At 56.6% G+C, this 57,671-nt stretch carries 47 protein-coding genes (2 of these 47 running past the window's edge); 16 read left to right on the forward strand and 31 right to left on the reverse strand.

The features are described 5' to 3' along the window. Together envZ and ompR are read right to left on the reverse strand one after the other, a co-directional pair. Window positions 1–842, reverse strand: partial view of a two-component system sensor histidine kinase EnvZ gene (envZ, locus tag BM373_RS17115; RefSeq protein WP_090464050.1) — the 5' portion only. Its footprint begins 511 nt before the window's first position; 842 of the gene's 1,353 nt are visible here — the first part of the coding sequence; its start codon is at window positions 840–842; its stop codon lies off the left edge, out of view. Beyond that, window positions 839–1,558 (reverse strand): osmolarity response regulator transcription factor OmpR, encoded by a 720-nt coding sequence (gene ompR, locus BM373_RS17120; protein WP_001157751.1) that lies wholly within the window; start codon window positions 1,556–1,558, stop codon window positions 839–841. The genes envZ and ompR overlap by 4 nt, the downstream gene beginning before the upstream one ends. Before the next feature lie 158 nt (window positions 1,559–1,716). Here ompR and greB point away from each other — a divergent pair, with 158 nt between their 5' ends. From greB to feoC, 5 genes are all read left to right on the forward strand, one after another. Beyond that, a complete protein-coding gene (gene greB, locus BM373_RS17125; protein ID WP_090464054.1) occupies window positions 1,717–2,190 on the forward strand; it encodes a transcription elongation factor GreB in 474 nt (157 codons plus the stop codon). Window positions 2,191–2,290: 100 nt separating this feature from the next. Then, window positions 2,291–4,621 carry a Tex family protein gene (locus tag BM373_RS17130; protein ID WP_090464057.1) on the forward strand — a complete coding sequence of 777 codons (2,331 nt, stop codon included), beginning with the start codon at window positions 2,291–2,293 and terminating at the stop codon, window positions 4,619–4,621. Between the two features lie 454 nt (window positions 4,622–5,075). Further along, the gene (feoA, locus tag BM373_RS17135) at window positions 5,076–5,303 is read left to right on the forward strand and encodes a ferrous iron transporter A (RefSeq protein ID WP_090464060.1); all 228 of its coding nucleotides are present in this window, start codon (window positions 5,076–5,078) and stop codon (window positions 5,301–5,303) included. Between the two features lie 30 nt (window positions 5,304–5,333). Then, window positions 5,334–7,655 (forward strand): Fe(2+) transporter permease subunit FeoB, encoded by a 2,322-nt coding sequence (gene feoB, locus BM373_RS17140; RefSeq protein WP_090464063.1) that lies wholly within the window; start codon window positions 5,334–5,336, stop codon window positions 7,653–7,655. Between the two features lie 10 nt (window positions 7,656–7,665). Then, window positions 7,666–7,902 carry a [Fe-S]-dependent transcriptional repressor FeoC gene (gene feoC / locus BM373_RS17145; protein ID WP_090464066.1) on the forward strand — a complete coding sequence of 79 codons (237 nt, stop codon included), beginning with the start codon at window positions 7,666–7,668 and terminating at the stop codon, window positions 7,900–7,902. On the opposite strand, the gene bioH is transcribed toward feoC, so the two are convergent. Further along, window positions 7,899–8,672, reverse strand: a complete 774-nt coding sequence (gene bioH, locus BM373_RS17150; RefSeq protein ID WP_090464068.1) for a pimeloyl-ACP methyl ester esterase BioH — start codon at window positions 8,670–8,672, stop codon at window positions 7,899–7,901. The genes feoC and bioH overlap by 4 nt on opposite strands. Before the next feature lie 37 nt (window positions 8,673–8,709). Here bioH and gntX point away from each other — a divergent pair, with 37 nt between their 5' ends. The 3 genes from gntX (at window position 8,710) to gntT (ending at window position 11,662) form a co-directional block, all read left to right on the forward strand. Further along, window positions 8,710–9,393, forward strand: a complete 684-nt coding sequence (gene gntX / locus BM373_RS17155) for a DNA utilization protein GntX (RefSeq protein ID WP_090464071.1) — start codon at window positions 8,710–8,712, stop codon at window positions 9,391–9,393. 58 nt (window positions 9,394–9,451) lie between these two features. Continuing rightward, entirely contained in the window at window positions 9,452–10,027 is a 576-nt protein-coding gene (nfuA, locus tag BM373_RS17160; protein ID WP_090464073.1) for a Fe-S biogenesis protein NfuA, read from the forward strand. A gap of 318 nt (window positions 10,028–10,345) precedes the next feature. Beyond that, a complete protein-coding gene (gene gntT / locus BM373_RS17165; protein ID WP_090464076.1) occupies window positions 10,346–11,662 on the forward strand; it encodes a gluconate transporter in 1,317 nt (438 codons plus the stop codon). Between the two features lie 159 nt (window positions 11,663–11,821). On the opposite strand, the gene malQ is transcribed toward gntT, so the two are convergent. Next, window positions 11,822–13,906: a 4-alpha-glucanotransferase gene (malQ, locus tag BM373_RS17170; protein ID WP_090464080.1), complete on the reverse strand. Its 2,085-nt coding sequence runs from the start codon at window positions 13,904–13,906 to the stop codon at window positions 11,822–11,824. A gap of 8 nt (window positions 13,907–13,914) precedes the next feature. Further along, window positions 13,915–16,308, reverse strand: a complete 2,394-nt coding sequence (gene malP, locus BM373_RS17175; protein WP_090464083.1) for a maltodextrin phosphorylase — start codon at window positions 16,306–16,308, stop codon at window positions 13,915–13,917. A gap of 636 nt (window positions 16,309–16,944) precedes the next feature. On the opposite strand from malP, the gene malT reads away from it, so the two are divergent. Next, the gene (gene malT, locus BM373_RS17185) at window positions 16,945–19,650 is read left to right on the forward strand and encodes an HTH-type transcriptional regulator MalT (RefSeq protein WP_090464087.1); all 2,706 of its coding nucleotides are present in this window, start codon (window positions 16,945–16,947) and stop codon (window positions 19,648–19,650) included. On the opposite strand, the gene BM373_RS17190 is transcribed toward malT, so the two are convergent. From BM373_RS17190 to glpE, 3 genes are read right to left on the reverse strand one after another with little or no spacing between them, the layout of a single operon-like run. Then, window positions 19,647–20,405 (reverse strand): DeoR/GlpR family transcriptional regulator, encoded by a 759-nt coding sequence (locus BM373_RS17190; RefSeq protein WP_090464090.1) that lies wholly within the window; start codon window positions 20,403–20,405, stop codon window positions 19,647–19,649. The two genes, malT and BM373_RS17190, sit on opposite strands and share 4 nt — an antisense overlap. A gap of 16 nt (window positions 20,406–20,421) precedes the next feature. Continuing rightward, window positions 20,422–21,252 carry a rhomboid family intramembrane serine protease GlpG gene (gene glpG, locus BM373_RS17195; protein WP_090464091.1) on the reverse strand — a complete coding sequence of 277 codons (831 nt, stop codon included), beginning with the start codon at window positions 21,250–21,252 and terminating at the stop codon, window positions 20,422–20,424. Between the two features lie 53 nt (window positions 21,253–21,305). Beyond that, window positions 21,306–21,635, reverse strand: a complete 330-nt coding sequence (gene glpE / locus BM373_RS17200) for a thiosulfate sulfurtransferase GlpE (protein WP_090464093.1) — start codon at window positions 21,633–21,635, stop codon at window positions 21,306–21,308. A 364-nt stretch (window positions 21,636–21,999) separates the two neighbouring features. Here glpE and glpD point away from each other — a divergent pair, with 364 nt between their 5' ends. After that, window positions 22,000–23,505 carry a glycerol-3-phosphate dehydrogenase gene (gene glpD, locus BM373_RS17205; RefSeq protein ID WP_090464096.1) on the forward strand — a complete coding sequence of 502 codons (1,506 nt, stop codon included), beginning with the start codon at window positions 22,000–22,002 and terminating at the stop codon, window positions 23,503–23,505. A gap of 123 nt (window positions 23,506–23,628) precedes the next feature. Here the strand turns inward: glpD and glgP are convergent, their stop codons facing one another. The 6 genes from glgP to asd all read right to left on the reverse strand — a co-directional run bounded on the left by glgP (window position 23,629) and on the right by asd (window position 34,463). After that, window positions 23,629–26,076, reverse strand: coding sequence for a glycogen phosphorylase (glgP, locus tag BM373_RS17210; protein ID WP_090464099.1), 2,448 nt, complete (start codon window positions 26,074–26,076; stop codon window positions 23,629–23,631). Window positions 26,077–26,095: 19 nt separating this feature from the next. Beyond that, window positions 26,096–27,529: a glycogen synthase GlgA gene (gene glgA, locus BM373_RS17215; protein WP_090464103.1), complete on the reverse strand. Its 1,434-nt coding sequence runs from the start codon at window positions 27,527–27,529 to the stop codon at window positions 26,096–26,098. Between the two features lie 91 nt (window positions 27,530–27,620). Further along, entirely contained in the window at window positions 27,621–28,904 is a 1,284-nt protein-coding gene (gene glgC, locus BM373_RS17220; protein WP_090464106.1) for a glucose-1-phosphate adenylyltransferase, read from the reverse strand. Window positions 28,905–28,918: 14 nt separating this feature from the next. Beyond that, the gene (glgX, locus tag BM373_RS17225; protein ID WP_090464109.1) at window positions 28,919–30,895 is read right to left on the reverse strand and encodes a glycogen debranching protein GlgX; all 1,977 of its coding nucleotides are present in this window, start codon (window positions 30,893–30,895) and stop codon (window positions 28,919–28,921) included. Continuing rightward, on the reverse strand, window positions 30,892–33,078 hold the full coding sequence (gene glgB, locus BM373_RS17230; RefSeq protein ID WP_090464112.1) for a 1,4-alpha-glucan branching enzyme: 2,187 nt from the start codon (window positions 33,076–33,078) through the stop codon (window positions 30,892–30,894). Before glgB ends, glgX begins: the two co-directional genes overlap by 4 nt. Window positions 33,079–33,356: 278 nt before the next feature. Beyond that, on the reverse strand, window positions 33,357–34,463 hold the full coding sequence (asd, locus tag BM373_RS17235; RefSeq protein WP_090464115.1) for an aspartate-semialdehyde dehydrogenase: 1,107 nt from the start codon (window positions 34,461–34,463) through the stop codon (window positions 33,357–33,359). 174 nt (window positions 34,464–34,637) lie between these two features. On the opposite strand from asd, the gene yhgN reads away from it, so the two are divergent. Beyond that, the gene (gene yhgN / locus BM373_RS17240; protein ID WP_090464118.1) at window positions 34,638–35,231 is read left to right on the forward strand and encodes an NAAT family transporter YhgN; all 594 of its coding nucleotides are present in this window, start codon (window positions 34,638–34,640) and stop codon (window positions 35,229–35,231) included. 41 nt (window positions 35,232–35,272) lie between these two features. Continuing rightward, a complete protein-coding gene (locus BM373_RS17245) occupies window positions 35,273–35,980 on the forward strand; it encodes a TIGR00266 family protein (protein ID WP_090464121.1) in 708 nt (235 codons plus the stop codon). Window positions 35,981–36,133: 153 nt separating this feature from the next. On the opposite strand, the gene gntU is transcribed toward BM373_RS17245, so the two are convergent. The 5 genes from gntU to BM373_RS17270 all read right to left on the reverse strand — a co-directional run bounded on the left by gntU (window position 36,134) and on the right by BM373_RS17270 (window position 41,091). Beyond that, a complete protein-coding gene (gene gntU, locus BM373_RS17250) occupies window positions 36,134–37,474 on the reverse strand; it encodes a gluconate transporter (protein ID WP_090464123.1) in 1,341 nt (446 codons plus the stop codon). 14 nt (window positions 37,475–37,488) lie between these two features. Then, window positions 37,489–38,010 (reverse strand): gluconokinase, encoded by a 522-nt coding sequence (gene gntK, locus BM373_RS17255; protein ID WP_090464125.1) that lies wholly within the window; start codon window positions 38,008–38,010, stop codon window positions 37,489–37,491. A gap of 126 nt (window positions 38,011–38,136) precedes the next feature. Continuing rightward, window positions 38,137–39,132, reverse strand: coding sequence for a gluconate operon transcriptional repressor GntR (gntR, locus tag BM373_RS17260; RefSeq protein WP_090464128.1), 996 nt, complete (start codon window positions 39,130–39,132; stop codon window positions 38,137–38,139). A gap of 103 nt (window positions 39,133–39,235) precedes the next feature. Further along, window positions 39,236–39,931, reverse strand: a complete 696-nt coding sequence (locus tag BM373_RS17265) for a pirin family protein (protein ID WP_090464131.1) — start codon at window positions 39,929–39,931, stop codon at window positions 39,236–39,238. A 122-nt stretch (window positions 39,932–40,053) separates the two neighbouring features. Next, on the reverse strand, window positions 40,054–41,091 hold the full coding sequence (locus tag BM373_RS17270) for an oxidoreductase (protein WP_090464135.1): 1,038 nt from the start codon (window positions 41,089–41,091) through the stop codon (window positions 40,054–40,056). A 423-nt stretch (window positions 41,092–41,514) separates the two neighbouring features. On the opposite strand from BM373_RS17270, the gene yhhY reads away from it, so the two are divergent. Further along, window positions 41,515–42,003, forward strand: a complete 489-nt coding sequence (gene yhhY, locus BM373_RS17275) for an N-acetyltransferase (RefSeq protein ID WP_090464138.1) — start codon at window positions 41,515–41,517, stop codon at window positions 42,001–42,003. Window positions 42,004–42,107: 104 nt separating this feature from the next. Here the strand turns inward: yhhY and ggt are convergent, their stop codons facing one another. After that, window positions 42,108–43,859 (reverse strand): gamma-glutamyltransferase, encoded by a 1,752-nt coding sequence (gene ggt / locus BM373_RS17280; RefSeq protein WP_090464141.1) that lies wholly within the window; start codon window positions 43,857–43,859, stop codon window positions 42,108–42,110. 121 nt (window positions 43,860–43,980) lie between these two features. Between ggt and BM373_RS17285 the strand changes: the two genes are divergently transcribed. Continuing rightward, complete coding sequence (locus BM373_RS17285) at window positions 43,981–44,430, forward strand: DUF2756 family protein (RefSeq protein WP_090464144.1); 450 nt, start codon at window positions 43,981–43,983, stop codon at window positions 44,428–44,430. Here the strand turns inward: BM373_RS17285 and ugpQ are convergent. From ugpQ to ugpB, 5 genes are all read right to left on the reverse strand, one after another. Continuing rightward, window positions 44,427–45,167, reverse strand: a complete 741-nt coding sequence (gene ugpQ / locus BM373_RS17290) for a glycerophosphodiester phosphodiesterase (RefSeq protein WP_090464147.1) — start codon at window positions 45,165–45,167, stop codon at window positions 44,427–44,429. The two genes, BM373_RS17285 and ugpQ, sit on opposite strands and share 4 nt — an antisense overlap. Next, window positions 45,164–46,237, reverse strand: coding sequence for a sn-glycerol-3-phosphate import ATP-binding protein UgpC (locus BM373_RS17295; RefSeq protein ID WP_090464149.1), 1,074 nt, complete (start codon window positions 46,235–46,237; stop codon window positions 45,164–45,166). Before BM373_RS17295 ends, ugpQ begins: the two co-directional genes overlap by 4 nt. A 1-nt stretch (window position 46,238) precedes the next feature. After that, complete coding sequence (ugpE, locus tag BM373_RS17300) at window positions 46,239–47,084, reverse strand: sn-glycerol-3-phosphate ABC transporter permease UgpE (protein WP_090464152.1); 846 nt, start codon at window positions 47,082–47,084, stop codon at window positions 46,239–46,241. Then, window positions 47,081–47,968: a sn-glycerol-3-phosphate ABC transporter permease UgpA gene (gene ugpA / locus BM373_RS17305; RefSeq protein WP_090464154.1), complete on the reverse strand. Its 888-nt coding sequence runs from the start codon at window positions 47,966–47,968 to the stop codon at window positions 47,081–47,083. The genes ugpE and ugpA overlap by 4 nt, the downstream gene beginning before the upstream one ends. A 122-nt stretch (window positions 47,969–48,090) precedes the next feature. Beyond that, window positions 48,091–49,407 carry a sn-glycerol-3-phosphate ABC transporter substrate-binding protein UgpB gene (gene ugpB, locus BM373_RS17310; RefSeq protein WP_090464157.1) on the reverse strand — a complete coding sequence of 439 codons (1,317 nt, stop codon included), beginning with the start codon at window positions 49,405–49,407 and terminating at the stop codon, window positions 48,091–48,093. 250 nt (window positions 49,408–49,657) lie between these two features. Between ugpB and BM373_RS17315 the strand changes: the two genes are divergently transcribed. Then, a complete protein-coding gene (locus tag BM373_RS17315; protein WP_090464159.1) occupies window positions 49,658–51,070 on the forward strand; it encodes a DUF1996 domain-containing protein in 1,413 nt (470 codons plus the stop codon). Window positions 51,071–51,156: 86 nt separating this feature from the next. Here the strand turns inward: BM373_RS17315 and livF are convergent, their stop codons facing one another. The 5 genes from livF to livK are packed head-to-tail and all read right to left on the reverse strand — an operon-like array spanning window position 51,157 to window position 56,000. After that, entirely contained in the window at window positions 51,157–51,870 is a 714-nt protein-coding gene (gene livF / locus BM373_RS17320) for a high-affinity branched-chain amino acid ABC transporter ATP-binding protein LivF (protein WP_090464162.1), read from the reverse strand. Window position 51,871: 1 nt separating this feature from the next. Next, complete coding sequence (gene livG / locus BM373_RS17325) at window positions 51,872–52,639, reverse strand: high-affinity branched-chain amino acid ABC transporter ATP-binding protein LivG (protein ID WP_090464164.1); 768 nt, start codon at window positions 52,637–52,639, stop codon at window positions 51,872–51,874. Next, a complete protein-coding gene (livM, locus tag BM373_RS17330) occupies window positions 52,636–53,913 on the reverse strand; it encodes a branched chain amino acid ABC transporter permease LivM (protein WP_090464167.1) in 1,278 nt (425 codons plus the stop codon). Before livM ends, livG begins: the two co-directional genes overlap by 4 nt. Next, on the reverse strand, window positions 53,910–54,836 hold the full coding sequence (gene livH / locus BM373_RS17335; RefSeq protein ID WP_090464170.1) for a high-affinity branched-chain amino acid ABC transporter permease LivH: 927 nt from the start codon (window positions 54,834–54,836) through the stop codon (window positions 53,910–53,912). Before livH ends, livM begins: the two co-directional genes overlap by 4 nt. Before the next feature lie 54 nt (window positions 54,837–54,890). Beyond that, entirely contained in the window at window positions 54,891–56,000 is a 1,110-nt protein-coding gene (gene livK / locus BM373_RS17340; RefSeq protein WP_090464173.1) for a high-affinity branched-chain amino acid ABC transporter substrate-binding protein LivK, read from the reverse strand. 480 nt (window positions 56,001–56,480) lie between these two features. Between livK and panM the strand changes: the two genes are divergently transcribed. Continuing rightward, window positions 56,481–56,864 (forward strand): aspartate 1-decarboxylase autocleavage activator PanM, encoded by a 384-nt coding sequence (panM, locus tag BM373_RS17350; RefSeq protein WP_090464176.1) that lies wholly within the window; start codon window positions 56,481–56,483, stop codon window positions 56,862–56,864. Between the two features lie 105 nt (window positions 56,865–56,969). Here the strand turns inward: panM and BM373_RS17355 are convergent, their stop codons facing one another. Next, window positions 56,970–57,671, reverse strand: partial view of a branched-chain amino acid ABC transporter substrate-binding protein gene (locus BM373_RS17355; protein ID WP_143102677.1) — the 3' portion only. Its footprint extends 402 nt past the window's final position; only the last 702 of its 1,104 coding nucleotides appear in the window; its start codon lies off the right edge, out of view; it ends in the stop codon at window positions 56,970–56,972.

Consider the following 57,671-nt stretch of genomic DNA (forward strand, 5'->3'; position numbering starts at 1 on the left):
ATAATGGCGTTGCACTCTTCGATGTCTTTATTGATCGACTCAGCCAGATAACCGTCTTCTTCTGCCATCATCTCTGTCGCCAGACGGATGCGCGTCAGCGGCGTGCGCAGATCGTGACTGACCCCCGCCATCAGCAGCGTCCGGTCATCGGCAAGCTGCTTCACCCCTGCCGCCATCTGATTAAACGCCCGCGTCACGGAACGCACTTCCGATGCGCCATATTCGCGCAATGGCTGCGGGATCTGCCCTTTCCCCACTTTCAGCGCGGCATGTTCCAGATCGACCAGCGGCCGGTTCTGGATACGGATAAACAGCCACGCGCCGCCTATCGCCATCAGCATGATCGCCAGCGTATAGCGGAACAGCGGCGAAAAATCGCCCTGATGGATTTCGGTAAGAGGGACGCGCACCCAGATGTTGGGTGACAACCAGGTTTTCAGCCAGACGACGGGCGAACTTTTGTTGACCTCGACGCGCACTTCCGTCGGGCCGCCCAGTTGCTGCGCCATCTGATGACTTAAGAATTCGTAATGCTGCGCCCAACGCAGACCCGCATCTTCAGCGGCCTCGTTGGAATAGAGTGAAATGCCGAGCTCGCGATAAATCTCCCGGCGAAATGCAGGCGGCACCACCAGTTGCGTACCGTCCTCCAGTTGCAGTTTATCGGTCATCAGCATACGGACTTCGTAGGCCAGGACCTTATTAAACTGCTGGAGGCTCGGCAGAATGGCGAAGTTCAGCACCACCAGATAAGTCGTCACCAGGCTGGCGAACAGCAAGGTGACGATGAGTAACAGCGTGCGGGCAAATGAACTTCGGGGCGAGAAGCGCATTCGCCTCATGCTTTAGAGCCGTCCGGCACAAACACGTAGCCCAGACCCCAGACGGTCTGAATATAGCGCGGATGCGCCGGGTCCTCTTCCACCATGCGGCGCAGGCGGGAGATTTGCACATCGATGGAACGCTCCATCGCGGAGTATTCACGACCGCGCGCGAGGTTCATTAATTTATCGCGGGAGAGCGGTTCCCGCGGGTGGCTGACCAGCGCTTTCAGTACCGCAAATTCCCCGCTGGTGAGCGGCATCGGCTCATCTTCACGGAACATTTCGCGGGTGCCGAGGTTCAGCTTAAACTTGCCGAACGCAATGACGGCTTCTTCCTGCGACGGAGCACCCGGCAGTTCGTTCGCCTGACGGCGCAGTACCGCGCGGATACGCGCCAGCAGCTCACGTGGGTTAAACGGCTTTGGAATGTAGTCGTCGGCACCGATTTCGAGGCCCACGATACGGTCAACTTCTTCACCTTTCGCCGTGACCATAATGATCGGCATCGGGTTGCTCTGGCTGCGCAAACGGCGGCAGATAGACAGCCCGTCTTCACCGGGTAACATTAAGTCGAGCACCATCAGATGAAAGGATTCGCGGGTTAACAGACGATCCATCTGTTCTGCGTTGGCCACGCTGCGAACCTGGAAGCCTTGCTCGGTGAGATAACGTTCGAGCAGCGCACGCAGGCGCATGTCGTCATCTACGACCAGAATCTTATAATTCTCTTGCATTGTTTTACTCCCAAAGGTTCGGACAAACTTGAGTGCGTATTCTTAAAAAAGTGTGCGCTAACGACCAGTTAATTCTGGTATAAATTCTAGTCGAAATTGTTACAAAGCATATTTAACAGCAAGTTATCTGTACATTTCATCACAGAAAAGGCAAGAAAATGAAAACGCCCCTGATCACCCGAGAGGGTTACGACAAACTCAAACAGGAACTCGATTTTCTCTGGCGTCAGGAGCGCCCCGAAGTCACGAAGAAGGTGACATGGGCGGCAAGCCTTGGCGATCGCAGTGAAAATGCCGACTATCAGTATAATAAAAAACGGTTGCGTGAGATTGACCGCCGGGTGCGTTACATCACGAAAAGCCTCGAGAGGCTGAAGATTGTCGATTATTCCCCTCAGCAGGAAGGAAAAGTGTTTTTCGGCGCGTGGGTCGAAATTGAAAATGATGACGGCGAGACGCGGCGTTTCCGTATCGTCGGCTACGATGAAATTTTTGGTCGTAAGGATTACATCTCTATTGACTCGCCAATGGCGCGGGCGCTGCTCAAAAAAGAGGTCGGCGATCTGGCCGTCGTGCAGACGCCCGGCGGTGAAGCCTCGTGGTACGTCAACGAAATCAACTACCTAAAATAGCCCACTTTCGCCCGCCGTTTAGGTTAAGGCCGCGGGCTGGCATTTTGCCCTCTCAATCCGTATAACTATCCGCTGATTTTGTTCACAAGATGATATTGAAATGATGAATAATTCGCTCTGCCGCATTATTGCGGGTGAACTTCAGGCCAGAGCTGAACAGGTAGAATCTGCCGTTCGCCTGCTTGATGAAGGGAACACCGTGCCGTTTATCGCACGCTATCGTAAAGAAGTCACCGGCGGTCTGGACGACACGCAACTGCGTCAGCTCGAAACGCGCTTAGGCTACCTGCGTGAACTGGAAGACCGCCGCCAGGCCATTCTGAAATCTATCGGCGAGCAGGGCAAACTGACCGACGAACTGGCCGGTGCTATCAATGCCACGCTGAGCAAAACTGAACTCGAAGATCTTTACCTGCCGTATAAACCCAAACGCCGCACGCGCGGCCAGATCGCCATCGAAGCGGGCCTTGAACCGCTGGCCGATCTGCTGTGGAACGAGCCTTCCCACACCCCGGAAACCGAAGCTGCCCGATTTGTGGATGCGGAAAAAGGCGTGGCGGACACCAAAGCCGCACTCGACGGCGCGCGTTACATCCTGATGGAGCGTTTCGCTGAAGACGCCGCGCTGCTGGCAAAAGTGCGTGATTACCTGTGGAAGAACGCCCATCTGGTCGCCACCGTGGTGCCGGGTAAAGAGGAAGAAGGCGCGAAATTCCGCGACTATTTCGATCATCACGAACCTATTTCTACCGCGCCGTCGCACCGTGCGCTGGCGATGTTCCGTGGTCGCAACGAAGGCATTTTGCAGCTTGCGCTGAATGCCGATCCGCAATTTGATGAGCCGCCGAAAGAGAGTCACTGCGAGCAGATCATCATCGCTCACCTCGGCCTGCGTCTGAACAACGCGCCCGCCGATAGCTGGCGTCGTGGCGTGGTGAGCTGGACCTGGCGCATCAAAGTGCTGATGCATCTGGAAACCGAGTTAATGGGCACCGTGCGCGAACGTGCTGAAGACGAAGCGATTAACGTCTTTGCCCGTAACCTGCATGACCTGCTGATGGCTGCACCTGCGGGCCTGCGCGCGACCATGGGCCTCGACCCAGGCCTGCGTACCGGTGTGAAAGTCGCGGTTGTCGACGGCACCGGCAAACTGGTCGCCACCGACACCATTTATCCGCATACCGGCCAGGCGGCGAAAGCCGCCGCTGCCGTTGCTGCGCTGTGCCAGAAGCACAATGTGGAACTGGTGGCGATTGGTAACGGTACGGCCTCGCGCGAAACCGAGCGCTTCTACCTCGACGTGCAAAAGCAGTTCCCGAAAGTGACGGCGCAAAAAGTGATCGTCAGCGAGGCGGGCGCGTCGGTCTATTCCGCGTCCGAACTGGCGGCGCTGGAGTTCCCGGATCTCGACGTGTCTATTCGCGGCGCGGTTTCCATTGCCCGCCGTTTGCAGGACCCGCTGGCGGAGCTGGTGAAAATCGATCCGAAATCTATCGGCGTGGGCCAGTATCAGCACGACGTCAGCCAGACGCAGCTTGCCCGCAAGCTGGACGCGGTGGTGGAAGACTGCGTGAACGCCGTTGGCGTGGATCTGAATACCGCTTCTGTACCGCTGTTAACCCGCGTCGCCGGGCTAACCCGCATGATGGCGCAGAATATTGTCTCCTGGCGCGATGAAAACGGTCAGTTCCAGAATCGCCAGCAGTTGCTGAAGGTGAGCCGTCTGGGGCCGAAAGCCTTTGAGCAGTGCGCGGGCTTTTTGCGCATCAACCACGGTGATAACCCGCTGGATGCCTCCACCGTGCACCCGGAAGCCTACCCGATTGTGGAGCGCATTCTGGCGGCGACCGAGCAATCACTGCGTGATTTAATGGGCAACGGCAACGAACTACGCCAGTTGAAAGCGTCGGATTTTACCGACGAGCGATTCGGCGTGCCGACGGTGACCGACATTATTAAAGAGCTGGAGAAGCCAGGCCGCGATCCGCGCCCGGAATTCAAAACGGCGACCTTTGCCGACGGCGTGGAAACAATGAATGACCTGCTGCCGGGGATGATCCTCGAAGGCGCGGTGACCAACGTGACCAACTTTGGCGCGTTTGTGGATATCGGCGTGCATCAGGACGGACTGGTACACATTTCATCGCTGTCGAATAAATTTGTCGACGATCCGCACAGCGTGGTGAAAGCGGGCGACATCGTGAAAGTGAAGGTGATGGAAGTTGACCTGCCGCGTAAGCGCATCGCGCTGACGATGCGTCTGGATGAACAGCCAGGCGAAACCAACGCCCGTCGCGGTGGCGCACCCCGTGAGCAGGCAAACCGCCCGGCCCCGCGCGGCGCGGCTAAACCACGCGGTCGTGAAACGCAGTCGGCAGGGAACAGCGCGATGATGGATGCGCTGGCAGCAGCGATGGGGAAAAAGCGCTAGTTCTTTAGCGTTAATACACCCTCACCCTAACCCTCTCCCTGAGGGAGAGGGGATAGATCGAGGACAACCTCACCCCAGGGAGAGGGAACAGACCGATTGCAGGTCCGCCCTTCTCCCTCTCCCCTGGGGTGAGGGCCGGGGTGAGGGGTTTTCCCCACTTATCTAAAACAATTAAATTTATTAAACCCTTCAACCAAACAATTATTTTTCACTGCATTAACAACCCGGCAAATTAATATTCATTCTTCCGATGAATACCACATCGCTTATTTTTGAGCTGAATCAAACTTACCGCCAAATAATACATTCGCACACATTTTAATCGTTGAAGATAAAAACCATTCTCATTACCATCTTCTCATTCATTATTTCTGTCTCCCGCGTTAATAGCCCTGCTCTTGTGGCTATTGCAACGCCCGATAACACTTTCTGTTGGTCATAAAAAGTAGGCGCTATGTCATTCACTTCAGATACTGCGTGGAAAATTACCGGCTTCGCGGCTGAAATCAGTCCGGCTTATCGGCAAAAACTGCTCTCGCTGGGCATGTTACCCGGCTCCTCGTTCAGTGTGGTGCGCGTCGCGCCACTCGGCGATCCCATTCATATCGAAACCCGGCGCGTCAGCCTCGTCCTGCGCAAAAAAGATTTGGCGTTATTAGAAGTGGAAGCGGTTTCCCGTTAATCGCAACAGCGTGAATAAGAGCGCAAGAAAATGAAAAAACTCACCATCGGTTTAATTGGCAATCCTAATTCCGGTAAAACAACTTTATTCAACCAGTTAACCGGTGCCCGTCAGCGCGTGGGAAACTGGGCGGGCGTCACGGTGGAACGTAAAGAAGGGCTTTTTTCCACTACCGACCATCAGGTCACGCTGGTGGATTTACCCGGCACCTACTCCCTCACCACCATTTCCTCGCAAACTTCGCTCGATGAGCAGATCGCCTGCCACTATATTTTGAGCGGCGACGCGGACATGCTGATTAACGTGGTGGATGGTTCCAACCTTGAGCGCAACCTCTACCTCACGCTGCAACTGCTGGAACTGGGCATTCCCTGCGTGGTGGCGCTCAACATGCTGGATATCGCCGAGAAACAAAAAATCCGTATCGACATCGATGCCCTTTCCGCCCGCTTAGGCTGCCCGGTGGTTCCGCTGGTGTCGACGCGCGGACGCGGTATCGAAGCCCTGAAACTGGCGATCGATCGCCATCAGGCCAACGCCGATATTCCGCTGGTGCATTACGCCCAGCCTCTGCTGCGTGAGGCTGACGCGCTGGCCGCTGCCATGGCAGCTGATATGCCCGCCAGACAGCGCCGCTGGCTGGGTCTGCAAATGCTCGAAGGCGATATCTACAGCCGCAGCTATGCGGGAAGCGCGGCACAAAATCTGCCGGACGCCCTGGCGCGTCTGCAACAGGAGATGGACGATCCGGGTCTGCACATCGCCGATGCCCGCTATCAGACCATCGCCGCCGTCTGCGACGCGGTGAGCAACACCTTAACCGCCGAGCCAAGCCGCTTTACCGCCGCGATGGATAACATCATCCTCAACCGCTTCCTTGGCCTGCCGATCTTTTTGCTGGTGATGTACGTGATGTTCGTGCTCGCTATCAACATCGGTGGCGCGTTGTCGCCGATTTTCGACGCCGGGTCGGTCGCTATTTTCATTCACGGCATTCAGTGGGTCGGCTACACGCTGCACTTCCCGGAATGGCTGACCATTTTCCTCGCCCAGGGGCTGGGTGGCGGCATCAATACCGTGCTGCCGCTGGTGCCGCAAATCGGCATGATGTATCTGTTCCTCTCCTTCCTGGAAGACTCCGGCTATATGGCGCGCGCGGCGTTTGTGATGGATCGCCTGATGCAGTCGCTGGGCCTGCCGGGTAAATCCTTTGTGCCGCTGATTGTCGGCTTCGGCTGCAACGTGCCGGCGGTGATGGGCGCACGCACGCTGGATGCACCGCGTGAACGCCTGATGACCATCATGATGGCCCCCTTCATGTCCTGCGGCGCACGGCTGGCGATTTTCGCCGTCTTCGCCGCCGCCTTCTTCGGGCAGCAGGGCGCGCTGGCGGTGTTTTCGCTGTATGTGCTCGGCATCGTGATGGCCATCCTCACCGGGCTGATGCTCAAACACACCATCATGCGCGGCGAAGCGTCGCCGTTTGTGATGGAACTGCCGGTCTACCATGTTCCGCACCTGAAAAGCCTGTTCATCCAGACCTGGCAGCGCCTGAAAGGGTTTGTGCTGCGGGCGGGGAAAGTGATTGTAGTGGTGAGTATTTTCTTAAGTGCGCTGAACAGTTTCACGATCCATGGCGAGGCGGCGAAAAGCATTGATGATTCCGCGCTGGCTTCGGTCAGCCGCGTCTTTACGCCGCTGTTAAAACCGATCGGCATTCATGAAGATCACTGGCAGGCAACCGTCGGACTGTTCACCGGCGCGATGGCAAAAGAAGTGGTGGTCGGGACGTTAAACACCCTCTACACCGCGGAAACCATCGAAGACGCGCCCTTCGATCCGGCGCAGTTCAGCCTGACCGACGAACTGGCGGGCGCAGCGGCTGAAACCTGGCAGAGCCTGGTGGACACCTTAAGCCTGAGCGTACTGGCGAACCCGATTGAAGCCAGCAAAGGCGATGGCGAAATGGCGACCGGCAGCATGGGCGTAATGAGCGAGAAGTTTGGCAGCCCCGCCGCCGCCTACAGCTACCTGATTTTTGTCCTGCTTTACGTGCCGTGCATTTCGGTGATGGGGGCGATTGCCCGCGAATCGAGCCGTGGCTGGATGGGCTTCTCCATTCTCTGGGGGCTGAACATCGCGTATTCCCTCTCCACGCTGTTCTACCAGATGGCGAGCTTCAGCGCCCACCCACGTTACAGCCTGGTGTGCATTCTGGCGGTGATTCTGTTTAACGTCATCGTGATTGGCGCGCTGCGCCGTGCCAGAAGTCGGGTGGACGTCAACCTGCTGGCGACGCGCAAAACGGCGGCAAGCTGCGACGATTGCCGCCCAGCCAGCGATTGTCATTAAGGAGAAGAACATGGCGTCGTTAATTGCGCTTCGGGACATGCTCGCCCTGCAGGGCAGAATGGAGGCCAGCGCGCTCAGCATGGCGCTGCATACGCCGCGCCCGATGATCGACGCCATGTTAAGCCGCATGGAGGCGCTGGGCAAAGTCCGGCGCATTCAGGAGGAACCGTCGGGCTGCCTGACCGGGCAGTGCCGGAGCTGCCCGGACGGTAAAGCCTGCCTGCGGGAGTGGTGGGCGTTGCGCTAAAGCATGCGCGCTTTCAGATCCACAAGCGCCTGGCAGAATTCCTCAGGGTGCGAGATAAACGGCGCGTGTGCCGCTTTCAGGAACATCACCGACTCGCTGGCAGGCCACATTTCATCAAGTAACGGCACGATTTTGCGCGGTACCAGTCCATCAAGTCGGCCATAAATCCGCAAAAACGGCAGCGTCAGCCCGGCAAGCGGTTCGCACAGATCGACAGTTTTCAGGATCTCCAGCCCGCCATTCAGCACAGCTTCACCCGGTATCGGCAGCGCGAGCACCGCGCTTTTGAGCTTGCGCGCGTCGGCCCTGGCCGTTTCCGTCCCCATGGTTTGCAGCGCCAGAAAACGCTCCACGGTACGCTGGAAATCCTCGCGCAACTGCTGCTGAAAGCCCGACAGTACTTCTGGCTTGATGCCAGGCCAGTCACCTTCCGCGCTAAAACAGGGAGAAGACGCCACCGTGACCAGCGCGCTGACCCGATCGGCTGCCGTTAACGCCACCTGACTTGCCACCAGCCCGCCGAGACTCCAGCCGAGCCAGATCGCCTTTTGCGGCGCGCGCGCCAGCACAATCTCCGCCATCTCATCGAGCGTCAGTGCGCCAAACCCCTGGCTGCGACCATAGCCCGGCAGATCAACCAGATGCAGGGTAAAATGCGAGGCCAGTTCCGCCGTAATGCAGTCCCACACCTGGGCGTTCAGCCCCCATCCGTGCAGCAGCACAAGATGACAATTTCCTTCGCCAGTGGTGTGCCACCAGATGTCATTCATCAGTTAAGGTTCTCTTTCACAAACAAGGAGGTTGCCCATGCTAACAGCGCCCGGCTTATGCTGGCTATGCCGAATGCCACTCGCCCTTGCCCGCTGGGGGATCTGTTCCGTCTGTACGCAGGCGTTGAAAATGCAAATAAATGTCTGCCCGCAGTGCGGCTTACCGGCAACCTGTGGGGTATTCCCCTGTGGACGCTGCCTGCAAAAACCACCGCCGTGGCAGGCGCTGGTGGCGGTGAATGATTATCTTCCGCCCCTCAGCACGCTGATCCACCGGCTGAAGTTTTTACACCAGCCTGACATCGCCGGGGCGCTGGCCCGCCTGTTGCTCATTGCCGCGCAAAATGCCCGACGGCAGCAGGGGCACCCGTGGCCAGACAGACTCATCGCCGTGCCGCTCGCCACGCGCCGCCAGTGGCAGCGGGGATTTAATCAAAGTGATTTACTGTGCCGCCCGCTCGCCCGCTGGCTGGGCTGTGAATATGACCCCTGCGCGATAAAACGTATTCGCGCCACGCCCGTCCAGCATCATCTGCGCGCCCGGTTACGTCGGCAAAATGTGAAAAATGCCTTCCGCCTTGAATTGCCAGTGCGCGGTCTCCATATCGCTATAGTGGATGATGTCGTCACTACCGGCAGCACCGCCGCTGAAATTGCTCACCTGCTGTTACGAAGCGGCGCGGCAACTGTTCAGGTATGGTGCCTGTGTCGAACCTTGTAGAGCCTCGATGATGGGCGTATTATAACCAGGTAAAATAGTCAACTATTAGGCCATTGCTATGATCCATATTTCCGACGCTGCACAAGCGCACTTTGCCAAACTGCTGGCAAATCAGGAAGAAGGAACACAAATCCGCGTATTTGTGATTAATCCGGGCACCCCAAACGCCGAATGTGGCGTCTCTTACTGTCCGCCGGACGCAGTGGAAGCATCTGACACCGCCCTTAAATTTGATCTGCTGACGGCTTACGTTGATGAACTGAGCGCGCCTTATCTGGACGATGCAGAAATCGACTTCGTTACCGATCAGCTCGGCTCGCAGCTCACGCTGAAAGCGCCGAACGCCAAAATGCGTAAAGTTTCCGGCGATGCGCCGCTGATGGAACGCGTGGATTACATGATCCAGTCGCAGGTTAACCCGCAACTGGCAGGCCACGGCGGTCGTGTAACGCTGATGGAAATCACCGAAGAAGGCTACGCCATTCTGCAATTTGGCGGCGGCTGTAACGGTTGTTCCATGGTCGACGTTACGCTGAAAGAAGGGATCGAGAAGCAGTTGCTGAACGAGTTCCCGGAACTGAAAGGCGTGCGCGATCTGACCGAGCACCAGCGCGGCGAGCACTCCTACTACTGATTTGCCTTCCCCATGCCCGGTGGCGCAAGCGTACCGGGCAATACCTCAAAGATTAACATCCCCGTCACATTGCTGTGTCAGAGTATGACGCACATCTCACTTCTCACATTTTACCTGCCAGGGTCATTCTCAACCCTCACATGTTACCCGTATCATCCTCGCGAGTACTGCCCCAGGTTTCCAGAGCAGCTAAACTTTTGTTTAAACCTATATCTAAGCTGTCGCAGTGCCGTAAGTTCTCTGTTCCCGTGCGGGATAATTGGTAGCGTTAGTTAAGCCGTTTACGTTACCCATAACAAATCAAAGGCCAGGTAAATCATGCCATTAGTCATTGTTGCTATCGGTGTCATCCTCTTATTACTGTTAATGATCCGTTTCAAACTGAACGGATTTATTGCCCTGATTCTGGTGGCGCTTGCCGTTGGGTTGATGCAGGGTATGCCCGTCGACAAAGTGATCGCCTCCATTAAAGCGGGCGTTGGCGGCACGCTGGGCAGTCTTGCGTTAATCATGGGCTTTGGCGCGATGCTCGGCAAAATGCTGGCCGACTGCGGCGGCGCACAGCGCATTGCCACTACGCTTATCGATAAATTCGGGCAAAAGTACATTCAGTGGGCGGTGGTGCTGACCGGGTTTACCGTTGGTTTCGCCCTGTTCTATGAAGTGGGATTTGTGCTGTTACTGCCGCTGGTGTTCACCATCGCGGCGAAAGCACGTGTACCGCTGCTGTACGTGGGTGTGCCGATGGCTGCCGCTCTGTCCGTGACGCACGGCTTCCTGCCGCCGCACCCAGGCCCGACCGCTATCGCCACCATTTTCCATGCCGATATGGGTAAAACCCTGCTGTACGGTACGCTGCTGGCGATCCCGACTGTCATCCTGGCCGGCCCGGTTTATGCGCGCTTTTTGAAAAATATCGACAAGCCGATCCCGGAAGGTCTGTATAACGCGAAAACCTTCACCGAAGCGGAAATGCCGAGCTTTGGCGTCAGCGTCTGGACATCGCTGGTGCCGGTGATCCTGATGGCGGGCCGCGCGATTGCAGAGATGGTGTTGCCGAAAGGTCATGCGATCCTGCCTTACGCTGAATTCCTCGGCGACCCGGTCATGGCAACGCTGATTGCGGTACTGATTGCGATCTTTACCTTTGGTCTGAACCGTGGCCGTTCCATGGACGAGATCACCGAGACGATTACTTCCTCGATTAAAATCATCGCCATGATGCTGCTGATTATCGGCGGTGGCGGTGCGTTCAAGCAGGTGCTGGTCGACAGCGGCGTGGATAAATACATTGCAGCGATGATGCACTCCACCAGCCTGTCACCGCTGTTTATGGCGTGGTCTATCGCAGCCGTACTGCGTATCGCGCTGGGTTCTGCGACCGTTGCGGCGATCACCGCTGGCGGTATTGCGGCTCCGCTGATTGCCACGACAGGCGTAAGCCCTGAGTTGATGGTGATTGCGGTAGGTTCTGGTAGCGTGATTTTCTCTCACGTGAACGATCCGGGATTCTGGCTGTTCAAGGAGTATTTCAACCTGACGATCGGTGAAACCATCAAGTCCTGGTCTGCACTGGAAACCATTATTTCGCTGTGTGGTCTGGTTGGGTGTTTGCTGCTGGGGATGGTGATTTAATTTCGTTACCCCCTCACCCCGGCCCTCTCCCTAAGGGAGAGGGAGAAGTCCAGCCAGTGCACAATTCGTCCCCTCTCCCTGAGGGAGAGGGAAGTCCAGCCGGTGCACAATCTGTCCCCTCTCCCTGTGGGAGAGGGTTAGGGTGAGGGGAAAACCACTCTACTTCTTCTTACCCGCCGCTTTCCGCCGTTTATCCAGATCCTTAATCAGCCTGTTCACCCCATCATCGGCAAACATCTGCTTCACCGTCGTGGACAACTTACGCCGCCAGTTTTTGTACTCGTAGCTGGTACCCGGAATGTTCACCGGGCCGGGCATATCCAGCCAGTCCTCCGGTTGCAGCCCAAGCAGCGCGCTATTACTGTCAGCGATATAGCGTTGCATTGCGCGGTTAAGCGTGGCGCTCATCGGCATTTTTGCCGCATTGCGCCCGGCGCGTTTTGGCAGACAGCCGTGCTGATGCAGAGCTTCCAGCAGCCCCTGCTTCGCCCTGTCGCGGTCCTGATACAACCCTTGCAGCACCTCTTCATCCGGGTACAGCCCCAGCGTCTTACCGAGCGTCAAATCTCCGGCTTCCCAGTACCCTCTGAGCGTCGGCAGATCGTGCGTGGTCGCCACCGCCATTGACTGAGCGGGCCAGGCTTCCGGCGCGCGGAAACCTTTGGCGGTATTTTCAAAATAGAGCACTTTGTAGGAATAAACGCCGCTGTCGCGCAGTTTGCTGACGATCTCGACCGGCACCGTCCCCAGATCTTCGCCGATGACCATGCACTGATGGCGCTGACTTTCCAGCGCGAGGATCGCCAGCAAATCGTCCACCGGATACTGCACGTAAGCGCCCTGGTCCGCGGTCTCGCCATAGGGGATCCACCACAGCCGCAGCATCGACATCACATGATCGATACGCAGCGCGCCGCAGCTTCGCATATTGGCGCGCAGCAGTTCGATAAACGGCGCATAGGCGCGGGCGGTCATCACATGCGGGTCCATCGGTGGCAGACCCCAGTTTTGTCCGAGCGGGCCGAGGATATCCGGCGGTGCGCCGACGGACGCTTTCAGGCAGTAGAGATCGCGGTCGCACCAGGTTTCCGCCCCGCCTTCTGCCACGCCGACCGCCAGATCGCGGTACAGCCCAATCGGCATTTCAAATTGCTGGCTGGTTTCCCAGCACCGGGCAAATTGCGTCGCCGCCAGCCATTGCAGCCACAGGTAAAAATTCACCTCGTCGGCAGACTCTTTACAGAAGCGTTTGACCTCCGGGCTGTCGGTACGCTGCAGCCCTTTCGGCCAGACCGGCCAGCCCCAGCGCAACTCATCTTCTTTCACCTGCTGAGCGTGCAGCGCATCAAAAGCGGCCTGCCAGTAGAGGCTTTCCCCGCCCTGCTGCACAAATTCCGCAAACGCCGCTTTTTGCGCGTCGTCGTCAGCACGGGTGACAAACACTTTCCACGCCATTTTCAGCGCCGCCATTTTCAGCGCGGCAACCGTGGCGTACTCCACCCACTCGCTGTCGCGCGCGGATTTCAGCGTTTGCTGCGTGGAAGGCATCTGCCACCACGCCTGCGCCTCTTCACTTTGCCGGAAATCTTCAACCGCATTCACGTCGATATAAATGACGTTCAGCCAGCGGCGTGACGACGGGCTGTACGGGCTGGCGCTTTCCGGGTTCGCCGGATAGAGCGCATGGATCGGGTTCAGGCCGATAAACGACCCGCCCCGCTTCGCCACATCGGTGAGCATGGCATTAAGATCGCCGAAGTCGCCAATGCCCCAGTTTTGTTCAGAACGCAGGGTGTAAAGCTGCACACACGCGCCCCAGATTTTTTTGCCTTCCAGCAGCGCTGCCGGTTCATAGCAGCGTTTCGGCGCGACGATCACCTGGCACTGCCAGCGATGCGCGTCCTGACTCAGCGTCAGCGAGTGGTAACCCGCAGGCAGTTTGGTCGGCAGGTTAAACGCCTTGCCGCCACTGGCTTTGCCTTTATGTTGCTGCCCTTCTTCGGTCGTCAGCGTCCAGGTAAATTCGCCGCTGCCGTCGAGGGGAAGCGGCATCTTTTTACCCTGGATAAACACCTTTACCGCAGGGATCGGTGCCGCTGCACCGCGCTTTTCGCTGCGGTGCATGGCGTCCAGCAAACGCTGCTTCGTGTCGGCTGCAATCGACTGCGGTTTGCCGTGAGCATTGATGTACTGAGGACTGATCCCCGCCGCCAGCGCGGCACTATCAAGACGTTTGCTTTCCATGGTTTTCCTTAACGTTTGGCCTGCCAGATACGCGACTGATAATCGCGAATAGAACGATCGGAGCTGAACATGCCGCAGCGCGCGGTATTCAGGATCGCCGCACGGGTCCAGGCGTCCTGATCGCGGTAGAGCACATCAACCTGCTTTTGCGCGTCCACATAGGAGGCAAAATCCGCCATCACCAGATAGGGATCGCCGCCCTGTTTGCCCATGCTGTGCAGCATCTGGTCAAACGCATGTTTATCGCCGTCGCTGTATTTGCCGCTCTCCAGTTCTTTGAGCACCGCATCCAGCACTTTATCTTTTTTGCGCCATTTCAGCGGATCGTAGCCCTTCGCTTTCAGCGCTTTCACCTCTTCAACGGTATGACCGAAGATGAAGATGTTTTCCTCACCGACTTTTTCCGCAATCTCCACGTTGGCACCGTCAAGCGTACCCACGGTGAGCGCGCCGTTGAGCGCCAGCTTCATGTTGCCGGTGCCGGACGCCTCTTTGCCCGCCGTCGAAATCTGCTCAGACACATCCGCCGCCGGGATCAGCATTTCAGCCGCCGAGACGCAGTAATCCGGCAGGAACACCACTTTCAGCTTGTCGCCAACCGCCGGATCGTTGTTGATCGCCTGCGCTACCTTATTAATGGCGAAAATAATGTTTTTTGCCAGGTAGTAGCCAGGGGCGGCCTTTGCGCCAAACAGGAATACGCGCGGCACGCGGTCGGCGGCCGGGTTTTCACGGATCTCTTTGTAGAGCGCCAGAATGTGCAGCAGGTTGAGGTGCTGACGTTTGTACTCGTGCAGGCGTTTGATCTGAATATCAAAAATCGCCTCCGGGTTAATCTCAATGCCGGTACGCATCTTCACAAACTCCGCCAGCCGCAGTTTGTTGTCCCGCTTGATGGCGCGGTACTGCTCGCGGAATTTTTTGTCGTCAGCGTACTTTTCCAGATTTTCGAGCTGGTCGAGATCGTTGGCCCACTCTTTTTTCAGCGTCTTATCCAGCAGCGCGGTCAGCAGAGGGTTGCAGTGCTTGATCCAGCGACGCGGCGTAATGCCGTTGGTGACGTTATGGAATTTGGTCGGCCAAAGCTGGTGATATTCCGGGAACAGATCTTTCACCACCAGATCCGAGTGCAGCGCGGCAACGCCGTTGACCGCAAAACCGCTGACCACGCAGAGATTCGCCATCCGCACCTGTTTGTTGTACACCACCGCCAGCTTCGCCCACACGGCGTTATCGCCCGGCCAGGTGTTATCGACCAGCGTTTTAAAGCGATTATTGATGGTGTGGATGATCTGCATGTGGCGCGGCAACAGCGCTTTGACCAGCTTCTCGTCCCAGCACTCCAGCGCTTCCGGCATCAGCGTGTGGTTGGTGTAGGCGAAGGTTTTGCTGGTGATGGCCCAGGCGTCGTCCCAGCTCATCTGGTGCTCATCGAGCAGCACGCGGAGCAGTTCAGGAATGGCGATGGTCGGGTGCGTGTCGTTAAGCTGAATGACTTCGAAGTCAGGCAGTTGCGCGAGTTTACGTCCGGCCTTGTGATGGCGGCGCAAAATATCGGCAATGGAGCAGGCGCACTGGAAATATTGCTGCATCAGGCGCAGGCGCTTGCCCGCCAGATGGTTGTCGTTCGGGTACAGCACTTTGGTCAGTTTTTCAGCGTCGATACCCTGCTGCTCAGCACGCAGGAAATCGCCGTCGTTGAATTTGGTCAGGTCGAACGGGTGCGCGTGCTTCGCCTGCCACAGACGCAGCGGCTGAGCGATGCTGTTCTTATAGCCGAGCACCGGCAGATCCCACGCCTCACCGGTCAGCATAAAGCCCGGTGTCCACTGCCCTTCTTTGCTGACTTTACCGCCGATGCCGACCTGCACATCCAGCGAGGCGTTATGACGGAACCACGGGTAGCTGCTGCGCTGCCAGTCATCCGGCGCTTCCTGCTGCTGCCCGTCGGCAAAAGACTGACGGAACAGACCGTACTGATAATTTAAGCCGTAGCCCGTCGCCGGTTGCCCGACGGTGGCCATCGAATCCAGGAAACAGGCTGCCAGTCGGCCAAGCCCGCCGTTGCCGAGCGCCGGGTCGATCTCTTCTTCCAGCAAATCGGTCAGGTTGACGTTGTGCGCCTTCAGCGCGTCGTTCACGTCCTGATACCAGCCCAGATTGAGCAGGTTGTTGCCCGTCAGACGACCAATCAAAAACTCCATAGAAATGTAGTTTACGTGGCGTTGCTGCTTCGCCTCTGATGCGGGGAATTGCACCGGCAGTAATTCAGCCAGCGCGCCGCTCACCGCCTGCCACCACTGATGGGAGGTCATTTCGTCGGCGGATTGCAGGCCAAAACGCTGCCATTGACGGGTCAGAGCAGCGGAAAAGTGTTCGGGATTAAAGGTAGGCTGAGCCATATGAAATTCTGATCCTGTAGGTAAAAACAACGTTAGCGCTAGTGTGCCTGGCCCGCCTCTGGACGTCCTCATCCCGGCAGGGATAAGGAAGGGAGGAGCAGCAGGGATGAGCCAAAAGTGTGATCACCGCCACTTAAAGTTAGCCGCTAAATTGCCAGTTACTCAAAAAAACATCGCGTCCTGCGCCTTTCTGGCAGCGTGCAATTGTGCAGTCACCGGATCACGATAACCACGAACGGTGTCAAATAAATGAAATGTGGTTTCATGAAAATCTCAAACTTTTTCATTAGAAGATACCGCTTGATATTATCTAAACAATTCCCAATGTTTCTGCGGGGATATTTCCCCTTGCTTTGAGAAACTATTTTTAAATAACCTTTACGTGCTCTGCGAGAGCGGAAAATAGCGTTTGACTTTTTGTTCAATTTCTCGGCAAGCCAGTCGTCACGCGGCCCGGCGCGCATTCCGGTAACCATTCATGAAAGTTATGAAAATGTGACATAGTGCAAAATGATCGTCGTAAAATTCGGACATAACTTGCAATAAAGTTCAATCTGACCGACCTTATTATTTATTAATTACGAAGCGCAAAAAAAATCGCCATTCCTCCGTTACCTCACAGTGAAGTGATTAACTATGTTGATTCCGTCTAAATTAAGTCGCCCGGTTCGTCTTGACCACACGGTGGTTCGCGACCGATTACTGGGTAAACTTGCCGGCGCGAACAATTTCCGGTTAGCGCTGGTCACAAGTCCCGCAGGTTATGGGAAAACTACGCTCGTTTCACAGTGGGCGGCAGGAAAAACCGATCTGGGCTGGTACTCCCTCGACGAAGGGGACAACCAGCAAGAGAGATTTGCCAGCTACCTGATTGCAGCCGTGCAGCAGGCGACCGGCGGTCATTGCGTCACCAGCGAGGCGATGGTGCAAAAGCGCCAGTACGCCAGCCTCTCTTCGCTTTTCGCGCAGCTTTTTATCGAACTGGCGCAGTGGCATCGTCCGCTGTATCTGGTCATTGATGATTACCATCTGATCACCAATCCGGTGATCCACGAAGCCATGCGCTTCTTTTTACGCCATCAACCGGAAAACCTCACCCTGGTGGTGCTGTCGCGTAATTTGCCGCAGTTAGGCATCGCCAATTTGCGCGTGCGCGATCAGTTACTGGAAGTTGGCAGCCAGCAACTCGCCTTTAACCATCAGGAAGCGAAACTCTTTTTCGATTGCCGTCTGGATTCGCCCATTGAGGCCGCCGAAAGCAGCCGCATGTGCGACGACGTCGCAGGCTGGGCGACCGCGCTTCAGCTTATCGCCCTCTCCGCCCGGCAAAATAACAGCGCCGCTCACCAGTCGGCCCGCCGTCTGGCCGGGATTAACGCCAGCCATTTATCGGATTATCTGGTGGATGAAGTGCTGGATAATATCGATCTCAGTACCCGCCATTTCCTGCTCAAAAGCTCGCTGCTGCGCTCGATGAACGACGCGCTGATCGTCCGGGTCACGGGCGAAGAAAACGGCCAGATGCGGCTTGAAGAGATCGAACGCCAGGGGCTGTTCCTGCAACGGATGGATGATTCCGGCGAGTGGTTCAGCTACCACCCGCTGTTCGGCAATTTCCTGCGCCAGCGCTGCCAGTGGGAACTGGCGACCGAACTGCCTGATATTCATCGCGCTGCGGCAGAAAGCTGGATGGCGCAGGGCTTCCCGAGCGAGGCCATCCATCACGCGCTGGCCGCAGGCGACGGCAATATGCTGCGCGATATTCTGCTGCATCACGCGTGGGGACTGTTTAATCACAGCGAACTGGCGCTGCTGGAAGAATCGTTAAAAGCGCTGCCGTGGGAAAGCCTGCTGGAAAACCCGCGTCTGGTGCTGTTACAGGCCTGGCTGATGCAAAGCCAGTACCGCTACAGCGAAGTGAACACGCTGCTGGCGCGCGCCGAGCAAGAGATGGACATAGAAATGGACCCGTCTCTGCACGGGGATTTCAACGCCCTGCGCGCCCAGGTCGCCATTAACTCCGGCGATCAGGCCGAAGCGGAGCGCCTGTCGATGGTTGCCCTCGCTGAACTGCCGCTCGCCAGCTACTACAGCCGCATTGTCGCCACCTCGGTACAGGGCGAAGTGCTGCACTGCAAAGGCCAGTTGACGGCCTCACTGACCATGATGCAGCAAACCGAGCAGATGGCGCGCCGCCACGATGTCTGGCACTACGCGCTGTGGAGCCTCATCCAGCAAAGCGAAATTCTTTTTGCCCAGGGCTTTTTGCAGGCCGCGTGGGAAACCCAGGAGAAAGCGTTTCAGTTGATCCACGAACAGCATCTGGAACAACTGCCGCTGCATGAATTTTTACTGCGCATCCGCGCGCAACTGTTGTGGGCGTGGGCGCGTCTCGACGAATCGGAAGCCTCCGCACGCGCCGGTCTGAACGTGCTTGCCGCCTACCAGCCGCAGCAACAGCTTCAGTGCCTGGCGCTGCTGGTGCAAAACTCGCTGGCGCGGGGCGATCTGGATAACGCCCGTAATCATCTTAACCGCCTGGAAAACCTGCTCAGCAACGGGCAGTACCACAGCGACTGGGTATCGAATGCCGATAAAGTGCGGGTGATTTACTGGCAAATGACCGGCGATAAAAAAGCCGCGACCCAGTGGCTGCGCCAGACGCCGAAACCAGAATTTGCCGACAACCATTTCCTGCAAAGCCAGTGGCGCAACATCGCCCGCGCGCAGATCCTGCTGGGTGAATTTAGCCCGGCGGAAATCGTCCTTGAAGAACTGAACGAGAACGCCCGCAGCCTGCGGCTGATGAGCGATCTGAACCGCAACCTGCTGCTGCTTAACCAGCTTTACTGGCAGGCGGGACGTAAAAACGACGCCCAGCGGGTGCTGCTCGAAGCGCTGTCGCTCGCCAACCGGACCGGGTTTATCAGCCATTTCGTGATTGAAGGTGAAGCGATGGCGCAGCAACTGCGTCAGTTAATTCAGCTTAACACGCTGCCGGAACTGGAAGGTCACCGCGCCCAGCGCATACTTCGCGACATTAACCAGCATCATCGCCACAAGTTCGCGCATTTTGACGAAACCTTTGTGGAACGGCTGCTGACCCACCCGGAAGTGCCGGAGTTGATCCGCACCAGCCCGCTGACGCAGCGCGAGTGGCAGGTACTGGGACTGATTTATTCAGGCTACAGCAATGAACAGATCGCCGGAGAGCTGGCCGTGGCTGCCACGACCATCAAAACGCATATCCGCAATTTGTATCAGAAACTTGGCGTGGCACACCGCCAGGACGCGGTTCAACACGCCCAGCAGTTGCTCAAAATGATGGGGTACGGGGTTTAACACAGCTCCAGTTGAATATTGTGCTGGCGGATGACGTCCAGCACGCCCGCAGGCGGCATCACGTCGGTGTAGACCGCGTTCACCATGTTGATGCTGCCCATGTTCACCATCGCGTTACGACCAAACTTCGAGTGGTCAACGACCAGCATCACGTGGCGAGAGTTTTCAATGATCGCCCGTTTGGTGCGCACTTCGTGATAATCAAACTCCAGCAGGGAACCATCGCTGTCGATGCCGCTGATGCCGAGGATGCCGAAATCCAGGCGGAACTGGGAGATAAAATCGAGCGTCGCTTCGCCAATAATGCCGCCGTCACGACTGCGTAGCTCGCCGCCCGCGAGGATGATGCGAAAATCCTCTTTCACCATCAGCGTGTTTGCCACGTTCAGGTTGTTGGTAACGATGCGCAGATTGCTGTGATCGAGCAGGGCATGCGCCACCGCTTCCGGCGTGGTGCCGATATCAATAAACAGCGTGGAACCATTCGGGATCTGGCTTGCCACTTTACGCGCAATACGCTCTTTTTCAGCGGTTTGCGTGGCCTTGCGGTCATGCCACGGCGTGTTCACGGAACTGGAAGGCAGGGCCGCGCCACCGTGATGGCGCAGGATCATATTCTGGTCGGCGAGATCGTTCAGATCGCGGCGAATCGTCTGCGGGCTGACGGCAAACTGCTCGACCAGCTCTTCGGTACTGACGTATCCCTGTTTCTTCACCAGCTCAATAATGGCGTCGTGGCGCTGTGTCTGTTTCATGTATTGTCTCTAAAATTTATGTTCGTTTTCGCACATTCTGCGTATCTGCGAACGCCATGGCGAGACCGACAATCAGACCGGTGACATGCGCGCCGTTGGCGATCGACATGCCAAACAGATCAAACCAACCGGCAATTAACCACACTAATGCGAAGCCTATCAAGCCACGGCGCATAAAAATGCCGCTTTGCGGGTCGCGCTCGCCCCGAAGCCAGACGTAGCCCATCAGCGCGTAGACCACGCCCGATAATCCCCCGAACCAGGGGCCGCTAAATTTGTGCTGAATAAATCCACTGAGCAAGGCGCTGATCACGGTGATAACAATCAGCTTGCCGCTGCCGAGGCGTTTTTCGACCGCTCCGCCGAGATACCACCACCACAGCAGGTTAAACAGGATATGCATAAAGGAGAAATGCATAAAAGCGTGGGTGAAATAGCGCCAGACATCGAAGCGCAGCGACGGATCGAAAGGCCACGCCAGCCAGACCATGACTGTCTGATCGCCCATCACATTCATGGCGATAAACACCAGCACGCACAGCGCGGCGACAACCCAGGTAAAGGGCCCGGCGCGCTCGCGCAAGGTGGTGATAAAAGGAAACTGGCGATAGCGCAACCCACTGTGGGTGCTTCCCGACTGCCAGCTTGCCGCGTGATAGCGCGGATGGCCGGGATCGTTCATGAAGGCTTGCAGTTCCGCCCGAACGCGGTCGGCCTGGCGTTCGTCAGCAAGCCAGACATCGGCTGTTTCATGATGCTGGATGGTCAGGATCACACCCTGAGTTTGCATATAATCCACAAACGCCTGAGCGACGCGCGGGTTTGTAAAAGAGGTGATCATTAGCATCGCAGGCGGTCACTTATTCCACATAAAAGAGGTCAGTATAGCCGTTTGTCGTTCTAAAGCGCACCGCGCGCGACTTCCGCCGGGAAATGGCGATGCCAGGCGTCAAAGCCGCCGTCTACGCTGTAGACCTCGTCGAAACCCTGCTGTAACAGGTACTGCGCCGCGCCTTTGCTGCTGTTGCCGTGGTAGCACATCACCATGACCGGCACGTCAAATTCGTTCTGCTGCATGAAGGTGCCGAGGGTATCGTTCGTCAGATGAAACGATCCCGGTGTGTGGCCCATCGCGTAGCTCTGCGGATCGCGAATATCCACCAGTACCGCCTGCTTCTGGTGCAGCTTCTGATGGGCTTCTTCTACGTTAATGCATTCAAACTGATCCATGGGGTTCTCTTTGGTTAATTGGCATGGGTACGCGTTTTTTTCCCCTCACCCTAACCCTCTCCCCATGGGAGAGGGCACGGATCGAGCGAGGACTCGCCTTCTCCCTCTCCCTATGTGAGAGGGGACAGATCGAGCGCGGACTCGCCTTTCTCCCTCTCCCTGTGGGAGAGGGCCGGGGTGAGGGGGAAAACCTGCAACCCGCGCACATTCTAACGATAAGTTTACGTCCTCACGGCAGGTAAACGCCATTATGTTATGCATATCACTCTAAATTGTTTTTTTGATGTTACCAAAAGCGCGTTCCTTTGCTATTATGAGCGATATCGAACATTTTTGAGCTTTTCCGAAAGTGCATGAGGTAAACATGGAAACCAAAGATCTGATTGTGATAGGTGGGGGCATCAACGGTGCCGGTATCGCGGCAGACGCCGCAGGGCGTGGTTTATCCGTGCTTATGCTGGAGGCTCAGGATCTGGCGTGCGCCACTTCGTCTGCCAGTTCAAAATTAATTCACGGTGGCCTGCGCTACCTTGAGCACTATGAATTCCGCCTGGTCAGTGAAGCGCTGGCCGAACGTGAAGTGCTGTTAAAAATGGCTCCGCACATCGCCTTCCCGATGCGCTTCCGTCTGCCTCACCGCCCGCATCTGCGTCCGGCGTGGATGATCCGCACCGGTCTGTTTATGTACGATCACCTCGGCAAGCGCACCAGCCTGCCCGGTTCAACCAGTTTGCGTTTTGGTTCAGAATCGGTGTTAAAACCGGAAATCATGCGCGGTTTCGAATATTCCGACTGCTGGGTAGACGATGCGCGCCTGGTACTGGCGAATGCGCAAATGGTGGTACGTAAAGGGGGCGAAGTCTTAACCCGCACCCGTGCAACCGCTGCGCGTCGTGAAAACGGCCTGTGGATTGTGGAAGCGGAAGACATCGATACCGGCGAGAAATATAGCTGGCAGGCGCGCGGTCTGGTGAACGCGACCGGCCCGTGGGTAAAACAGTTCTTCGACGACGGCATGAATTTGCCATCGCCTTACGGCATTCGCCTGATCAAAGGCAGTCACATCGTGGTGCCGCGCGTGCATACGCAAAAACAGGCCTACATCCTGCAAAACGAAGACAAGCGCATTGTGTTTGTGATCCCGTGGATGGACGAGTTTTCGATTATCGGCACCACCGACGTGGAATATAAAGGCGATCCGAAAAACGTGGGTATTGATGAAAGCGAGATCAATTACCTGCTGAATGTGTATAACGCGCACTTTAAAAAGCAACTGGGCCGCGATGACATCGTCTGGACTTACTCCGGTGTGCGTCCGCTGTGTGATGACGAGTCGGATTCCCCGCAGGCGATCACCCGTGATTACACGCTGGATATCCACGATCAGGACGGTAAAGCGCCGCTGCTGTCGGTATTTGGCGGCAAGCTGACCACCTATCGCAAGCTGGCTGAACATGCGATGGAGAAACTGGCGACCTATTACAACAATATCGGCCCGGCCTGGACCAAAGAGTGCGTGCTGCCCGGCGGAGACATCGGCGGCGCTCGGGAAGATTACGCAGCCAAACTGCGTCGTCGTTACCCGTTCCTGACCGAATCCCTGGCCCGCCATTACTCGCGCACGTACGGCAGTAATACCGAGTGGATCCTGGGTGAAGCCACCGCGATCGCTGATTTAGGCGAGGACTTTGGCCATGAATTTTACGAGGCGGAACTGAAGTATCTGGTCGAGCACGAATGGGTGCGCCGCGTTGATGATGCGCTGTGGCGTCGTACAAAACAGGGCATGTGGCTGGATGCCGCGCAGCAAAACCGCGTGGCGCAATGGCTGACGAATCATGCCAAGCGTGAGCTGTCGCTGGCGTCGTAATTGACACCCTCACCCCGGCCCTCTCCCTGAGGGAGAGGGAGGTTTGGTCCCCTCTCCCTCAGGGAGAGGGTTAGGGTGAGGGTGATTTTGCCCCCTCTCCCTGAGGTGAGGGGGATCAACGCATTACAACCTGACTGGCGTGATATTCCAGATGGTCTCCGCGTAGTCCTTGATCGTCCTGTCGGAGGAGAAATACCCCATATTGGCGATATTGTGCATCGCTTTTATCGTCCACTCTTCCGGGTGGCGGTAAAGCTCGTCCACTTTCTCCTGGCAGTCCACATAGCTGCGGAAATCCGCCAGTACCTGATAGTGATCGCCGAAGTTAAGCAGAGAATCCACCAGATCGCGGTAGCGGCTCGGGTCCTCGCGATTAAATACGCCGGTGGCGATTTGCGTCAGCACTTCACGCAGTTCGTCATCCTGATCGTAGTAATCACGCGGTTTGTAGCCCTGGCGACGCAGTTCTTCCACCTCTTCTGCGGTGTTACCGAAGATAAAGATGTTCTCCTCGCCGACGTGCTCCAGCATCTCCACATTCGCGCCATCCAGCGTACCGATGGTCAGCGCGCCATTTAAGGCAAACTTCATGTTACTGGTGCCGGAGGCTTCGGTGCCCGCCAGAGAAATCTGCTCGGAGAGATCCGCGGCCGGAATAATCATCTGCGCCAGGCTCACGCTGTAGTTCGGGATGAACACCACTTTGAGCTTATCGCCAATGTCCGGGTCGTTGTTTACCACGGCCGCCACGTCATTGATCAAATGAATAATGTGCTTCGCCATGTAATACGCCGACGCCGCTTTACCGGCGAAGACGTTCACGCGCGGTACCCAGTCAGCGGTCGGATCGGCCTTGATGCGGTTATAGCGCGCGATAACATGCAGCACATTCATCAACTGACGTTTGTACTCATGGATACGCTTGATCTGCACATCAAACAGCGCCTTCGGATTGACCACCACGTTAAGCTGCTGGGCAATCAACGTCGCCAGACGTTTTTTGTTTACCAGCTTCGCTTTGCGCACCGCCTGATTTACCAGCGGATAATCGCAGTGCTGTTCAAGCTCGCTGAGCTGGCTTAAATCGGTACGCCATGTGCGGCCAATGTTTTCATCCAGCACCTCAGAGAGCGCCGGGTTCGCCAGCGCCAGCCAGCGGCGCGGTGTGACGCCGTTGGTGACATTGGTAAAGCGCGTCGGGAAGATTTTGGCGAAATCCGCAAACAGCGACTGCACCATCAGGTTGGAGTGCAACTCAGACACGCCGTTAACCTTATGGCTTGCCACCACCGCCAGCCAGGCCATGCGCACACGGCGACCGTTAGACTCGTCGATAATCGATACGCGGCTTAACAGCCCGGTATCGTTCGGATACTGTTCCTGAAGCGTTTTCAGGAAGTAGTCGTTAATTTCGAAGATGATCTGCAAATGGCGCGGCAGGATTTTGCCGAGCATATCCACCGGCCAGGTTTCCAGCGCTTCGCTCATCAGCGTGTGGTTGGTGTAAGAGAACACCTGACAGGTGACTTCGAAGGCGTCGTCCCACGAGAACTTGTGCTCATCCATCAACAGCCGCATCAGTTCCGGGATGCCCAGCACCGGGTGCGTATCGTTGAGGTGAATGGCGATTTTATCCGCCAGGTTATCGTAGGTTTTATGCAACAGGTAGTGGCGGCTCAGGATGTCCTGAATGGTCGCCGATACCAGGAAATACTCCTGACGCAAACGCAGTTCGCGCCCGGAATAGGTGGAGTCGTCCGGGTAAAGTACGCGGGAGACGTTCTCAGAGTGGTTCTTATCTTCAACCGCCGCAAAGTAGTCGCCCTGGTTGAATTTCCCCAGATTGATGGCGCTACTGGCCTGCGCATTCCACAGTCGCAACGTGTTGGTGGCGTCGGTGTCGTAACCGGGAATGATTTGATCGTAGGCGACCGCGAGGATCTCCTCGGTTTCCAGCCAGCGGGCTTTTTTGCCTTCAAGCTGTACGCGCCCGCCAAAACGCACTTTGTAGCGCGTGTTGTGGCGTTTGAATTCCCACGGGTTGCCGTATTCCAGCCAGTAGTCCGGGGACTCTTTCTGGCGTCCGTCGACAATGTTCTGTTTGAACATGCCGTAATCGTAGCGAATGCCGTAGCCGCGCCCCGGCAGGCCCAGCGTCGCCAGTGAATCAAGGAAGCACGCCGCCAGACGGCCCAGACCGCCGTTGCCTAAACCGGGGTCGTTTTCTTCATCGATCAGCTCTTCTAAATCCAGCCCCATCTCTTCCAGCGCGTTTTTTACATCTTCGTAAATGCCCAGTGACAGCAGCGCGTTGGAAAGGGTGCGGCCGATAAGAAACTCCATCGACAGGTAGTAAACCTGCCGGGTTTCCTGAGAAAGCTGCGCGCGGTTTGAGCGCAGCCAGCGTTCGACCATGCGGTCACGTACGGCAAACAGCGTGGCGTTCAGCCATTCATGCTTATTGGCGATGACCGGATCTTTACCGATGGTAAACATCAGTTTATACGCAATTGAATGCTTTAAAGCCTCAACGCTAAGCGTGGGTGACGCATAAGTAAAAGGTGCATTCATCTAAGTGATTCCTGGTAAATTACTTCAACCGATAGTAAAGATCGCGGTAAGACTGGGCGGCAACCTGCCAGCTAAAATCCATACCCATCGCCTGACGCTGGACAAAACGCCACAGGGACGGACGCGACCACAGCACAAATGCGCGCCTTATCGCCCGTAAAAGCGACCAGGCATTACTGTCCTCAAACGTAAATCCGCTGGCAACGCCGTCTGCCAGGTTTTCCAGTGAACTGTCTGACACAGTATCCGCAAGTCCCCCCGTCCGGCGGACCAGCGGCAGGGTGCCGTACTTCAGTCCATACAGCTGTGTCAGCCCGCAGGGTTCAAAGCGGCTCGGTACCAGAATGACGTCGGCCCCGCCCATAATGCGGTGGGAGAAGGCTTCGTGATAGCCAATCTGCACCCCAACCTGCCCCGGATGTTCCGCCGCCGCCGCAAGGAATCCTTCCTGCAATACCGGATCGCCTGCGCCCAGCAGCGCCAGTTGTCCGCCCTGCTCCAGCAGGCCCGGCAGCGCTTCAAGCACCAGATCCAGCCCTTTTTGCTGAGTCAGACGGCTCACCACGGCAAACAGCGGCACTTTATCGTCGACCTTCAACCCCATCGCCACCTGAAGCTGGCGTTTGTTTTCCGCCTTCTCTTCCAGCGAATCCCGGGTATAGCGGGAGGTCAGCAGCAGATCGTTTTCCGGGCTCCAGATCGCTTCGTCAACGCCGTTTAAAATCCCGGAAAGTCGTCCTTCCAGGTGGCGCTGGCGCAGCAGCCCTTCCATGCCGCAGCCAAACTGTGGCTCGGTAATTTCACGGGCGTACGTCGGGCTGACCGCCGTAATATGGTCGGCGTAGTACAGACCGGCTTTCAAAAACGAAATCTGCCCGTTAAATTCCACCCCGTTAACGCTATAGAAAGAGGATGGCAATTCGATGTCATTCATATGCTGTGCATAAAACATGCCTTGATAGGCCAGATTGTGCACGGTGAAGACAGATTTTGCCGGATGGCCTCGTGCGGCGAGATACGCCGGTGCCAGCCCCGCATGCCAGTCATGCGCATGGACAATGTCGGGACGCCAGAACGGATCGAGGCCGCAGGCCATTTCAGAACCTACCCAACCCAGGAGCGCAAAGCGCAACACGTTGTCGGTATAAGCATAAAGATTGGTATCGTGATACGGGCTCCCTGGGCGGTCATAAAGGTGCGGCGCATCAATGAGATAGATCCCCACGCCGTTATAGTGACCAAAAAGTAATGTGATGCTGCCTGCGAACGTGTCGCGACGACTCACCACCTGCGCATCGGTAATGCCCCGGCGAATATCGGGAAACGCGGGCAGCAGCACGCGCGTATCCACACCACCAGCAATTTGCGCTGCCGGTAACGCACCAAGGACATCAGCCAGACCACCCGTTTTCAGCAACGGGAACATCTCAGAACATACATGTAAAACCTGCATTATCGCTCCTGTTCAAAACCGCTACCGAATGCACACGGTAGCGGTAAAACAGCGCACGGACCCCTTCCGCGCAAGGTTATTGTTGATGCGTTTAGTCTTTTAATTTCCGCAGCATGTCGCGCGTGACTAACACAATGCCTTCTTCTGATCGGTAGAACCTGCGTGCGTCTTCTTCCGCGTTTTCGCCGATGACCATGCCTTCCGGTATTTTGCAGGCGCGGTCAATGACGCAACGGCGCAGGCGACAGGAACGGCCAACCCAGACATCGGGTAACAGCACGGAGGAATCAATGTTACAAAACGAGTTCACGCGCACGCGCGGGAACAGTACTGACTGCACCACCACAGAGCCTGAGATGATGCAACCGCCCGATACCAGGGAGTTCAGCGTCATGCCATGACTGCCGGAACGATCCTGAACAAATTTAGCAGGCGGCAGCGACTCCATGTGGGTGCGAATCGGCCATTTTTGATCGTACATATCCAGCTCCGGCGTGACTGACGCCAGATCGAGGTTTGCTTTCCAGTAGGCTTCTAATGTTCCGACATCACGCCAGTAAGGTTCGGCATCGGGATCGGACTGGACGCTGGAGAGAGGGAACGGATGCGCATACGCCATGCCCGCTTTGGTCAGTTTTGGAATAATGTCTTTCCCAAAGTCATGGCTGGAGTTCTCGTCTGCATCATCCTCTTCAAGCAGCTCGTACAGGTAATCGGCATCGAAAACATAAATGCCCATACTGGCCAGCGCGCGGGTCGAATCGTTTGGCATTGACGGTGGATTGGCCGGTTTCTCAACGAAATCCACGATCTTCTCGTTTTCGTCCACCGCCATTACGCCGAATGCCGTGGCTTCGGCCACCGGAACCGGCAAACAGGCCACCGTACAGCGTGCGCCTTTTTCCACGTGGTCGATCAGCATCCGCGAATAGTCCTGCTTGTAGATGTGATCGCCCGCGAGAATGACGACGTATTCGGCGTTATAGCGACGAATAATGTCGAGGTTCTGCGTTACCGCATCCGCCGTACCGCGATACCAGTTTTCCCCGTGCACGCGCTGCTGCGCGGGCAGGAGATCAACAAACTCATTCATCTCTTCGCTGAAGAATGACCAGCCGCGCTGGATGTGCTGCACCAGGGTGTGGGACTGGTACTGCGTGATCACCCCGATACGACGAATACCGGAGTTCAGACAGTTTGAGAGCGCAAAATCAATAATGCGGAATTTGCCACCAAAGTGCACCGCCGGTTTGGCACGTGTGGTGGTCAAATCTTTCAGACGGGTACCACGCCCACCCGCCAAAATCAGGGCAACAGATTTTAATGGGAGCTGGCGCGCTAACATTAGCGGATCGTTTTTATCTAATTTAACCATAACGAACTCCTTTTTTATGACCTTTTGAAAACGCAAACTCCGTGCGCGGGCCCATGCCAGACAGCCACTACCACCGGATTATCCTCACCGGCGAATGGGGGAACAGCGCGCCATTCCCCGTCGGGTAAAACAATATCTGTTACCTCATCCGTATTATTGAGCGTGATGAGAAAACGCTCAGACAGGAGGATCTGCATGCGGCCTGCGCCATGCGTCCACTCCAGCGTGCTTAACGGATGCGCGTCCTTGTTCAGCCAGCGAACGTTGCCATCACCCTCTTCCCACCAGGCGTTTTGCATTAACGCCGGTATCTGCGAACGCAACTGGATCAGCGCCGCCGTGAAGTTAATCAGCCCGTCATTTGCCTGTTCCCAGTCCAGCCACGTCAGCGCGTTGTCCTGGCAATAGGCGTTGTTGTTACCATGCTGGCTGTGTCCGTGTTCATCTCCGGCCAACAGCATCGGCGTCCCCTGTGAAAGCAACAGCGTGGTCAGTAGGGCATGGACACTATCCCGACGCCGTTCCGTCACATCTAACGAGCCGCCTGGCCCTTCTACACCGTGGTTAAAACTATGATTATTGCTGGTCCCGTCGCGGTTTTCCTCGCCGTTGGCCTCGTTGTGCTTCTGGTTGTAGCTGACGCAATCACGCAAGGTGAATCCGTCATGCGCCGTCACCAGATTAATCGAGGCGGCAGGCAGACGACCATGGCGTTTAAAAACGTCACTGGATGCCGCGAAACGTCGGGCAAAATCACCCGGCTTCAGATCCCTTGCCAGCCAGAAGCGGCGAACTGCATCACGGAAATGATCGTTCCATTCCGCAAACAGCGGTGGGAAATTTCCCACCTGGTAACCACCATGGCCCACGTCCCAGGGTTCAGCAATCAGCTTAACGGATGAGAGCAACGGATCGTTTTTAATGGCTTCAAACAGCGGCGCATGCGGGTTGTAATCCGGTGTGCGCCCCATCACTGAGGCCAAATCAAAACGAAAACCGTCAACGTGGAACGTCTCAACCCAGTAGCGCAGGCACTGAATGGCATACTCCACCGTGCCCGGCAAACTCAGATTCAGGGTGTTGCCACATCCCGTCCAGTTCTCATAATCACCATCCCCCCTTATCCAATAATAGCTACGGTTGTCGATTCCGCGCAGGGAGAAGGTGGGACCATCGAGATCGATTTCCGCGCTGTGGTTAAGCACGATGTCGAGCAGCACTTCAATACCCGCTTCATGCAACGCTTTTACCGTCTCACAAAACTCCTGCAACGCGCGGGCTGGTTCATGGGCGTAGCGCGGATCGAGGGCAAACATCGCCAGCGGGTTATAGCCCCAGAAGTTGGTCAGTCCGAGGCGTTGCAGGCGCGGCTCGCTGGCAAAGTGCGCCACGGGCAACAGCTCCAGCGCAGTAATGCCAAGACGTTTGAAGTAGGCGATCATCACCGGGTGAGCGAGCGCTTTATAGGTGCCACGGATCGCGTCCGGAATATCCGGGTGCAGGTAGGTCAGCCCTTTGACATGAGCTTCATAAATAACGGTCTTGCTCCAGTCGGTGCGCGGCCAGCTATCGTTTCCCCAGTCAAACGCCTCGTTGACCACCACGCTTTTTAACGCAATGGCCACGTTGTCGTGCGGATCCGGCGAGTCATAACCGCTGTGAAACAGCGGGTCATCCACCGCCTCGCCTTCCACGCGGCGCGCGCAAGGGTCGATTAGCAGCTTCGCCGGGTTAAAGCGATGGCCGTTTTCCGGCTCCCACGGTCCATGCACGCGGTAGCCGTAACGCAAACCGGGTTGCGCGTTGGCGAGAAAACCATGCCAGACATCTCCGGTACGTGCGGGCAGGTCAACGCGCTGCTCGTTGCCTTCCTGATCAAAAAGGCAGAGTTCAACCCGTTCCGCATGCGCCGAAAACAGAGTGAAATTCACGCCATTGCCTTCGAAATGCGCCCCCAGAGGGGCAGGAAGGCCCGCGGTAAGCGTTGTCATTCTCCCTCCCGCACCAGCCAGATCGTGGAGAGCGGCGGCAGGGTAATGCTAAGTGAATGCGCGCGTCCGTGGCTTTCGATTTCATCAGTGTGGAGCGTACCGCCGTTACCAGCGTTGCTGCCGTGGTAGTACATGGAGTCGGTGTTTAAGGCTTCAGACCATTTGCCCGGCTGATTCACGCCGAAGCGGTAATCGTGGCGCGGGACCGGCGTGAAGTTGCTGGCGACGATGATTTCGTTGCCCGCTTTATCACGGCGCACAAAGATAAACACTGAGCGCTCGTGGTCGTCCACCACCAGCCACTCAAAGCCATACGGGTCAAAATCCAGTTCGTGCAGCGCTTTGTGATGACGGTAAGTGGCGTTGAGATCGCGCACCAGACGTTGCACACCGTGGTGCCAGTTGTCGCCGCCTTCCAGCAGATGCCAGTCGAGGCTGGCGTCGTGGTTCCATTCACGGCCCTGGGCAAATTCGTTGCCCATAAACAGCAGTTTTTTGCCGGGGAAGGCCCACATCCAGCCGTAGTAGGCGCGCAGGTTGGCAAACTTCTGCCATGCGTCACCCGGCATCCGGTCGAGAATCGATTTTTTGCCGTGCACCACTTCATCGTGCGACAGCGGCAGAACGAAGTTTTCGGTGTAGTTGTACAGCAACCCGAAGGTGAGCTTATCGTGATGGTGTTTGCGGTACACCGGATCGAGCTTGAAGTAATCGAGCGTGTCGTGCATCCAGCCGAGGTTCCATTTGTACCAGAAGCCCAGCCCGCCTGAACTTGACGGTCTTGAAACGCCAGGGAAATCGGTGGACTCCTCCGCCATGCTCACCGCGCCGGAAACCTGCTCGCCCAGAATGCGGTTGGTGTTGCGCAGGAACTCAATCGCTTCGAGGTTTTCGCGCCCGCCGAATTCGTTCGGGATCCACTCGCCCTCTTTGCGGCTGTAGTCGCGGTAAATCATCGACGCCACCGCATCCACGCGCAGGGCATCAATGCCAAAGCGCTCAATCCAGTACAGCGCGTTGCCCACCAGATAGTTACTGACTTCACGGCGACCGTAGTTGTAGATCAGCGTGTTCCAGTCCTGGTGATAGCCTTCACGCGGATCGCTGTGTTCGTAGAGATCGGTGCCGTCAAATTCGGCGAGACCAAAATCATCTTCAGGGAAGTGGCCCGGCACCCAGTCCAGAATCACACTCAGGCCCGCAGCGTGGGCGGCTTTAATGAAGTAACGGAAATCTTCGCGCGTCCCAAAACGACGCGTTGGCGCGTATAAGCCGGTGGGCTGGTAGCCCCAACTGCCGTCGAACGGGTGTTCGTTTATCGGCAGCAATTCCAGATGGGTGAAGCCCATCCATTTGGCGTAAGGCACCAGCTGGTCAGCCAGTTCGCGATAGCTCAGCCAGAAGTTATTATCGGTATGGCGACGCCAGGAGCCGAGATGCACTTCATAAATCGAAATCGGCGCGTCAAAATTGTTGGCCTGTTTGCGTTCTTCGCTCTGCTCAACCTTTTCCGGCAGACCGCAAATCAGCGAGGCCGTTTCCGGACGCATTTGCGCTTCGAAAGCATAAGGGTCAGCTTTGATCCGCAGTTTGCCGTGGGCGTCGATCATCTCGAACTTATAAAGCTGGCCATTATGGGCTCCGGGGACAAACAGCTCCCAGATGCCAGACTCTTTGCGCAGACGCATCGGGTGGCGGCGGCCATCCCAGTAGTTGAACTGCCCTACGACGGACACCCGGCGGGCATTCGGTGCCCAGACGGAGAATTTTGTTCCGGTAACGCCATCCATTGTATCGGCATGCGCACCCAGCGTTTCATAGGGACGCAAATGGGTGCCTTCTGACAACAGCCAGACGTCTAAATCCTGAATCAGGGGACCAAAACGGTAGGGATCGTCAATCAGGTTTTCCTGGCCGTGCCAGAGGACAGCCAGCTGATAACGAAAGTGATTTTTACGGCGTTGAATCACGCCTGCGAAGAAACCGCGCGAATCAAGGCATTCAAGTTTAGCCAGTTTACGCCCGGTTTTAGTTTCAATAACCCATACCTCTGTGGCATCGGGTAATAAGGCGCGGACTTCCAGTCCGGCATCGGTGCGATGCATGCCGAGTACGGAAAAAGGATCCGCAAAGTGGCCTGCGATTAGCGCATTAATCACGTCTCTATCTACAAGACTGGACATGGTTTATTCATCCTGTTTTATATGTGCCATTAAATACCGACCCTCAGCGTACGCCGGATTGCAGCACTTTTTTTGACCTGAACGGCGCAGCACATTGTGCATCCTCTCTGCTCCGTCCTACCTTCAGGCGAGGTCGTTGTCTCCGAAACCGAAAACACGCCCAACTTAAAGCATAGCCAACGCTTTGTTTGTCTCCTGGAAAAATTGATCCAATTGCGTTTACTCCGTGTTTTACGCAAAAAAAAGGAGGTGACAGTGCACCTCCGCTCTTTAAATCATTACGCCAGTTGGCGCAGCATACGTCGGAGAGGTTCTGCCGCTCCCCATAGCAGTTGATCGCCTACCGTAAACGCGGAAAGGAATTCCGGGCCCATATTGAGCTTACGCAGGCGTCCCACCGGCGTACTCAGCGTGCCGGTCACTGCCGCAGGGGTCAGTTCACGCATGGTGATGTCACGGTCGTTCGGCACCACTTTCGCCCATTGATTATGCCCTGCCAGCAGTTCTTCAACTGTGGGAATGGACACATCTTTCTTCAATTTGATGGTGAACGCCTGGCTGTGGCAGCGTAACGCGCCGACGCGAACGCACAGGCCATCCACCGGGATCACCGACGAGGTGCTGAGAATTTTGTTGGTTTCGGCCTGGCCTTTCCACTCTTCACGGCTCTGGCCGTTATCAAGCTGTTTGTCGATCCACGGGATCAGGCTGCCCGCCAGCGGCACACCGAAGTTATCCACCGCCAGCTCACCGCTGCGGGAGAGCGCCGTCACTTTGCGTTCAATATCCAGAATGGCAGAGGCCGGGTTCGCCAGCTCGTCAGAAACGTGATGATGCAGTTGACCCATTTGCGTCAGCAGTTCGCGCATATGGCGCGCGCCGCCGCCAGAAGCGGCCTGATAGGTCGCCACGGACACCCACTCCACCAGATCCTGCGCAAACAGGCCGCCGAGCGACATCAGCATCAGGCTGACCGTGCAGTTACCGCCGACGAAGGTTTTCACGCCGTTATTCAGGCCCTGGGTGATCACATCCTGGTTCACCGGATCGAGAATAATGATGGCGTCATCTTTCATGCGCAGCGAAGAAGCCGCGTCGATCCAGTAACCCTGCCAGCCGCTTTCACGAAGCTTTGGATAGATTTCGTTGGTATAATCGCCGCCCTGGCAGGTGACAATGATGTCGAGTGCCTTCAGCGCCTCCAGATCAAACGCATTCTGAAGCGCGCCACCTTTGGTGGTGCCGAAATCAGGTGCAGCCTGACCCGTCTGAGACGTTGAAAAGAAAACAGGGCGAATGGCGTCGAAGTCGCGCTCTTCTACCATGCGTTGCATGAGTACGGAGCCGACCATTCCGCGCCAGCCGATAAAACCAACATTTTTCATAGCGAATTTCCTGCGAAGGTGTGTGCTGTGTGTGCGAGCCAGTTTCCCACTGGTATCTCCCCACATTACAAAATGCAGCTAAAGTCGCAAGTGAAATTAATCAATGATAGTGAAGTCATCAGAAATAGAGCTTATAAGCAAAACCTCTGGGACGAGAATTAGGGAAAGAACTCAATGAATGAAATCATATCCGCTACGGTGCTGCTGATCCTGATTATGGATCCACTCGGCAATCTGCCTATTTTTATGTCGGTGTTAAAACACACCGAGCCGAAGCGCCGTCGGGCAATTATGATCCGCGAATTGCTGATCGCTCTGCTGCTGATGCTGGTGTTCCTGTTCGCGGGCGAGAAAATCCTGTCGTTCCTGAATTTACGCGCCGAGACCGTGTCTATTTCCGGCGGCATCATTCTGTTTTTAATCGCCATTAAAATGATTTTCCCCAGCGCGTCCGGCGGTAGCCACGGCCTGCCCGCCGGGGAAGAGCCGTTTATTGTTCCGCTGGCAATCCCGCTGGTGGCAGGCCCGACGCTGCTCGCCACGCTGATGCTGCTCTCGCACCAGTATCCGAATCAGATGGGCCATCTGGTGATTGCTCTGCTGCTCGCCTGGGGCGGCACCTTCGTGATCCTGTTGCAGTCGTCGCTGTTCCTGCGCCTGCTCGGTGATAAAGGGGTGAACGCACTGGAGCGCCTGATGGGGTTAATTCTGGTGATGCTGGCAACGCAGATGTTCCTGGACGGGATCCGGGCGTGGATGAAGGGATAGGTTTCTCTTTTTACTTCAATGTTAAATAAGGACGTTTACAGATGCAGTATGAATATTCAGATGAAAGCTCCAGCCCGCTGGTGATGATCTCCCTCGCGGCCGGGGAAGAAGTGCGTATAGAAAGCGGCTCGATGGTGTTCCATAACGGCAAAGTGGTGCTTGAAGGTCGGATGAACAGTAACGGCTCCGGGGGGATTGGTGGCATTTTCCGCGCCGCCGCCCGCTCGCTGGTCAGTGGGGAAGGGTTTTTCATCACCACGGCACGCGGTACCGCCCAGGATGCGCTGCTGGGGATTTCACCCGGCGCAGTGGGGCAAATCCGGGCGCTGGATACCGGGAAGATGACCTGGTGTATAAATGACGGGGCGTTCCTGGCCTGCGACAGCACGGTGAACTACAACATGAAACGCCAGTCGATTGGCAGCGTCCTGTTTGGCGGCACCGGCGGGCTTTTTATTATGGAGACGTCAGGTAGCGGCACCGTGCTGGTTAACGGTTTTGGCAGTATTGTCGAACTGGAACTGGACGGGAGCGACTCGCTGGTGGTCGATAACCATCATGTCGTCGCGTGGCAGAGCACGCTTAACTATTCGATTAAGGCCGCCTCAGGGCTGTTTGGTTTTACGACCGGCGAGGGGCTGGTGAATGAATTTTCCGGCTGCGGTCGGTTGTTGATCCAGACGAAGAATCCTTCGGAGTTTGTGGGCGGGTTGATGCCGCACATTATTCCGCTGCTGCCGAAAAGGTAATGCGAAGGACCCCTCACCCTAACCCTCTCCCCTGGGGAGAGGGGACAGATCGAGCGCGGACTCGCCCTTCCCCCTCTCCCTGAGGGAGAGGGCCGGGGTGAGGGTCCGGTGTTCCCCCTCTCCTTCAGGGAGAGGGTCGGGGTGAGGGTAAAATTAGCTCAACAACGTAAACGCAATCATCCCCACCATCGCACCTACCGTGCCGAGGATCGTTTCCATCATCGTCCAGGTTTTCAGCGTTTGCGCTTCGGTCGCGCCCGTGAATTTACCGAACAGCCAGAAACCAGCGTCGTTCACATGACTGACCACAATCGAACCGCCTGCGATACAAATCGACAACGCGGCCATTTGCGCACCGGAGAAATGCAGTTGTTCAATCACTGGCATCACCAGGCCGACCGCGGTTAAGCAGGCCACCGTCGCCGAACCCTGAATAATGCGCACCGCCGCCGCCAGCACAAAACAGGTGATGGCAATCGGTAAACCCATGCCGGTCAGCGCTTCGCCCAGTGCCGGGCCAACGCCGGAATCAACCAGCACCTGTTTGAACACCCCGCCCGCGCCGATCACCAGCAGGATAATGCCCGCCGGTTGCAGCGCCGCGCCGCACACTTCCATCACGCGATCTTTCGGCATTCCCTGACGACGCGCCAGGCCGTAAATCGCCACCAGCAGCGCCACCAGAATCGCCGTGAACGGGTGCCCGATAAATTCCAGCCAGTCATACACCGCAGAACCCTGTTCAACAAAGCGCGCGGCGATGGTTTTCAGCCCTACCAGCACCAGCGGCAGCAGGATCAGTGCGAGGCTAAAGCCAAACGACGGCATTTTGCCTTCACCAAGGTGCGGTTCGCTGATGTCGTCGGGAATGTGCAGTTCCACATAGCGCCCGATGAAATTGCCGAACAGCGGCCCGGCAATCAGCATCCCCGGAATGGCAGCACACAGGCCGATTAAAATCATCCAGCCAAAATCAGCGTGCATCTGCGAGGCCAGCAGCATCGGCGCAGGCCCTGGCAGCAGAAACGCCGCCGCCGCGGCAACCCCGGCAAACAGCGGGATCACCAGCTTCACCAGGTTCGTCCCGGTGTGACGCGCCATCGAGAAAGCCACGCTAATCAGCAGCACAATCGCCACTTCGAAAAACAGCGGCAGCGCGCAAATCAGTCCGGCGAGACCAATCGCGTAATGCGCGCGACTGTGGCCAAAGGATTTAAGCATTTTGACCGCAATCTGATCGACCGCGCCCGTTTCATGCAAAATCTTGCCAAACATTGCGCCCAGCGCCACAACAATCGCCAGAAAACCGAGCGTTCCGCCCATCCCTTTTTCCATTGTCGCTGCGATTTTTGTCAGCGGCATGCCGGAAAAAAGCCCTGCACCAATAGACACCACCATCAAAGCCACAAAAGCGTGTAAACGCGCCTTCATGACTAAAAACAACAGCAGCAAAACCGAGCCAACTGCCGTCAAAACAAGCGTTAACGTACTCACACTACAGCCTTAATTTATTTATTGATCACTTCAATTGTGCTGGCGACAACGCCTTCCAGCGTCTGGTCGATATCAACAACCAGTACATCCTGCTCGTCGGTACCTGGCTCTTCCAGGGCTTCGAACTGGGTGACCAGCATTTGGGTTTTGAAGAAGTGACCTTTACGCGCTTTCAGACGCGTTTCGATGACGTCAAAATCGCCTTTCAGATAGATGAAAGAGAGGTTCGGATTGCCGTCACGCAGCAGATCGCGGTAGCGTTTTTTCAGCGCAGAACAGACGATCAAAGAGACTTTATTGGTGCGCTGCATGGCGAAGGCAGCGTCGTTGAGCGCCTGCAGCCAGGGTTTGCGGTCGTCGTCATTCAGCGGCTCGCCCGCGGCCATTTTGGTGATATTGCTGCGCGGATGGAGGAAATCGCCATCAAGAAAAGCGGCATGAATTTGATGCGCCACTTCACTGGCGACAGCGGATTTGCCGCTGCCCGACACGCCCATCAGGACATAGACGTGGTGATCATGGTTAGTCGTGCTCAAAGGGTGTCCCTCAGTCTGTTGTTACGGGTAACAGTTATCGGTAACATTTTCCTGCCGGGGATGATGAGAAGCAATAACCATTCATGCCAGAAGTGAATAAGTGTGAGCTATGTCAAATTTGTCAGACTAAATAGATCCGCCCGGTGACAAGGTGAAACCTAAATCTAACATTTTCGGCGTCACGGTTTCACCGCGGATCCGCGCCAGCAGGCGCTCTGCACCAATCCGCCCCATGCGCTCACGCGGCGTTAAGACGCTGGCGAGACGCGGTTCCATCACCTGGCCGATATCGTGGCCGTGGAAACCGGCAATCGCAATGTCATCCGGGATTTTCAGCCCCAGACGCTGGCATTCAAAGGCCGCGCCGACCGCCAGGTCATCGTTGGTACAAAAAATGCCGTCGAGCTGCGGATATTCACGCCTGGCCTGGCGCATCAGTTCAATTCCGGACGAGTAAGATGACGACTGCTCCACCATCACACTGTACGGCGTCAGGCCCGCATCACGCATCGCCTGCTCATATCCCCGCTGTTTGATGATAGTACGTTCATCCAGACGTGCACCCAGATAGGCCACATGGCGATGCCCGCGCGCAATGATCGCAGCGGTCATTTGGCGGGCGGCTTCGTGGTTATCAAAACCCACGGCGATATCGAGGCACGGCGAGGTGCTGTCCATCAGTTCAACGACCGGAATGCCCGCCACTTCAATCATTTTGAGCGTGCGTGGGGTGTGGCTGCGCTCGGTGAGGATCAGGCCGTCAATGTTCCATGAGAGCATGGATTCGAGGCGTTCCTCTTCCATTTCCGGCTTGTAGCCGTAGTGGGCGAGCATGGTTTGATAGCCGTATGCGTCGGTCACGCTTTCGATACCGCGCAGCACTTCGGCGAAGACCTGGTTGGTTAACGACGGCAGCAGCACGCCGATGGCGCGACTGGTGGCATTGGAGAGAATGTCGGGAGCACGATTGGGGATATAGCCCAGTTCATCAAGCGCCGCAGCGATTTTGCCGCGTAATGCCTGCGAGACTTGCTCCGGATTACGCAAGAACCGGCTGACCGTCATTTTGGTCACGCCCACGCGATCGGCAACGTCCTGAAGTACGGGTCTTTTCTTTTTCATCGTGCCTTAAAGTGATAACGGGGAAACAGGGTTCCAGTTTATCACGGACGACAGACAACCTCCCCGCAGATAAAGGGAGGTTGTTTTATTTATTTAAGCGGGATCAAACTGGCGGCAGGTCAAACAGCAGAATTTCACTGTTGCTGTCAGCATGAATCGACAGTGCCTGCTCGTCCCAAATCGCCAGACCGTCCGCCGTGGTCGCTTTGGTTCCATTGATGGACACGCTGCCTTTCACTACCTGGATCCAGACGCGGCGCTCAGCGGCAACCTGATAGACAGACTGTTCATCTTTCAACAGCGCCCAGCGGGAAAGCTCCATGTCCTGGTTCACTTTCAGCGAGCCATCGCGTGCATCCGGCGACAGCACCAACTGGCAGCCCTGGGCGGCGTCGAAGCGGCGCTGCTCGTAACGCGGCGTGATGCCGGTTTTTTCTGGAATGATCCAGATTTGATATAGATGCAGTTTGTCGGTGGCGCTTGGGTTGTACTCAGAGTGACGCACCCCGGTCCCGGCGCTCATGATCTGGAATTCACCGGCAGGCACCTGCTCTTTATTGCCCATGCTGTCCTGGTGTTCTACCGCGCCTTCCAGCACATAAGTCAGGATTTCCATGTCTTTGTGCGGGTGGGTACCAAAGCCCTGGCCTGCGTCGATCACGTCGTCGTTAATCACTCGCAGTGCCGAGAAACCCATGAAATTCGGGTCGTAATAATCGGCAAATGAGAAGGTATGCCAGGAATCCAGCCAGCCATGATTTGCATGACCACGATCGTTTGCTTTGCGTAAAATAATCATTTTGTTCACCCCGTCTGTTTTCGATGGAGTAAGTGTGTACCCGATCGATTCAGGATGATAGTGGGTGAAAATTGACTCCTCTGTTCAAAAATTATGAACAAGTCCAGAGGAGCCAAAACCCCTTATTTAGCGAGGGTTACCGTGGAGGGAGAAGCCTGTTCAAAGCCACGTTCAAGAATTTCCAGATTGGTTAATACTTCAGATTCCTTGACGTAATTTGCGCGCCCTTCAGTCAGGGTGGCGTACAGTGCATCGTAGACGCGGCCATAGTCGCCCGTTTCTGCCGCCCACTCCTCACGCACGGTTTCGCCCGCCGGGTTGACATATTCAAGCAGGCCGATGCTGTCATCAGCAGCGAACCCTTCATCACCCGGCATCACGTTGGCTTTCAGGCTGGTTTCCTGCTGGTCGATACCGTATTTGATAAACGAGCCTTTGGTGCCATGCACAATAAATTTCGGGTAATCGATTTTGACGTAGTGGCTGGTTTTAACGATGGCCTTCAGATCGCCGTAGAACAGCTGTGCTTCGTAGGTGTCGTCCGGGTTGGCTTTGTTGCGCAGGCTGCGGATGTCATAGGAGACATGATCCGGGCGGCCGAACAGTGAAATAATCTGATCGAGCGTATGCACGCCGAGGCCATAAAACATGCCGTCCTGCGGCAGTCCCGGTTTGGTTTCTGCGACCGGGCGGAAATAGTCAAAATGGCTTTCAACTTCGACGATATCGCCCAGTTTTCCGCTCTCAATGGCTTTTTTAGCAGTCAAAAAACAGGAATCAAAGCGACGGTTTTGATACGGCGTGACGGTCAGTCCTTTGCTTTTCGCCAGCTCAAACAGCGTTTTTGCTTCGGCGAGCGTCGGCGTGAACGGTTTTTCCACCAGCACATTTTTGCCCGCTTCCAGCGCGCGTTTTGCGTAATCAAAATGGCTGTCGGCGTGGGTGCAGACCACCACCAGTTTGACCTGCGGATCGTTTAATACTTCGTCCAGATCGCTTGTGAAATGAATGTGCTGATACTGCGGATGCTGCTCTTCCGGCTTCGCATGGCGGCGGAAGATGTGCGCCACATGCCAGGTATCTTTGCGGTTGAGAACATAGGGAAGGTGGTAACGCGTGGTGCTTTTGCCAAATCCAATAAATGCGCAGTGCAGAGTCATAATGCAGTCCTTTTTTAAGTCACTGCGTTTAACCATAGCGCATCCGAAAAGGATTTTAATCAGGTAATGCTCACATCTCAGCCGTCGGCGGCGCAGGCAGTTTGCTCACGGCAAGCGCGCAGCAACCGGAGCGTACAAATTGTACGTGAGGATGGCGAGCACTTCCCGTGGGCAAAATGGCAAGTAAGCCAGGCTGAAAAAAACTTAAAAAAAAGCCAGCACGCGGCTGGCTAAGATAATACTGGAAGCAATGTGAGCAATGTCGTGCTTTCAGGTTCACCGTAGCGGTCCCCCTGAACGCATGGCAATAATAATCATTATCATTCGCACTTGTCTACCTCTTTTTCGCAAAAAATGGCAGTTGACGGATTTTTCAAACCCGGTGAAGGTGAAAGGGACAATTAACCATAAAGGAGAAAGGGAATGAGCGAGATTGTGATCCGTCACGCACAACCAAACGACGCAGAAGCATTACGCCAGATAAACGCGCGGCCGGAAGTGATTCACAACACGCTACAACTCCCTCATCCCTCAATGGAAATGTGGCTGGAACGAATGAAACCGCAGCCGGGTCGCCGCCATCTGGTCGCCTGTATCGACGAGATCGTGGTCGGCCATCTGACGCTCGCCATCGAGCAAAACCCGCGCCGCAGCCATGTGGCAACGTTTGGCATCAGCGTCTGTGCAGATTCCCAGGGCCGCGGTGTTGGCAGCGCGTTAATGCGTGAGATGGTGAACCTGTGCGACAACTGGCTGCGTATAGAGCGCATTGAATTGACGGTGTTTGTCGATAATCCTTCGGCGATAGCGCTGTACCGCAAGTATGGTTTTGAAGTGGAAGGAACAGGGCGGAAATATGCGCTTCGCAACGGCGAGTATATTGATGCGTTGTTGATGGCGCGGATGAAGTAATTTCCCCTCACCCCGGCCCTCTCCCACGGGGAGAGGGAGGAAAGCAAGCCCGCGCTCGATCTGTTCCCTCTCCCGGCGGGAGAGGGTTAGGGTGAGGGGGAATCTCAGTACCCCGCCGTTAAATCATCCACCGATCGCGGGTCCGACGCACCATACAGCGCACCGTCCGGTCCTACCATAATGCTCTGTGTACTGCCCATGGCTTCTTTCACCGCGACTTTCTGCCCTTTTTCTTCCAGCAGTTTAATCGTGTCCGGGCTGAAGCCCTTCTCCACCCGCAGTTCATCCGGCAGCCACTGGTGATGGAAGCGAGGCGCGTTGGTAGCTTCGGCGACGTTCATCCCGAAATCGATGCTGTTAACCACCATTTGCAGCACGGTCGTGATGATGCGGCTCCCGCCAGGACTGCCGGTCACCAGCCAGGTTTTGCCATCTTTCACCACAATAGTTGGCGACATGGATGACAGCGGGCGCTTGCCAGGTCCGACCGCATTGGCATCGCCGCCAACCAGACCGTAGACATTCGGCACGCCCGGTTTCGCCGAGAAATCATCCATCTCGTTGTTCAGTAAAATCCCGGTATTCCCCGCCACAATCCCCGTACCGAACGTGGTATTGAGCGTATAGGTCACCGCCACTGCGTTACCGTCTTTGTCCACCACCGAGAAATGCGTGGTCTGATTACTTTCATACGGCTCCAGCTTGCCGGGACGGATCTGGCTCGACGGCTTCGCTTTTGCCACATCGATCTGGGCCGCAATGGATTTGGCATACTCTTTATTGGTCAGCGCCTGCCACGGCACCTTCACAAAATCCGGGTCGCCGAGGTATTCCGAGCGGTCGGCATAGGCATATTTTTCCGCCTCCGCCATCACCTGCATCGCATCGGCGCTGCCAAAGCCATATTTCGCCAGGTCGAAGTTTTCGAGGATATTCAGGATCTGCACGATATGGATGCCCCCGGAGGACGGTGGCGGCATGGAGAAGACCTGATAGCCGCGATAATCACCGCTGATCGGCGTGCGCTCGACGGCTCTGTACGCGGCCAGATCCTCTTTGGTGATCAGCCCGCCGTTCTTACTCATCTCCTGCGCGATCTGATCGGCAATCGCCCCTTTATAAAAGGCGTCCGGCCCCTGCTCTGCAATCATCTCCAGGCTTTTCGCCAGATTCGCCTGCACCAGCTTGTCGCCTTTTTTCAGCGGCTCGCCGTTTTTCCAGAAGATCGCTTTACTGTTTTCATAGTTTGGCAGCACTTCGCTGCCGTAGGTTTTCAGATCGTCCGCCAGCGCGTCGTTAACGGTAAAGCCCTGGCGCGCCAGTTTAATGGCGGGCTGAATGACTTTATTCAGCGGCAGGGTGCCGTATTTTTCCAGCGCCAGCGAAAAGCCCGCCACGGTGCCCGGCGTGCCGGTGGCTAAATGAGAGGTGAGCGATTTTTTGCTGTCAGGATTGCCCTGATCGTCTAAAAACATATCCCGCGACGCCTGCGCCGGGGCCATTTCACGGAAATCGATCGCGGTGGTATTACCGTCTTTGGTACGCAGCATCATAAACCCGCCGCCGCCAAGGTTCCCCGCCTGCGGGTGCGTCACTGCCAGTGCATACCCCACGGCGACCGCAGCATCCACGGCGTTACCGCCCTGCTTCAAAATATCCACCCCAACCCGGGTGGCGGCTGCATCGACCGAAGCCACCATCCCCTGCGTTGCCCGCTCAGGGTGGAACACATCGGCTTCCACACCGTATGAGACAGGAGGTGCGGGCGCAGGCGTTGGAGCCGCCGCGACGCTAAAACACCCGCCCGCCATCAGGGCGGCGACAGCCAGCCCGCGTAAAAACTTCAGCTTCATCATCACGCTTCTCCAGAGCCTGGGGCACACTCCCCGCTTAATTCTGGTTCACGACTCTGAAAAGATCATCGTTATGACAGATAACGAGTAAACTTTAAGCATCCCCCACGAGGAGGAAATGACGATGAAAAAGACCTTACTTCTGGCGGCACTGTTGCCGCTTAGCGTGTTTGCACAGCCGTTTAATGCCACCAACAACCCCAATCAGCCGGGTTATCAGATCCCGGCGCAGCAGCGAATGCAGACGCAGATGCTCAATCAGCAGTCGCAAAATAAGGGGATGTTGAATCAGCAGTTGCAGACGCAAACGCGGGTGCAGCAGCAGCATCTGGAATCGCAGATTAACAACAACTCGCAGCGGGTTCTGCAAAACCAGCCGGGTGAGTTAAACCCGAGTCGACAGCAGGTACTGCCCAATTCGGGCGGCGGGATGTTGAATAAGCCGCTCAATTCAGATGCGACGCTGGGGACGCAGCAGCACATGCTGCCGCCGAAAACCAACGGCAGTATGCTGAATCAGGGCGCGGTCAGCACGCCGCAGCCCAATCTGCCGTTAAAAACCATCACCCCTTAAGGCTGAAAATCCGGGCCGATCTCATCGATCCGATCGGTACAGATGCAGTCCACGCCCCAGCGTAACAGTTCGGCTGCACGCTGGGGTTTATTCACCGTATACACCAGAATGCGCAGTCCGGCTTCTTTCAGCGCGTCCACGCGCGCGGCGTCGAGCAGGCGGTGGTTAAGGTGAAGGGAAACGCAGTCGAGATGTTCGGTAATCGACTGCCAGTCGTCGCGCCAGTCATCCAGCAACAACCCGCGCGGTAACTCAGGTGCGGCCTGTTTTGCGGCTTCCAGCGCGTCGATATCAAACGAGGAGAGCAGCGGCGGCGTCATGTCTGCCCACAGCTCGCGCGCCGCCAGCGCCACCACTTTGCCCGTCAGCGGCCCGGTGCCAGTCGTCGGTTTGATTTCAATATTGGCCATCATGCCGTGCTCGCGGCAGCGCTCTGCCACCTGTGAGAGCAGCGGCAGCGGTTCGCCTTTAAACTCGCCGCCAAACCAGCCGCCCGCATCCACTTTCAGCAGATCGCTCCACGGCAGTTTTCCCGCCACGCCCCAGCCGTTGCTGGTGCGCTCCAGGTTATCGTCATGCAGCAGGAAGATTTGCCCGTCCTGCGACAGTTTGACGTCAAATTCGATCATGGTGTGGCCGAAGCGCGCGCCAACATCAATCGCTGCCAGCGTGTTCTCCGGTGCCAGCTTGCCGCCGCCGCGATGCGCGACGATGTGAGGGTATGGCCAGTTACTCATACGCGTTGTCCTGTTTCACCATCAAAAAGATGCAGGTGGTTTTCGGCAAAATTGAGCCACAGCGTGCTGCCAGGTAGCGGGCGTTCATGATGTGCCAGCCGCACCACCATTTTTTGATCGCCCCAGCGTCCGTGCGCCAGATTGTCAGCGCCGAGCATCTCCAGAGTGTCCATCACCAGCGGAATACCGCCTGCGGCCTGTGAGCTTAGCGTAATATGTTCCGGGCGGATACCCAGGGTCATTTTGCGTCCGGCATAGCCGCGATAAAACCAGTTGATCGGCAGCGCCATGCCGCTACTGAGTTCAAAATGAGTACCGTTGGTGCTGATTTGCCCTTCCAGCAGGTTCATCGCCGGGCTGCCGATAAAGCTCGCCACAAAGCGGCTGGCGGGCTTTTCATAAACTTCTACCGGCGTGCCGATTTGCTCTGCCACGCCTTTGTTCATCACCATCACCCGCTGCGCCAGGGTCATGGCTTCAACCTGATCGTGCGTCACGTAAAGCGACGTGGTTTTCAGACGGCGATGAAGCTGTTGCAGCTCAAGGCGCATCTGCACGCGCAGTTTGGCGTCGAGGTTTGAGAGCGGTTCATCAAAGAGAAATACCGCCGGATCGCGCACAATCGCGCGGCCCATCGCCACACGCTGACGCTGCCCGCCGGAAAGCTCGCGTGGACGGCGCTTGAGCAGGGCGTCCAGTTCCAGAATGCGCGCCGCTTCTTTCACCCGTTCAGCGATGTGCGCCTTGCCCATGCCGCGAATTTTCAGCCCCCACGCCATGTTCTCTTCCACACTCATGTGCGGATACAGCGCATAGTTCTGGAACACCATCGCAATACCACGATCGGCAGGCTCCAGTTCGGTCACGCGCTTGCGGTCGATCCACACGTCGCCGCTGGAAACACGCTCAAGCCCGGCCACCATGCGCAGCAGCGTCGATTTGCCGCAGCCCGACGGCCCTACCATGACGATAAACTCCCCGTCCGCCACGTCCAGCGTCAGCGGTTGGATCACCTGGGTTTTATTGTTGTCCCAGCTCTTGGTTACAGCCTGTAATTTTAAACCTGCCATCTTATTTCTCACTGTCCACTAAGCCACGCACAAACGCACGCTGCATGGCTAAAACAATAACGACCGGGGGGATGAGGGTCAGCAGCATGGCTGCCATCACGTGATTCCACTGGGTAGTGCCTTCGCCGGTGGCGATCATGCCCTTAATGCCCGCCACGGCGGTGCCCAGGTTAACGTCACTGACAATCAGCAGCGGCCACAGATACTGGTTCCAGCCGTAGATAAAGGTGATCACAAACAGCGCCGCCAGATTGGTTTTTGACAGCGGCAGCACGATGTCGCGGAAAAAGCGCATCGGTGACGCGCCGTCAATGCGCGCGGCTTCTACCAGCTCGTCCGGCAGCGTCATAAAGAACTGGCGGAACAAAAAGGTGGCGGTGGCCGATGCCATCAGCGGCAGCGTCAGACCGGTGTAGCTGTCGAGCATCTTCAGGTTGGCGATCACCTCAACGGTCGGGAAAATACGCACTTCCACCGGCAGCATCAGGGTGATGAAAATCATCCAGAAGAACAGGTTACGCAGCGGGAAGCGAAACCAGACGATGGCAAACGCCGACAGCATCGACACCACGATTTTGCCGACCGTAATGCTGAACGCCATGATGAAGCTGTTCAGCAGCATCAGGCCGAACGGCGCGCTGTTCACGCCAACGCCTTCGCGCCAGATGGTGCGCATGTTTTCAATCAGGTGGCTGCCGGGGATCAGCGTCATCGGCGTTTCAAACACCTGGCGGTTATCCAGCGTCGCCGCCACAAACGCCACGTACAGCGGGAAGAGGATCGCGGCGATCCCCAGAATCAACATCACGTGGCTGAAGAGGGTCAGCCCAGGGCGGTTCTCAATCATTGGTAGCGCACCTTACTTTCCACGTAGCGGAACTGCACGACGGTGAGCCCAATGACCAGCAGCATCAGCACCACCGACTGCGCGGCGGAGGCGGAAAGATCCAGCCCGGCAAACCCTTCGCGGTAAATTTTATAGATAAGCGTGGTGGTGGCCTGCACCGGGCCGCCTGCGGTGGCGGCGTCGATCACCGGGAAGGTGTCGAAGAAGGCGTACACCAGATTGACCACCAGCAGGAAGAAACTCACCGGGGCGATCAGCGGCAGCGACAGCTTAAAGAAGCGGCGTACCGGTCCGGCTCCGTCAATGGCGGCGGCTTCAGCCAGCGAGCGCGGGATCGATTGCAGCGCGGCAAAGAAGAACAGGAAGTTGTAGCTGATCTGCTTCCAGACCGAGGCGAAGACCACAAGGAACATCGCCTGGCCGCTGTTCTGTGCGTGGTTCCAGTTGTAGCCAAACGACTCCAGTACGTGCGTCAACAGACCGCGACCGGGGTTGAATAAGAAGATCCACAGCACGGCGGCGATGGCCGGTGCCACGGCATACGGCAGCAGCATCAGGGTCTGGTAGAGACGGCTGGCACGGATCACGTAATCCACCAGCGCGGCAAAAAAGAGCGAGCTTAACAGGCCCCAGAATGTGACCAGCGCGCTGAATTTTATCGTCGTCCAGAAGGAGTCGAGGTAATAGCTGTCGTGAAACAGGGCGATAAAATTGTCCATGCCGACAAACTGGCTGGAGAGCCCAAAGGGATCGACGCTTTGCACGGAGTACCACAGCGCTTCGCCCGCAGGCCAGATAAAGAAAATGACAGTGATAACCAGTTGCGGCGCGACCAAAAGATAGGGCAGCCAGCGCGAGTGGAACACCGGACGGGATGAGGACATAGCGTTACTCAAGGTTGTGCCCACTCACCCCGGCCCTCTCCCTCAGGGAGAGGGGCGAATCCGCGCTCGATCTGTCCCCTCTCCCGTGGGGAGAGGGTTAGGGTGAGGGGGAGGATAAAAGATTAAGACTTCGTGGACTGCTCAAAACGGCGCAGCAGTTGATTACCACGCTCAACCGCTGAATCCAGCGCCTGCTGCGGGGTTTTCTTGCCGGTCCACACGCTCTCCAGCTCCTCATCCACAATGGTACGGATCTGCGGCATGTTGCCCAGACGCAGCCCTTTGGTGAACGGCAACGGCGGCTTGTTCAGCATCTGGCGCGTCGCAATATCCGCACCCGGGTTTTTGTCGTAGAAGCCCTGCTCGCGCGTCAGGTCATACGCGGCTTTGGTGATCGGCAGGTAGCCCGTTTTCTGATGCCATTCGGCGGCGTTCTCCGGCTTCGCGAGGAATTCGAGGAACTGCGCCACGCCGGTGTAAGTCGGCTTGTCTTTACCCTGCATCACCCACAGGCTCGCCCCGCCGATAATGGCGTTCTGCGGCGCGCCTTTCACATCGGCGTCGTACGGCATCATGCCCACGCCGTAGTTGAATTTGGCGTAATGGCGGATATCAGCCAGCGAACCGGAAGAGGCGGTGGTGATCGCGCAATCACCGTTGTAGAACTTCTCGGTGGACTCATCTTTACGCCCGAAGTAGCTGAAATCGCCCTTCTTGTTCAGATCCTGCAACAGCGCGATGTGCTTCACCTGCTCCGGCTTGTTGAACTCCAGAACCGCGTCGGTACCGTCAAAGCCGTTGTTTTTAGTGGCGACCGGCAGACCGTGCCAGGCGCTGAAGTTTTCAATCTGGATCCAGCCCTGCCAGCCGCTGGCGTAGCCGCACTTCATGCCCGCTGCTTTCAGTTTGGCGGTGTAGGCAGCCAGATCCTGCCAGGTTTTCGGCGGCTGCTCCGGGTCTAAACCGGCTTTTTTGAAGGCGTCTTTGTTGTAATAGAGCACCGGTGTGGAGCTGTTAAACGGCTGTGACAGCAGGTGACCGGTTTTGGAGTCAGTGTAATAACCGGAAACGGTCGGCACGAACTGGCTCTCATCAAACTTGATGCCCGCATCGCTGAACACTTCATAGACCGGTTTGATCGCTTTGGAAGCCATCATGGTCGCGGTGCCGACTTCATAAACCTGTAACAGAGCAGGCGCGTTGCCGGTACGGAAGGCCGCGATGCCCGCGCTCAGGCTCTGCTCGTAGTTGCCTTTGTACACCGGCACAATTTTGTAATCAGGATGAGTGTCATTAAAACGTTGCGCCAGGGATTCAACTTCTTTGCCTAACTCCCCTTCCATAGAGTGCCAGAACGGGATGGTCGTCGCTGCCATCGCCTGACCTGCAAATGCCAGGCTTACCGCCAGTCCTAAAGCTGTATGTCGTAACGAAGTCATTCGGTTATCTCTCTTGTTGTGCCGGATGCGCGATATCACGCGTTTTGTGCTCGCGAGGTAACATGACATGCGCGAATGACAGAAAAATAACCGTTGTGTTACACAACTGTGACGCGAACGTGATGGCGTGATGTACAGGTGATGACAGTCAGCGCCCCCACCAGGGCAAAGTGAGGGCGACTGAGAAGTCGTGATGGCGTCGGTGCTGGCAGGGCGTGTTAAAAATCGCGCCTTACTCACAGGAGGAGCCATGAATACACGACGCACACTTTTCGCCGCCATCCTGCTGGTCGCAGGCACGGCTGGCGCGCAGGCCGCCGAAGGTCAGGTCAACGTGGTGTGTAGCTATCACCATACCGCAGGCGATGACGCCATCATGATGCCAGGGATGCCCGGCATGGCGATGCTGCATGATTTTTTCGGCAACACCCACACCGACGCGGTATCCCGTTACGCCACGTTGCAGGAGAAACCGCACACCACCTGCGACAATAAAGCAGACGCGTCGGCGTACTGGGCCCCGACAATGAAACTGCCCGATGGCCGGATCGTCTCTCCGGCGTACCAGAAGACCTATTACCAGGCCGATGATGTGGCGTACAACCCCGTGCAGCCGTTCCCGGCGGGGCTGGAGCTACTGGCGGGCGATCACCACGGCAGCACGCCCCCGAAACAGATCAACTTTTTCTGCGCGGGCGGCAACGGCTATTTCAATAAAATGGGCCGCATTTGCGGGCCGCGCTCGCCCGGCGGTCCGGTGCAGTTCAATATCGGCCTGCGCTTTCCCAACTGCTGGGATGGCAAAAATCTGAAGCCGTCGCGCGGCCATCCGAACGGCACCTACGCAGTGAATAATCATTGCCCGGCGGATTTCCCGGTGAAGATCCCGACGGTGAATATGAATATCGCCTGGGTTTTCCCGGACCTGAAAAGCCTCGACACCCGCAAAATCCAGCTGTCGATGGACCCCGATATTGTTAATGGTAAGCGGATCGAAAAATGGGGCAGCCTGTATACCGCCCACGCCGATTTTATGAACGGCTGGACGGTGGACGGCGCGCGGTTTATGACTGACCACTGCCTGAATCTCGCCATGCAGTGCGGGCTGAACGTGCCGTACAGCATGAGCGTGGCGCAGGAGAGCAGCTACGTTGACAGCGACAATCCGCAGGCGACGCACGGTGGCGAATCGCAGGTTTACATTGAGGATAACTGGACTCCGCCCGGACGCGATGCGCATCCACAGAAGCTGGCGTTGCTGAAATTCACCATCCCGCCGCTGCCGGATAAACAGCCGCCGGAAGATGCAGCGCTGTTTAAATACAGCGTGCGGCTGTACGGTAGCAACGTCACCGACACGGCGACGCGCATCCTGCACGTCTATGCCGTCAGCGACGACTGGCAGGCGGACCGGGTGAACTGGAAAAATCGCCCGCAGGTGGTGTACACCGACGTCGGTACGCTACGCCACGGCAGCACGCCGGGAACGATCTATTTTGATGTGGATAGATATGTGCGCCAGCAGGCGGCGCTGGGCAAAAAAACGGTGTCGTTTTATATCGGCGGCGAGCGCCAGGGACGCGAGTTTGCGTTTGCCGGGACGAAAAGTACGACCCCGCCCCTGCTGCTGGTGAAAGGGATGCGGCACACGCCAGTGCCGTGATCCCCCTTACCCTAACCCTCTCCCGCCGGGAGAGGGAATGTTTTCCCCTTCTCCCTCAGGGAGAAGGCCGGGATGAGGGTAAAACGTTACCCGCCCAGATACGCGCTTCTTACCGCTTCATTCGCCAGCAATGCATCACCGGTGTCTTCCAGCACCACATGGCCGTTTTCCAGCACGTAGCCGCGATCCGCGAGTTTCAGCGCCTGGTTCGCGTTCTGCTCAACGAGGAAAATGGTCATGCCTTCTTTACGCAGTTGTTCGATGGTGTCGAAAATCTGCTGGATAATGATTGGCGCAAGGCCCAGCGACGGTTCGTCGAGCAGCAGCAGGCGCGGCTGGCTCATTAACGCGCGGCCAATCGCCAGCATCTGCTGTTCACCGCCGGACATGGTGCCCGCGCGCTGAATGCGGCGCTCGTGCAGACGCGGGAACAGTTCGTAAACCCATTTGATGCGGGTCTGGAACTGATCGCGGTCGGCAAAGAAACCGCCCATCGCCAGGTTCTCTTCCACCGTCATGCGCGAGAAAACGCGACGGCCTTCCGGCACGATGGCGACCGCTTCACGCATGATTTTCGCCGTCTGCCAGTCGGTAATGTCTTTACCGTCGAACACAATCCGCCCGCTGGTGGCACGGGGATCGCCGCACAGCGTACCGAGCAGCGTGGTTTTGCCTGCGCCGTTCGCGCCAATCAGGGTGACGATTTCACCCTGGTTGATGGTCAGGCTCACGTCGTGCAGCGCCTGGATTTTGCCGTAGTGGGCGCTAACTTTGTCAAAGGACAACATGACTTTTTCCATCTTATGCCTCACCCAGATACGCGCGGATCACATCCGGGTTATTACGAATTTGCTCCGGCGTGCCGTTTGCCAGCGGCGTGCCCTGGTTCACCACGTAGATCCGGTCAGAAATGCCCATCACCAGCTTCATATCGTGCTCAATCAGCAAAATCGTGGTGTTGTGATGGCTGCGCAGCTCGACGATCAGCTCGTCCAGCTCTTTGGTTTCTTTCGGGTTCAGGCCCGCAGCGGGCTCGTCGAGCATTAAGATTTCCGGCTGCGTCACCATGCAGCGGGCAATCTCCAGACGACGCTGATCGCCATACGCGAGGTTGCTCGCCTGACGGTTGGCGTGTGGCAGCAGGCCAATGCGGTCAAGCCAGGTGGCGGCTCTGTCCAGCGCTTCACTTTGCGCGCGACGGAAACCCGGCGTTTTCAGAAGACCTGAGAACACCCCGGTTTTCAGTTGCTGATGTTGCGCCACCAGCAGGTTTTCAATCACCGTCATTTCACGGAACAGGCGCACGTGCTGGAAAGTACGCACCACGCCCATGCGGGCGATTTGCTGGCCCGGCAGCCCTTCGAGATGCTGATCGCGCAGCATGATAGTGCCGCCCGTCGGCTTGTAAAAACCGGTCAGGCAGTTGAACACCGTGGTCTTGCCCGCGCCGTTCGGCCCGATCAGCGAGACGATCTCCTGCGGATGTAAATCCAGCGACACGTTGTTAACCGCCAGCAGACCGCCAAAGCGCATCATCAGGCCGTTAACAGACAATAATGGCTGACTCATGCTTGCTCTCCTTTCGCTTGCCCGTTTTTCAGTTTCAACTGCGGACGGGTCATCGGCAGCAAGCCCTGCGGACGCCAGATCATCATCAGTACCATCAAACCACCCAGCATCAACATGCTGTATTCGTTGAAATCACGCATCAGTTCGCGTGACACCACCAGCAGAATAGCGGCGAGGATCACGGCAAACTGCGAGCCCATGCCGCCTAACACCACAATGGCCAGTACAAACGCAGACTCGGCAAAGGTGAAGGATTCCGGGCTGACAAAGCCCTGGCGCGCGGCAAACAGCGTGCCGGCGAAACCAGCAAACGCGGCGCTGATGGTAAACGCGGTCAGTTTGATGCGCGTCGGGTTCAGGCCCAGCGAACGGCAGGCGATCTCATCTTCACGCAGGGCTTCCCACGCGCGGCCCAGCGGCATACGCAGCAGACGGTTAATGACAAACAGGCTGAAGACCACCAGTAACAGCGCCACCAGGTAGAGGAATACCACGCGGTCGCTGGGATCGTATTTCACATTAAAGAAGTTGCTGAAGGTATCCCAGCCGCCTTCGCGTGCGGTACGGCTGAATTCCAGGCCAAACAGCGTCGGTTTGGGGATCTGGCTGATGCCGTTCGGCCCGCCGGTCACTTCGGTGTTGTTGAGCAGCAGAATACGCACAATTTCACCGAAACCTAAGGTCACAATCGCCAGATAGTCACCGCGCAGGCGCAGCACCGGGAAGCCCAGCAGGAAACCGGCAGCGGCAGACACCAGGCCTGCCAGCGGCAGACAGGTCCAGAAACCGAGGCCGTAATAGTGGTTCAGCAGCGCAAAGGTGTACGCGCCGATGGCATAGAAGCCGCCGTAGCCGAGCACCAGCAGGCCGGACAGCCCGACCACCACGTTAAGACCCAGACCGAGAATGATGTAAATCATGGTCAGGGTGGCGATATCCACCGTGCCGCGCGACACCATAAACGGCCAGGCCACCGCCAGCACCAGCAACGCCAGCAGGAACAGCTTCTGTTTTACCGTTGAGCCGTCAATCGCGGGCAGGACAAACTTCGGCCCGGAAACGCTCTTCAGGCTTTTCTGGAACACCGGACGCAGCAACTGGAAGAAAAACACTACGGCGGTGCCGACAAAGACCCACTGCCAGCGGATATCCGCCGCATGACCCACCACCAGTTTGGTGCCGCTCAACTGAAGCTGAACGCCCATAAACACGCCCGCGAGCACGAAGAACATGGCGGCTGAAAGCAGCGCCATCGCAAAATGCATCGGTTTCATACTTTTTCTACCTCCGGGCGGCCCAGAATACCGGTAGGCATTACCAGCAGTACCCCAATCAGTAACGCAAACGACACCACATCTTTATATTCGGTACTCAGATACGCGGAGGAGAGCGCTTCTGCAACGCCCAGAATCAGCCCGCCGATCATCGCCCCCGGAATACTGCCGATGCCGCCCAGTACCGCTGCGGTAAAGGCTTTCATCCCGGCCATAAAGCCGATGTACGGGTTGATGACGCCGTAGAACTGGCCGAGCAGCACGCCCGCTACCGCCGCCATCGCCGCACCGATCACAAAGGTCAGGGCGATCACGCGGTCGGTGTTAATGCCGAGCAGACTGGCCATTTTCAGATCTTCTGCACAGGCGCGACAGGCGCGGCCCATGCGGGAGTAACGGATGAACAGGGTCAGCGCCAGCATCGCCACGAAGGTCACAATCCAGATCACAAGCTGCATGGTGGTAATCGAGGCAGAGAAGTTTTCGCTGCTGCCGACGACCCACTGGCCGTTAAACAGGCTTGGCAGCGCCACGTCGCGCGAACCTTCGGTCAGGCTGACGTAGTTTTGCAGGAAGATGGACATCCCGATGGCGGAGATCAGCGCGATCAGGCGCTTGGAGCTGCGCACCGGGCGGTAAGCGACCCGTTCGATGCTCCAGCCGTAGGCGCTGGCGATCACAATGGCTCCGACGAATCCGGCACCCACCAGCAGCCAGCTACTGTCGATGCCCATCATCATCAGCGCGGCGATGATCATAAAGGAGACATAACTGCCGATCATATACACCTCGCCGTGGGCGAAGTTGATCATGCCGATAATGCCGTACACCATGGTGTAACCGATGGCGATAAGCGCGTAGGTGCTTCCCAGCGTCACGCCGTTAAACATCTGCTGCACGAAATAGAGAAACTGCTCAGACATAACTTAACCTTCTTATAACCCTCCGGACGTTGCGCCCGGAGAGCGGGATGACAGTTATTTCGCCACGGAGGACGAACCATCGGCGTGCCATTGGAAGACGCCAAATTCAAATCCCTTCAGATCGCCTTTATCATCCCAGTTCAGCGGCCCAATCACGGTTTTAGCTCCGTTAGCTTTTAAATCTTTGACCAGCGCAAGCGGTTCGTCGCTGCCGGTACGTTCCAGCGCTGTCGCCAGCGACTGCACGGCGGCATAGGTGATCCACACGTAAGGTCCGGTCGGATCTTTTTTATCAGCTTTGAGCGCGTTCACGATAGCGCTGTTGCCCGGCTCCTGGTCATAGCGTTTTGGCATCGTCACCAGCATACCTTCGCCCGCATCACCTGCGATGTTGGACAGCGACGCGTTACCCACGCCTTCCGGTCCCATAAACTGGATCTTCAGACCGTTGGCGCGCGCCTGGCGCAGCATCTGCCCCATTTCCGGGTAATAACCACCGTAGTACACGAAGTCGATATTTTCTTTTTGCAGACGGGCCAGCAGCGCGGAGAAATCTTTTTCTCCGGCGGTGATGCCGTCAAAGAAAACCACATTCGCGCCACCGGCTTTCAGGCCGTCCTGCACGGAACGCGCGAGGCCTTCACCGTATTGCTGTTTGTCGTGGACGATAGCGATACGCTGCGGTTTAACTGTTTGCAGAATGTATTTCGCGGCGGTCGGGCCCTGTGAAGAGTCCAGCCCGGCGGTGCGCATGATGTACTGATAGCCGCGCTGCGTCAGTTCAGGATTGGTGGCACCCGGCGAAATCATCAGAATGCCTTCGTCTTCGTAAATGTCGGACGCGGGCTGGGTCGATGATGAGCAAAGATGACCAATAACATACTGAATGCCGTCATTAACGATTTTGTTGGCAACCGCCACGGCCTGTTTCGGGTCGCAGGCGTCGTCATATTCCACGGCGACCAGTTTGTCGCCTTTGATACCGCCTTTGGCATTGATATCTTTAATGGCCTGACGCGCACCGTTGAATTCCATATCCCCCCACTGGGCGACCGGGCCGGACATTGCGCCCACAACCGCGACTTTAATGTCTGCCGCCGTTGCTGTGTGCGAAATAGCCAGTGCGATCATCCCCGCGATCAACGTCTTCGCGTTCCTTTTCATAACTGGAAATCCCCATTCGTGATGTCGTATCTACACTTCAGGTTGCCTGCGATGAATAACATCGGGGCAACTTATAATTGTTGTGTATATTTTGTTTTATTACGGTTAAAAAGCACGCTGTACTTTTAATGTACAATGCTATTTTTACCTGTGCCTTTAATGGTTTAGCGCAGCTTTTTACCAAAAACCTCGCTAAAATCCCTATTTTTCAGGCTATTAAGCACAGATAATATTCTGTATTTATCCAGAGATAAACAAAAAAAGTCCCGATATCAGCATAAAATAATGGTACAAAGAGCGGAATAAATCACTACCTTTCAGGTTAAAATACTGCTTATTTTTCGATCCCCGATGGATAAAACTGCTTCTGCGCCCGCAGCAAAAGTAATCACCTGATGAATTGATTCAAAAAGTGAAAGCCCCTGCCTGAAAAAATTGGTTACACTGGCCCCTCTCTTTAAAGACACGGACAAGCAGTGAATGAAACTGACCATCATCCGTCTGACCACTTTTAGCGACCAGGATCACATCGATTTCAGTAAGATCTGGCCGGAGTATTCCCCTTCCTCGTTGAACGTCGACGATACCCACCGTATTTATGCCGCCCGTTTTAATGAACGTTTGCTGGGCGCGGTACGCGTGACCATCAGCGGTCACGACGGCGCACTGGATTCCCTGCGCGTGCGTGACGTTACCCGCCGCCGGGGTGTGGGACGTTATCTGCTCGAAGAGGTGTTACGCGCACATCCGGAAATCACCAACTGGTGGATGTCGGATATTGGCGTGGAGGATCGCGCGGCGATGGATGCGTTTATGCAGGAAGTGGGATTTACGGCAGAAATAACTGGCTGGCAGAAGCGCTAACCCCTCACCCCGGCCCTCTCCCCAGGGGAGAGGGTGAAAGGCGAGATTGTGCAGGCTCTGTCCCCTCTCCCGGCGGGAGAGGGTTAGGGTGAGGGGGAAAACGAATTACTTCGCGTCTGTCGCTGTGCCGTCTGCATGCCAGGTGAACACGCCGAACTCAAAGCCTTTCAGATCGCCCTTCTCGTCCCAGCTCAGCGGGCCCATCACGGTATCCACAGAGTTAGCTTTCAGGTATTTGGCAATTTCAGCCGGATCGTCAGACTGCTCCAGACCCGCTTTCAGAGATTGCAGTGCGGCGTAGGTGGTCCAGACGAATGCGCCACTTGGATCCTGTTTCTTGCCTTTGATCGCGTCCACAATCGGTTTGTTCGCCGGAACCTGATCGTAGTTCTTCGGCTTGGTCACCAGCATACCTTCCGCTGATTCACCCGCAATGTTAGACAGGGAAACGTTCGCCACGCCTTCCGGGCCCATAAACTGGGTTTTCAGACCGGCTGCACGCGCCTGACGCAGGATCTGGCCCATTTCCGGGTGGTAGCCACCGTAGTAAACGAAATCGATATTTTCTTTCTTCAGACGCGCCACCAGGGTGGAGAAATCTTTTTCGCCCGCGGTGATACCGTCAAAGAACACCACGTTGGCATTGCCTTTTTTCAGGCTGTCCTGCACGGCGCGCGCCAGGCCTTCACCATACTGCTGTTTGTCGTGAATAACAGCGATGCGCTGCGGCTTCACGGTGTTCAGAATGTATTTGGCTGCGGTCGGGCCCTGGTCAGAGTCAAGACCGGTGGTACGCAGGATCAGGTT

The organism is Enterobacter sp. kpr-6, from assembly GCF_900116015.1.
In the GTDB taxonomy this organism is placed as follows: Bacteria; Pseudomonadota; Gammaproteobacteria; order Enterobacterales; family Enterobacteriaceae; genus Enterobacter_D.

Coding starts and splice junctions, on each gene's coding strand:
- glgC (WP_090464106.1), bottom strand. CDS start 28,904: ATGGTTAAATTAGATAAAAACGATCCGCTAATGTTAGCGCGCCAGCTC.
- panM (WP_090464176.1), top strand. CDS start 56,481: ATGAAACTGACCATCATCCGTCTGACCACTTTTAGCGACCAGGATCAC.
- glpD (WP_090464096.1), top strand. CDS start 22,000: ATGGAAACCAAAGATCTGATTGTGATAGGTGGGGGCATCAACGGTGCC.
- asd (WP_090464115.1), bottom strand. CDS start 34,463: ATGAAAAATGTTGGTTTTATCGGCTGGCGCGGAATGGTCGGCTCCGTA.
- BM373_RS17130 (WP_090464057.1), top strand. CDS start 2,291: ATGATGAATAATTCGCTCTGCCGCATTATTGCGGGTGAACTTCAGGCC.
- livK (WP_090464173.1), bottom strand. CDS start 56,000: ATGAAAAGGAACGCGAAGACGTTGATCGCGGGGATGATCGCACTGGCT.
- glgA (WP_090464103.1), bottom strand. CDS start 27,529: ATGCAGGTTTTACATGTATGTTCTGAGATGTTCCCGTTGCTGAAAACG.
- yhhY (WP_090464138.1), top strand. CDS start 41,515: ATGAGCGAGATTGTGATCCGTCACGCACAACCAAACGACGCAGAAGCA.
- livM (WP_090464167.1), bottom strand. CDS start 53,913: ATGAAACCGATGCATTTTGCGATGGCGCTGCTTTCAGCCGCCATGTTC.
- gntX (WP_090464071.1), top strand. CDS start 8,710: ATGCTAACAGCGCCCGGCTTATGCTGGCTATGCCGAATGCCACTCGCC.
- BM373_RS17315 (WP_090464159.1), top strand. CDS start 49,658: ATGAATACACGACGCACACTTTTCGCCGCCATCCTGCTGGTCGCAGGC.
- malT (WP_090464087.1), top strand. CDS start 16,945: ATGTTGATTCCGTCTAAATTAAGTCGCCCGGTTCGTCTTGACCACACG.
- glgX (WP_090464109.1), bottom strand. CDS start 30,895: ATGACAACGCTTACCGCGGGCCTTCCTGCCCCTCTGGGGGCGCATTTC.
- malP (WP_090464083.1), bottom strand. CDS start 16,308: ATGGCTCAGCCTACCTTTAATCCCGAACACTTTTCCGCTGCTCTGACC.
- feoC (WP_090464066.1), top strand. CDS start 7,666: ATGGCGTCGTTAATTGCGCTTCGGGACATGCTCGCCCTGCAGGGCAGA.
- yhgN (WP_090464118.1), top strand. CDS start 34,638: ATGAATGAAATCATATCCGCTACGGTGCTGCTGATCCTGATTATGGAT.
- feoB (WP_090464063.1), top strand. CDS start 5,334: ATGAAAAAACTCACCATCGGTTTAATTGGCAATCCTAATTCCGGTAAA.
- greB (WP_090464054.1), top strand. CDS start 1,717: ATGAAAACGCCCCTGATCACCCGAGAGGGTTACGACAAACTCAAACAG.
- BM373_RS17285 (WP_090464144.1), top strand. CDS start 43,981: ATGAAAAAGACCTTACTTCTGGCGGCACTGTTGCCGCTTAGCGTGTTT.
- ggt (WP_090464141.1), bottom strand. CDS start 43,859: ATGATGAAGCTGAAGTTTTTACGCGGGCTGGCTGTCGCCGCCCTGATG.
- gntR (WP_090464128.1), bottom strand. CDS start 39,132: ATGAAAAAGAAAAGACCCGTACTTCAGGACGTTGCCGATCGCGTGGGC.
- livG (WP_090464164.1), bottom strand. CDS start 52,639: ATGAGTCAGCCATTATTGTCTGTTAACGGCCTGATGATGCGCTTTGGC.
- livH (WP_090464170.1), bottom strand. CDS start 54,836: ATGTCTGAGCAGTTTCTCTATTTCGTGCAGCAGATGTTTAACGGCGTG.
- malQ (WP_090464080.1), bottom strand. CDS start 13,906: ATGGAAAGCAAACGTCTTGATAGTGCCGCGCTGGCGGCGGGGATCAGT.
- glgB (WP_090464112.1), bottom strand. CDS start 33,078: ATGTCCAGTCTTGTAGATAGAGACGTGATTAATGCGCTAATCGCAGGC.
- gntT (WP_090464076.1), top strand. CDS start 10,346: ATGCCATTAGTCATTGTTGCTATCGGTGTCATCCTCTTATTACTGTTA.
- ugpB (WP_090464157.1), bottom strand. CDS start 49,407: ATGACTTCGTTACGACATACAGCTTTAGGACTGGCGGTAAGCCTGGCA.
- BM373_RS17295 (WP_090464149.1), bottom strand. CDS start 46,237: ATGGCAGGTTTAAAATTACAGGCTGTAACCAAGAGCTGGGACAACAAT.
- livF (WP_090464162.1), bottom strand. CDS start 51,870: ATGGAAAAAGTCATGTTGTCCTTTGACAAAGTTAGCGCCCACTACGGC.
- ugpQ (WP_090464147.1), bottom strand. CDS start 45,167: ATGAGTAACTGGCCATACCCTCACATCGTCGCGCATCGCGGCGGCGGC.
- glpG (WP_090464091.1), bottom strand. CDS start 21,252: ATGCTAATGATCACCTCTTTTACAAACCCGCGCGTCGCTCAGGCGTTT.
- nfuA (WP_090464073.1), top strand. CDS start 9,452: ATGATCCATATTTCCGACGCTGCACAAGCGCACTTTGCCAAACTGCTG.
- feoA (WP_090464060.1), top strand. CDS start 5,076: ATGTCATTCACTTCAGATACTGCGTGGAAAATTACCGGCTTCGCGGCT.
- glpE (WP_090464093.1), bottom strand. CDS start 21,635: ATGGATCAGTTTGAATGCATTAACGTAGAAGAAGCCCATCAGAAGCTG.
- BM373_RS17245 (WP_090464121.1), top strand. CDS start 35,273: ATGCAGTATGAATATTCAGATGAAAGCTCCAGCCCGCTGGTGATGATC.
- ugpE (WP_090464152.1), bottom strand. CDS start 47,084: ATGATTGAGAACCGCCCTGGGCTGACCCTCTTCAGCCACGTGATGTTG.
- BM373_RS17270 (WP_090464135.1), bottom strand. CDS start 41,091: ATGACTCTGCACTGCGCATTTATTGGATTTGGCAAAAGCACCACGCGT.
- BM373_RS17265 (WP_090464131.1), bottom strand. CDS start 39,931: ATGATTATTTTACGCAAAGCAAACGATCGTGGTCATGCAAATCATGGC.
- ompR (WP_001157751.1), bottom strand. CDS start 1,558: ATGCAAGAGAATTATAAGATTCTGGTCGTAGATGACGACATGCGCCTG.
- ugpA (WP_090464154.1), bottom strand. CDS start 47,968: ATGTCCTCATCCCGTCCGGTGTTCCACTCGCGCTGGCTGCCCTATCTT.
- BM373_RS17190 (WP_090464090.1), bottom strand. CDS start 20,405: ATGAAACAGACACAGCGCCACGACGCCATTATTGAGCTGGTGAAGAAA.
- glgP (WP_090464099.1), bottom strand. CDS start 26,076: ATGAATGCACCTTTTACTTATGCGTCACCCACGCTTAGCGTTGAGGCT.
- bioH (WP_090464068.1), bottom strand. CDS start 8,672: ATGAATGACATCTGGTGGCACACCACTGGCGAAGGAAATTGTCATCTT.